General features: G+C 68.5%; 49 protein-coding genes (2 of these 49 only partly in view). 28 read left to right on the top strand and 21 right to left on the bottom strand.

Features of this window, described 5'->3' with window-relative positions; all coding sequences use genetic code 11:
- A protein-coding gene (locus ACTJJX_RS05980) for a dihydrodipicolinate synthase family protein (protein ID WP_003116382.1) crosses the window boundary here: on the top strand, positions 1-636 show its 3' portion. Its footprint begins 282 nt before the window's first position; only the last 636 of its 918 coding nucleotides appear in the window; its start codon lies beyond the left edge, outside the window; the stop codon is at positions 634-636.
- Between the two features lie 92 nt (positions 637-728).
- Entirely contained in the window at positions 729-2309 is a 1581-nt protein-coding gene (locus ACTJJX_RS05975) for an aldehyde dehydrogenase (NADP(+)) (protein WP_016851864.1), read from the top strand.
- A 103-nt stretch (positions 2310-2412) separates the two neighbouring features.
- Here the strand turns inward: ACTJJX_RS05975 and lhpD are convergent, their stop codons facing one another.
- The gene (lhpD, locus tag ACTJJX_RS05970) at positions 2413-3417 is read right to left on the bottom strand and encodes a bifunctional delta(1)-pyrroline-2-carboxylate/delta(1)-piperideine-2-carboxylate reductase (protein WP_003082545.1); all 1005 of its coding nucleotides are present in this window, start codon (positions 3415-3417) and stop codon (positions 2413-2415) included.
- Positions 3418-3657: 240 nt separating this feature from the next.
- Here lhpD and ACTJJX_RS05965 point away from each other — a divergent pair, with 240 nt between their 5' ends.
- A complete protein-coding gene (locus ACTJJX_RS05965) occupies positions 3658-5283 on the top strand; it encodes a methyl-accepting chemotaxis protein (RefSeq protein WP_003082544.1) in 1626 nt (541 codons plus the stop codon).
- A 12-nt stretch (positions 5284-5295) separates the two neighbouring features.
- Here the strand turns inward: ACTJJX_RS05965 and aprI are convergent, their stop codons facing one another.
- From aprI to aprX, 6 genes are all read right to left on the bottom strand, one after another.
- Complete coding sequence (gene aprI, locus ACTJJX_RS05960) at positions 5296-5691, bottom strand: alkaline proteinase inhibitor AprI (RefSeq protein WP_003082543.1); 396 nt, start codon at positions 5689-5691, stop codon at positions 5296-5298.
- Positions 5692-5937: 246 nt separating this feature from the next.
- Positions 5938-7377, bottom strand: coding sequence for a serralysin family metalloprotease AprA (gene aprA / locus ACTJJX_RS05955; protein WP_003082542.1), 1440 nt, complete (start codon positions 7375-7377; stop codon positions 5938-5940).
- Positions 7378-7735: 358 nt separating this feature from the next.
- Positions 7736-9181: an alkaline protease secretion protein AprF gene (gene aprF / locus ACTJJX_RS05950; RefSeq protein WP_016851865.1), complete on the bottom strand. Its 1446-nt coding sequence runs from the start codon at positions 9179-9181 to the stop codon at positions 7736-7738.
- A gap of 3 nt (positions 9182-9184) precedes the next feature.
- Positions 9185-10483 (bottom strand): alkaline protease secretion protein AprE, encoded by a 1299-nt coding sequence (gene aprE, locus ACTJJX_RS05945; RefSeq protein ID WP_003082540.1) that lies wholly within the window; start codon positions 10481-10483, stop codon positions 9185-9187.
- Positions 10480-12261, bottom strand: a complete 1782-nt coding sequence (gene aprD, locus ACTJJX_RS05940; RefSeq protein WP_003082539.1) for an alkaline protease secretion ATP-binding protein AprD — start codon at positions 12259-12261, stop codon at positions 10480-10482. Before aprD ends, aprE begins: the two co-directional genes overlap by 4 nt.
- A gap of 86 nt (positions 12262-12347) precedes the next feature.
- Positions 12348-13592 (bottom strand): type I secretion system-dependent protein AprX, encoded by a 1245-nt coding sequence (gene aprX, locus ACTJJX_RS05935; RefSeq protein WP_016851866.1) that lies wholly within the window; start codon positions 13590-13592, stop codon positions 12348-12350.
- A gap of 1040 nt (positions 13593-14632) precedes the next feature.
- Between aprX and ACTJJX_RS05930 the strand changes: the two genes are divergently transcribed.
- Positions 14633-14947, top strand: a complete 315-nt coding sequence (locus tag ACTJJX_RS05930) for a LasR-specific antiactivator QslA (protein WP_003106944.1) — start codon at positions 14633-14635, stop codon at positions 14945-14947.
- Positions 14948-15181: 234 nt separating this feature from the next.
- Positions 15182-17758: a PAS domain-containing protein gene (locus tag ACTJJX_RS05925; protein WP_016851867.1), complete on the top strand. Its 2577-nt coding sequence runs from the start codon at positions 15182-15184 to the stop codon at positions 17756-17758.
- A 22-nt stretch (positions 17759-17780) separates the two neighbouring features.
- Here the strand turns inward: ACTJJX_RS05925 and ACTJJX_RS05920 are convergent, their stop codons facing one another.
- A complete protein-coding gene (locus tag ACTJJX_RS05920; protein ID WP_003086721.1) occupies positions 17781-19553 on the bottom strand; it encodes a S8/S53 family peptidase in 1773 nt (590 codons plus the stop codon).
- Between the two features lie 109 nt (positions 19554-19662).
- On the opposite strand from ACTJJX_RS05920, the gene ACTJJX_RS05915 reads away from it, so the two are divergent.
- The 4 genes from ACTJJX_RS05915 (at position 19663) to ACTJJX_RS05900 (ending at position 24003) form a co-directional block, all read left to right on the top strand.
- Positions 19663-19797: a hypothetical protein gene (locus ACTJJX_RS05915; RefSeq protein ID WP_003106937.1), complete on the top strand. Its 135-nt coding sequence runs from the start codon at positions 19663-19665 to the stop codon at positions 19795-19797.
- Positions 19798-19905: 108 nt separating this feature from the next.
- A complete protein-coding gene (locus ACTJJX_RS05910; protein ID WP_012614365.1) occupies positions 19906-21354 on the top strand; it encodes an efflux transporter outer membrane subunit in 1449 nt (482 codons plus the stop codon).
- On the top strand, positions 21351-22502 hold the full coding sequence (locus ACTJJX_RS05905; protein WP_003145368.1) for an HlyD family secretion protein: 1152 nt from the start codon (positions 21351-21353) through the stop codon (positions 22500-22502). Before ACTJJX_RS05910 ends, ACTJJX_RS05905 begins: the two co-directional genes overlap by 4 nt.
- A complete protein-coding gene (locus ACTJJX_RS05900) occupies positions 22492-24003 on the top strand; it encodes an MDR family MFS transporter (RefSeq protein WP_016253699.1) in 1512 nt (503 codons plus the stop codon). Before ACTJJX_RS05905 ends, ACTJJX_RS05900 begins: the two co-directional genes overlap by 11 nt.
- 2 nt (positions 24004-24005) lie before the next feature.
- Here ACTJJX_RS05900 and ACTJJX_RS05895 read toward each other — a convergent pair whose 3' ends face one another.
- A complete protein-coding gene (locus ACTJJX_RS05895) occupies positions 24006-24788 on the bottom strand; it encodes an AraC family transcriptional regulator (protein ID WP_003123116.1) in 783 nt (260 codons plus the stop codon).
- A gap of 172 nt (positions 24789-24960) precedes the next feature.
- Here ACTJJX_RS05895 and ACTJJX_RS05890 point away from each other — a divergent pair, with 172 nt between their 5' ends.
- Complete coding sequence (locus ACTJJX_RS05890; protein ID WP_003123117.1) at positions 24961-25464, top strand: thioredoxin family protein; 504 nt, start codon at positions 24961-24963, stop codon at positions 25462-25464.
- A gap of 21 nt (positions 25465-25485) precedes the next feature.
- Here ACTJJX_RS05890 and ACTJJX_RS05885 read toward each other — a convergent pair whose 3' ends face one another.
- The 4 genes from ACTJJX_RS05885 to ACTJJX_RS05870 are packed head-to-tail and all read right to left on the bottom strand — an operon-like array spanning position 25486 to position 28897.
- Positions 25486-25743 (bottom strand): DUF2790 domain-containing protein, encoded by a 258-nt coding sequence (locus ACTJJX_RS05885; RefSeq protein ID WP_003107483.1) that lies wholly within the window; start codon positions 25741-25743, stop codon positions 25486-25488.
- Positions 25740-27779 carry an FUSC family protein gene (locus ACTJJX_RS05880; protein ID WP_016851868.1) on the bottom strand — a complete coding sequence of 680 codons (2040 nt, stop codon included), beginning with the start codon at positions 27777-27779 and terminating at the stop codon, positions 25740-25742. The genes ACTJJX_RS05885 and ACTJJX_RS05880 overlap by 4 nt, the downstream gene beginning before the upstream one ends.
- On the bottom strand, positions 27779-28687 hold the full coding sequence (locus ACTJJX_RS05875) for an efflux RND transporter periplasmic adaptor subunit (RefSeq protein ID WP_003112442.1): 909 nt from the start codon (positions 28685-28687) through the stop codon (positions 27779-27781). The genes ACTJJX_RS05880 and ACTJJX_RS05875 overlap by 1 nt, the downstream gene beginning before the upstream one ends.
- A 12-nt stretch (positions 28688-28699) precedes the next feature.
- Positions 28700-28897: a DUF1656 domain-containing protein gene (locus tag ACTJJX_RS05870; protein WP_003082517.1), complete on the bottom strand. Its 198-nt coding sequence runs from the start codon at positions 28895-28897 to the stop codon at positions 28700-28702.
- A gap of 133 nt (positions 28898-29030) precedes the next feature.
- Between ACTJJX_RS05870 and ACTJJX_RS05865 the strand changes: the two genes are divergently transcribed.
- Both ACTJJX_RS05865 and ACTJJX_RS05860 read left to right on the top strand, forming a co-directional pair.
- Positions 29031-29837 carry an AraC family transcriptional regulator gene (locus tag ACTJJX_RS05865; protein WP_003082516.1) on the top strand — a complete coding sequence of 269 codons (807 nt, stop codon included), beginning with the start codon at positions 29031-29033 and terminating at the stop codon, positions 29835-29837.
- Positions 29838-29946: 109 nt separating this feature from the next.
- Positions 29947-30297 (top strand): hypothetical protein, encoded by a 351-nt coding sequence (locus ACTJJX_RS05860; RefSeq protein WP_003082515.1) that lies wholly within the window; start codon positions 29947-29949, stop codon positions 30295-30297.
- 76 nt (positions 30298-30373) lie between these two features.
- Here the strand turns inward: ACTJJX_RS05860 and ACTJJX_RS05855 are convergent, their stop codons facing one another.
- Both ACTJJX_RS05855 and ACTJJX_RS05850 read right to left on the bottom strand, forming a co-directional pair.
- A complete protein-coding gene (locus ACTJJX_RS05855) occupies positions 30374-31222 on the bottom strand; it encodes an aminoglycoside phosphotransferase family protein (protein ID WP_003120541.1) in 849 nt (282 codons plus the stop codon).
- Positions 31223-31260: 38 nt separating this feature from the next.
- Positions 31261-31869 carry a TetR/AcrR family transcriptional regulator gene (locus ACTJJX_RS05850; protein WP_016851869.1) on the bottom strand — a complete coding sequence of 203 codons (609 nt, stop codon included), beginning with the start codon at positions 31867-31869 and terminating at the stop codon, positions 31261-31263.
- 105 nt (positions 31870-31974) lie between these two features.
- Between ACTJJX_RS05850 and ACTJJX_RS05845 the strand changes: the two genes are divergently transcribed.
- Positions 31975-32601 (top strand): NAD(P)H-dependent oxidoreductase, encoded by a 627-nt coding sequence (locus ACTJJX_RS05845; protein WP_003082512.1) that lies wholly within the window; start codon positions 31975-31977, stop codon positions 32599-32601.
- Between the two features lie 7 nt (positions 32602-32608).
- Here ACTJJX_RS05845 and ACTJJX_RS05840 read toward each other — a convergent pair whose 3' ends face one another.
- The gene (locus tag ACTJJX_RS05840; RefSeq protein WP_003162621.1) at positions 32609-33388 is read right to left on the bottom strand and encodes an NAD(P)H-dependent oxidoreductase; all 780 of its coding nucleotides are present in this window, start codon (positions 33386-33388) and stop codon (positions 32609-32611) included.
- 84 nt (positions 33389-33472) lie between these two features.
- Between ACTJJX_RS05840 and ACTJJX_RS05835 the strand changes: the two genes are divergently transcribed.
- The 15 genes from ACTJJX_RS05835 to ACTJJX_RS05765 all read left to right on the top strand — a co-directional run bounded on the left by ACTJJX_RS05835 (position 33473) and on the right by ACTJJX_RS05765 (position 50830).
- Entirely contained in the window at positions 33473-34366 is an 894-nt protein-coding gene (locus ACTJJX_RS05835) for a LysR family transcriptional regulator (RefSeq protein ID WP_003116363.1), read from the top strand.
- A 95-nt stretch (positions 34367-34461) separates the two neighbouring features.
- Positions 34462-35619, top strand: coding sequence for a murein transglycosylase A (gene mltA, locus ACTJJX_RS05830; RefSeq protein ID WP_016851870.1), 1158 nt, complete (start codon positions 34462-34464; stop codon positions 35617-35619).
- A 720-nt stretch (positions 35620-36339) separates the two neighbouring features.
- Entirely contained in the window at positions 36340-38160 is a 1821-nt protein-coding gene (locus ACTJJX_RS05825) for a non-ribosomal peptide synthetase (RefSeq protein WP_023082597.1), read from the top strand.
- A complete protein-coding gene (locus tag ACTJJX_RS05820) occupies positions 38157-39419 on the top strand; it encodes a hypothetical protein (RefSeq protein ID WP_010793931.1) in 1263 nt (420 codons plus the stop codon). The genes ACTJJX_RS05825 and ACTJJX_RS05820 overlap by 4 nt, the downstream gene beginning before the upstream one ends.
- Positions 39413-40027, top strand: a complete 615-nt coding sequence (locus tag ACTJJX_RS05815; RefSeq protein ID WP_012614371.1) for an alpha/beta fold hydrolase — start codon at positions 39413-39415, stop codon at positions 40025-40027. The genes ACTJJX_RS05820 and ACTJJX_RS05815 overlap by 7 nt, the downstream gene beginning before the upstream one ends.
- The gene (locus tag ACTJJX_RS05810; RefSeq protein ID WP_003120545.1) at positions 40024-40902 is read left to right on the top strand and encodes a phytanoyl-CoA dioxygenase family protein; all 879 of its coding nucleotides are present in this window, start codon (positions 40024-40026) and stop codon (positions 40900-40902) included. The genes ACTJJX_RS05815 and ACTJJX_RS05810 overlap by 4 nt, the downstream gene beginning before the upstream one ends.
- The gene (locus ACTJJX_RS05805) at positions 40899-42266 is read left to right on the top strand and encodes a 2-isopropylmalate synthase (protein WP_016851871.1); all 1368 of its coding nucleotides are present in this window, start codon (positions 40899-40901) and stop codon (positions 42264-42266) included. The genes ACTJJX_RS05810 and ACTJJX_RS05805 overlap by 4 nt, the downstream gene beginning before the upstream one ends.
- Positions 42263-43009: a class I SAM-dependent methyltransferase gene (locus ACTJJX_RS05800; RefSeq protein ID WP_003112447.1), complete on the top strand. Its 747-nt coding sequence runs from the start codon at positions 42263-42265 to the stop codon at positions 43007-43009. Before ACTJJX_RS05805 ends, ACTJJX_RS05800 begins: the two co-directional genes overlap by 4 nt.
- Before the next feature lie 9 nt (positions 43010-43018).
- Positions 43019-44497 carry an ANL family adenylate-forming protein gene (locus tag ACTJJX_RS05795; protein WP_003159809.1) on the top strand — a complete coding sequence of 493 codons (1479 nt, stop codon included), beginning with the start codon at positions 43019-43021 and terminating at the stop codon, positions 44495-44497.
- Positions 44497-46095: an asparagine synthetase B family protein gene (locus tag ACTJJX_RS05790; protein ID WP_003112449.1), complete on the top strand. Its 1599-nt coding sequence runs from the start codon at positions 44497-44499 to the stop codon at positions 46093-46095. Before ACTJJX_RS05795 ends, ACTJJX_RS05790 begins: the two co-directional genes overlap by 1 nt.
- Positions 46092-47051 carry a clavaminate synthase family protein gene (locus tag ACTJJX_RS05785; protein WP_003082503.1) on the top strand — a complete coding sequence of 320 codons (960 nt, stop codon included), beginning with the start codon at positions 46092-46094 and terminating at the stop codon, positions 47049-47051. Before ACTJJX_RS05790 ends, ACTJJX_RS05785 begins: the two co-directional genes overlap by 4 nt.
- Entirely contained in the window at positions 47048-48277 is a 1230-nt protein-coding gene (locus tag ACTJJX_RS05780) for an MDR family MFS transporter (protein ID WP_003082502.1), read from the top strand. Before ACTJJX_RS05785 ends, ACTJJX_RS05780 begins: the two co-directional genes overlap by 4 nt.
- Positions 48274-48909: an alpha/beta fold hydrolase gene (locus ACTJJX_RS05775; RefSeq protein ID WP_016851872.1), complete on the top strand. Its 636-nt coding sequence runs from the start codon at positions 48274-48276 to the stop codon at positions 48907-48909. Before ACTJJX_RS05780 ends, ACTJJX_RS05775 begins: the two co-directional genes overlap by 4 nt.
- Before the next feature lie 117 nt (positions 48910-49026).
- On the top strand, positions 49027-49725 hold the full coding sequence (locus tag ACTJJX_RS05770; RefSeq protein WP_016851873.1) for a pirin family protein: 699 nt from the start codon (positions 49027-49029) through the stop codon (positions 49723-49725).
- 169 nt (positions 49726-49894) lie between these two features.
- Positions 49895-50830: a DedA family protein/thiosulfate sulfurtransferase GlpE gene (locus tag ACTJJX_RS05765; RefSeq protein ID WP_003112452.1), complete on the top strand. Its 936-nt coding sequence runs from the start codon at positions 49895-49897 to the stop codon at positions 50828-50830.
- 16 nt (positions 50831-50846) lie between these two features.
- On the opposite strand, the gene ACTJJX_RS05760 is transcribed toward ACTJJX_RS05765, so the two are convergent.
- The 5 genes from ACTJJX_RS05760 to ACTJJX_RS05740 all read right to left on the bottom strand — a co-directional run.
- Entirely contained in the window at positions 50847-52346 is a 1500-nt protein-coding gene (locus tag ACTJJX_RS05760) for a flavin-containing monooxygenase (RefSeq protein WP_003159806.1), read from the bottom strand.
- Positions 52347-52512: 166 nt separating this feature from the next.
- The gene (gene kefB / locus ACTJJX_RS05755; protein WP_003112454.1) at positions 52513-54354 is read right to left on the bottom strand and encodes a glutathione-regulated potassium-efflux system protein KefB; all 1842 of its coding nucleotides are present in this window, start codon (positions 54352-54354) and stop codon (positions 52513-52515) included.
- A 2-nt stretch (positions 54355-54356) separates the two neighbouring features.
- Positions 54357-54830, bottom strand: a complete 474-nt coding sequence (locus ACTJJX_RS05750) for an SRPBCC family protein (protein ID WP_003082488.1) — start codon at positions 54828-54830, stop codon at positions 54357-54359.
- 159 nt (positions 54831-54989) lie between these two features.
- The gene (locus ACTJJX_RS05745; RefSeq protein ID WP_003145400.1) at positions 54990-55937 is read right to left on the bottom strand and encodes a pirin family protein; all 948 of its coding nucleotides are present in this window, start codon (positions 55935-55937) and stop codon (positions 54990-54992) included.
- Positions 55938-55963: 26 nt separating this feature from the next.
- Positions 55964-56239, bottom strand: partial view of an NAD(P)H-dependent FMN reductase gene (locus ACTJJX_RS05740; protein ID WP_003082483.1) — the 3' end only. The gene runs 282 nt beyond the window's last position; 276 of the gene's 558 nt are visible here — the last part of the coding sequence; its start codon lies beyond the right edge, outside the window; the stop codon is at positions 55964-55966.

Raw genomic sequence — 56239 nt, 5'->3', positions numbered from 1 at the left:
AAGGCGGTGGAGCGGGTCGGCGTCGACGGCATCATGGTGATGCCGGCGCTGGTCTATTCCTCCAAGCCGCACGAGACCGCCGAGCATTTCCGCAGCGTGGCCAGCGGCACCGACCTGCCGGTGATGGTCTACAACAACCCGCCGATCTACCGGAACGACGTCACCCCGGACATCCTGGTTTCCCTGGCCGACTGCGAGAACATCGTCTGCTTCAAGGACAGCTCCGGCGACACCCGCCGCTTCATCGACGTACGCAACCAGGTGGGCGAGCGCTTCATCCTCTTCGCCGGCCTCGACGACGTGGTCCTGGAAAGCGTGGCGGTGGGTGCCCAGGGCTGGATCTCGGGAATGTCCAACGTGTTCCCGAAGGAAGGCGAGACCATCTTCCGCCTGGCCAGGGCCGGGCGCTTCGCCGAGGCGATGCCGATCTACGAGTGGCTGATGCCGATCCTCCATCTCGACGCCCGTCCCGACCTGGTGCAGTGCATCAAGCTCTGCGAGGAACTCGCCGGTCGCGGCAGCGCCCTCACCCGTCCACCGCGCCTGGCCCTGCGCGGCGCCGATCGCGAGCACGTCGAGCGGATCATGGCCAAGGCCCTGGCCAGCCGGCCGGCGCTGCCGGACGTCGGCTTGTAGCCGGCGCCGCGCCCTCGCCGCCTCGCTCCCCAGGGAGCGGCCGGCGAGAGCCAGCGGCAGAGCATTCCGTCCACCGTCCCCAGGGAGGCCCCATGCCCAGTATCCTCGGTCACAACTACGTCGGNGGCGCTCGCAGCGCCGCCGGCAACCTCATCCTGCGCAGCCTCGACGCCGACAGCGGCGAAGCGCTGCCCTACGCCTTCGTCCAGGCCACCGAGGCGGAGGTCGACGCCGCCGCCCGCGCCGCCGAACGCGCCTATCCACACTACCGGCAACTGTCCGCCACGCGCCGCGCCGGATTCCTCGAGGCGATCGCCTCGCGCCTCGACGCCCTGGGCGACGACTTCGTCGCCCTGGTCCGTCGCGAGACCGCGCTGCCCGCCGTACGCATCCAGGGCGAACGGACACGTACCGCCAACCAGTTGCGGCTGTTCGCCGAAGTCCTGCGGCGTGGCGACTTCCACGGCGCGCGCATCGATCGCGGACAACCCGGGCGTACCCCGCCGCGCCCCGACCTGCGCCAGTGGCGAATCGGTCTCGGCCCGGTGGCGGTGTTCGGTGCCAGCAACTTCCCGCTGGCCTTTTCCACCGCCGGCGGCGACAGCGCCGCCGCCCTGGCCGCCGGCTGTCCGGTGGTGGTCAAGGCCCACGGCGGACACATGGCCACAGCCGAATGCGTGGCCGACGCGATCCTCCAGGCGGCGGCCGACAGCGGCATGCCGGCCGGGGTATTCAACATGGTCTACGGCAACGGCGTCGGCGAGGCGCTGGTGCGCCATCCGGCCATCCGCGCGGTCGGCTTCACCGGTTCGCTCAAGGGCGGGCGCGCACTGTGCGACCTGGCAGCGGCGCGGCCGCAGCCGATCCCGGTGTTCGCCGAGATGAGCAGCATCAATCCGCTGGTGGTGCTCCCCGAAGCCCTGCGCCGGCGCGGCCGGCAGGTGGCGGAGGAGCTGGCCGCCTCGGTGACGCTCGGCTGCGGCCAGTTCTGCACCAAGCCGGGCCTGGTGCTTGGCCTGCGCTCCCCCGGCTTCGACGCCTTCGTCGCGGCCCTGGGCGAGGCACTGGCCGCCAGGCCGGCACAGAGCATGCTCAACGCCGGCACCTTGCGCAGCTATGTCGAAGGACTGCAACGCCTGGAGCGCCACCCCAGCATCCGGCGCCTGGCCGGCGCGCCACAGGAAGGGCGGCAGGCCCATCCGCAGTTGTTCAAGGCCGACGTGGGCCTGTTGCTGGAAGGCGACGAACTGCTCCAGGAAGAGGTGTTCGGCCCGGCCACCGTGGTCGTCGAGGCGGCCGACGAGGAACAGCTTGCCCGCGCGCTGGACAACCTGCACGGCCAGTTGTCGGCGACCCTGATCGGCGAAGCGGACGACCTCGCGGCGTTCGCCGGGCTGGTCCCGCTGCTCGAACGCAAGGCCGGGCGCCTGCTATTCAACGGCTATCCGACCGGCGTCGAGGTGTGCGACGCCATGGTCCACGGCGGCCCCTACCCGGCCACCTCCGACGCTCGCGGCACCTCGGTGGGAACCCTGGCCATCGAACGCTTCCTGCGCCCGCTGTGCTACCAGGACTACCCCGACAGCCTGCTCCCGGACGCCCTGAAGAACGCCAACCCGCTGGGCCTGCTGCGCCTGGTCGATGGCCGGAGCACGCGCGAGGCGCTGGATTGAGCACGCCTGGGAGCCTGGATGGCGGATAGCGCCGTTGGCGCTATCCGCCCTACGCAGTCGTCCTCGTTGCGCCACGCTGTCCGGTCGGCCCCTCGCCTTGCGCTCACTCCAGCAACGCCAGCAGCTCCCGGTGCAACGCCTCGGGAATCGTCACGCCGTCCCTGGCGCTGCGTTCGCGCGCTTCGAAGCGTCGCTGCGAGGGCAAGCGCGCGCCCTGTTCGACGATGCCTTCGAACAGCGTCTCGGCGCGCGCCAGGTGCTCCTCCGCCGAGGCGCCGAGCATGCGCCGCGGATCGATGGCGATCAGCAGTTCGCCACCGTAGGGAGAAGAACGGCTGCCCTCGTCGTAGGCCAGCGACTCGGCACTGGTCAGGTCGCCGATCAGCGGACCGGCGAGCAGTTCGACCATCGCCGCCAGGGCCGAGCCCTTGTGCCCGCCGAAAGTGAGCATGGCGCCTCGCAACGCCGCGCTGGCATCGGTGGTCGGCTCGCCCTGCTCGTCCACCCCCCAGCCCAGCGGGATCGGCTTGCCGGCGCGTTCGTGCAACTGGATCTCGCCACGCGCCACGGCGCTGGTGGCGAAGTCGAAGACGAACGGCGGGCCGTCCGGACGCGGCCAGCCAAAGGCGATCGGGTTGGTGCCGAAGATCGGCTTGCGTCCGCCCGCCGGCGCCACCCAGGCATGACTCGGCGTGGTCGCCAGGGCCACCAGGCCCGCCTCGGTGAGTGCCTCGACCTCAACCCATAGCGCGGAGAAATGCACACAGCGGTTTACCGCCATCGCCGCGATACCCTGGCTGCGGGCCTTCTCCAGCAGATGCGGCAGCCCCAGCCGGAATGCGCACTGGGAGAACCCGCCATGGGCGTCGACCCGCAGCAGGCCGGGAGCGATGTCGTGCAGTTCCGGCTCGGCGTCGGCGGATACCTTGCCGGCCTTCAGGGTGGCGATGCAGCCGAGCAACCGCCAGATACCGTGGGACGCGCATTCGTCACGCTCCCCCGCCACCAGGGTATCGGCCACCGCCTGTACATGGGCTTCGCTGAAAGCGTGCCGGCGCAGGATGCGCACGGCCAGCTCGCGGACCTCGTCCAGCGTCATTCGGATCACGGGCTTCTCCTTGTTCGACCAATCCCTAGGGTGGCCTGCCGCGGCAGCCTTCTCTTGACCTCAATCGACCCGGAGCATGCCGAAAACGGCACAACCGGCTCGAGCACATCGAAAACTTACAGAAAATTCCTAGCAATCATGTAAGGCAATTCCAAATAGCCCCGCAGACCATCAAGAAACCCTTCCGCGCCCCGCTACAGGACCAAGCACCTTCCCACAGCCCGGTCGGAGACCACCCCCATGCTTCTTCGTCGTATCGCCATCACCCCACGCGCCGTCATCGGCTTCGCCATCCTCGCCTCGCTGCTGGTGGCGCTCGGCCTCTTCGCGCACAACCGCATGGGTTCGCTGAACCGCGCCGCCAAGGATATCGGCGAGGTCTGGCTGCCCAGCGTCGAAGCCTCGGCCCAGCTCAGCGGCCTGATGAGCGAACTGCGCCTCGGCGAGATGAACCACGTGCTGCTGCACGACGCCACGCGCATGCGCCAGCAGGAACAACGGATGGACGAGGTCATCGCTACCCTCGCCAGGGTGGAAAGGGAATACCGCCCCTTGCTGGTCCTGGACGAGGAGCGCGCGTTGCTCGACCAGTTCGTCCAGCGCCAGCAGGAATACCTCGAAGGACACGCCGCCCTGCTCGCGCTGTCCCGTGACAACCGTACCGACGAAGCCAGCGTGCTGATGGGCGGGGCCCAGTTGCAGCGCTACGAGCAGGTGCAGCGGACCCTGAAGCAACTCATCGCCCTCGACCGCGAGGCCGCCCGCGCCTCCACCGCCGAAGCCGCCGATGTCTACTCCCGGGCCTCCACCGCGATCCTCGCGGTGCTGCTGGTGGCCCTGGCGGCCAGCGTGACGATCGCCTGGCTGCTGACCCGCAGCATCGTCGTGCCGATCCGCCAGGCGGTGTCCTGTGCCGACCGCATCGCAGCCCGCGACCTGACCGGCGAGATCGCCAGCGACGGCGACGACGAGCCGGCGCAACTGATGAAGGCCATGCGCAGCATGCAGGCCAGCCTGCACGACACCATCGAGCAGATCGGCGATTCCGCCGCGCTGCTGGCCGCCGCTGCCGAGCAACTGAACGCGGTGACCGAGGAAGGCAACCGGTCGCTGGCCCGGCAGAACGATGAGATCGAGATGGCCGCCACCGCGGTCAACGAAATGAGCGCGGCGGTCGAGGAGGTCGCGCGCAACGCCAGCTCCACCGCCGAGGCCTCCAGTCTCTCGGAACGGGCCGCCGGCAACGGCCGCGCACGGGTCGGACAGACCGTCCGCTCGATCCGCCAGATGAACGCCGAGATCGGCCAGACCGCGCGCCTGGTGGAAGGCCTGGCCAGCCAGGCGCAGGACATCGGCAAGGTGCTCGACGTGATCCGCGCCATCGCCGAGCAGACCAACCTCCTCGCCCTCAATGCCGCCATCGAGGCCGCCCGCGCCGGCGAGCAGGGCCGCGGATTCGCGGTGGTCGCCGACGAGGTGCGCGCCCTCGCCCACCGCACCCAGCAATCGACCCATGAGATCGAAGGCATGATCGCCAGCGTCCGCGAGGGCACCGACACCGCGGTGTCCGCGATGCGCGAGAACGACCAGCGCGCCCGGCAGATGCTCGACGAGGCCGAGGCCGCCGACCACGCCCTGGGCGAGATCGCCGAGCACGCCACGCGGATCAACGAGCGCACCCTGGTGATCGCCAGCGCTGCCGAAGAGCAGGCCCACGTCGCCCGCGAGGTCGACCGCAACCTGGTGAACATCCGCGACGTTGCCGTACAGACCACCCAGGGCGCCGAGCAGACCCGCGGCGCCAGCCACGAGCTGTCGCGCCTGGCCAACGACCTCAAGGGCATGATCGGTCGCTTCGTGGTCTGACCCGCAGGCGAGCTAGGGCGTCGCGCGGCGCAGCACCAACTGCCCGCCGTCGCCCTTCTGCACCCGGTAGTCGCCCTCGCCCTGGCGACCGAGGAGCATCAGGGTCAGGCCGCCGCGTTCGAGCAGCGCGATCCCGGCCGGGGTAGGCCTCCAGGCACGCGGCTCGCTGGGCAGCCAGCGCGTGAGGCAGGCGGTATCGCCGCCCAGGTCGTAGCCACTGGCTTCCGCCACTTCGCTGTCGCGCAGCTCCAGGTGGCAGATCGCGGGCGCCTCGTCCTGCTGCAGGGTCCATTGCCCGGCGAGATCGGAAGCGCTGAGAAGAATCAGACTGCTGGCCATACTGATACCTGTGCTGAAAAAACCGCAGAGCAAGCAAACCATCCTGGAGAGCTTCGCGCTTGCCGACATCGAGAGATCTCCTTCAAGCCTGGAACATCGGATAACACGGCGAACGCCGCCCGCCATCCTCGCTTCGAACGCCAGCGCGCGCCAGGCGCCGCGGGCCTCCGTTCGTCCGCCAGGCCGCCGGCCCACGGGCGCGCCACAGTTCACAACTTCGCTCCTGTGGAAGACACCTATCAATTCGAACAGTGCCCGGCCGGCCGAAGGGCCGCGGTTCGTACCGCCGCACCGAACCGCGCCCGCTTCAGCGCGTCAGACGACGATGTCGGCCTGGGTCGCCTGGCCGATCAGATTGATCGCGAAATCGGCATGGGCGTCCCCGCTGAAGTCGATCGCCAGGCTGCCGGCCTTGCTCGCCGCGTCGTAGGACAGGATCGCCTGGCCGGCCTTGCCGGCGAAGGCGTCGACGTATTGCAGCACCAGCCCGCCGTTGACGAAGGCGTCCAGCCCGGACAGGTCGATCTTGTCCTGGCCGCTGACGAAGTCGCGCAGGGTATCCGGCGCCGCCGCGGAGGACTCGGCGATATCGCCGTAGACGAAGGTGTCGGCCCCCGCGCCGCCCCACAACTGGTCCGCGCCGAGGCCGCCGTAGAGGATGTCGTTGCCGGCGCCGCCCTTGAGCACGTTGGCCACGTCGTTGCCGATCAACAGGTCGCTACCCGAGCCGCCGATGGCGTTTTCCACGGTGACCCCGGCAGCGATCGACACATTGCCCTTCAACCCGCCGACATCGGACAGCGCCTTCTCGTTGAGGTTGATCTTCTGGTTCTGGCTGAAGCCGGAGAAGTCCAGGGTGTCGTTGCCGCCGGCGTCCCACACCGAGAACACCAGCTTGGAACTGGACGAGGTGGCGCTGTAGAAGTCGCGCTCGGTGTTGGAGTTGAAGCCGTACACCGTGTCGCCGGTGCGGGTGGTCAGGTTGGCCCCGTAGAGCTTCTGGATCGCCGCGATGTCGTCCAGCAGCGGTGCCGAGGAATAGGCGCCCTTGAAGTCCTGGCCGGTGTTCTGCTCTTCCCAGTAGCTCATCACCGAATAGGCGCGGGTGTCCTCGGCGTAGGTAGCGTCGGCGTAGGTGGGATCGCCCTCGCCGGCGTTGTAGTCGCCGGGGTGGCTCAGGCCCAGGGTATGGCCGATCTCGTGGGTCAGGGTCTGGCGTCCGTAGTTGCCGTTGGCCGGATTGACGTTGGCGCTGTAGCTGCTGTTGATCAGGTACCAGGATTGCCCCTTGAGCGCATCCGGTACATCCGGCAGGAAGGCGAACGCCGCACCGCCGACACTACTGCTAAAGTTGCCGAAGGTCAGGTCGCCCTGATCGCCCTGGCCGGCGTCGACGAAGTGGATATTGGTGACGTCCGACCAGGATTGCAGCGACAACTTGGCCTGGGCCTGCTGCTGCGCGGAAAAGGCGCTGAACTTGCCCAGCGAGTAGATATCGCTGACATACTTCCACGGCGTATTGAAGAAGTCGTTCGGTTTGGTCAGGAACGAATAGGACAGGGTCAGCACCGAGTCGCCCGGCGCTTTCTGCCAAGACGCCTGTTCGCGGAGGATCTGCTCCGCCGCCTGGTCGACGGTATAGGACGGATGGCCATTGACCAATTCGTCCCCGCCCCGCGCATAGGCATGCAGGAAGTTGTCTACCTGGGTATACGCATCGCTACGACCTTTCAATGCAAGAGAATTGCTGGACATTGTCATATCCCTTTAAGTTGTAAAGGAAATAACTCGGATACAATTATCGGATGGATAATTGCAGTTATCGGCCAGATCAGGCCGAAGTCCAAACTGACACAGCTCATTTTCCAATGTCCACAGGTTTCACGAAAAAAATTAAGCTGCACTTAAAGCATATGCACGAACGAATTCCGCATATATGAAATCATGCAGGAAAGATAAACTACCGAAGTCACTGGAATATTATAAAAACCGTTTCATATAAATAGCGCCTTATTGAAAAAACAATTCCATGCGTATTGTTCGACCTCTGTCGACCCGCCCGGGACATCGACTTCACGCCAGGCGAACAATTGCCTGCACGTCCTTCGCGGTCTCAATTGAGCGCGCTCCGGTTTTCCTCCGTATCGGTCTTCGACAGGGTGTGCAGCGGCGCCGGGCAATCCGTCGTCGCGCAGTCGCGGCGGCGCGCCGGCGTCTCGCCGGAAACGAAGTTCGCCGCCACCAGTTCCAGGTCGGCTTCGTCCAGCACCCCGGCGTAGAAACGCAGGCGTGCCCAGGCCGTGAGGTAGTCGTACTTGGCCTTGGACAGCTCGTTCATCGCGCTGTACAGCGCCTGCTCGGCGTTCAGCAGGTCGAGGTTGACCCGCACCCCGGCGGCGATGCTCTTGCGCGTGGCCATCACCAGCGTCCGCGCCGAATCCACGGTCATCTCGTAGGCGCGGATCTTCGCCGCGCTGCTGCTGCTCTGGTTGTACATCTTGCGCACCTGGTTGAGGGTCTCGCGGACCTTGTCGTCCAGGTCGTAATGGCTCTTCTCCATGCGATGCGTGGCCTGGCGCGTCGCCGCCAGGGTCTCGCCGCCGGAGAACAGCGGAACGCTCAACTGGATGCCGACGCTGTCGGTCTCGTAGCGCTGGTTGTAGGTGTTCTCCGAACCGGACTTGGACTTGCCGGTGCTGGCGTACAGGCCCAGGCGCGGCAGGAAGTCGGCGCGGTTCTGCTCGACCTCGTAGCGGGCCACGTCCACCGCGTGGCGCAGCGAGGCCAGCTCGGGATTCTCGGCCAGCGCCAGGTCGCGCCAGGCGGTGTAGCTGGCGGGGCTCAGCGGGCGCACCTGGAAGCGTTCGCCGAGCGGCGCCAGGTCGGCGATCTCCAGCGGCGCCCCGACCAGCCGCTCCAGCTCGCGCAGGGCGGCATCCTGGCTGTCCCGCGCCTCGATTTCCTGGGCCTGGGCCAGGTTGAAGCGGGCCTGGGTCTCCAGGGTGTCGGTGCGGGTGCCGTTGCCGCGCTCGAACTGGCGCTGGTTGAGCTGGAACTGCTCGCGGTAGGAGCGTTTCTGCGCCCGCGCCAGTTCGATCTGGTCCTGGGCCAGCAGCGCGCCGGTATAGGCTTCCAGGACCCGGACCAGCAGTTCCTGGCTCTGGCTGCGGAAGCGCTCGTCGGACAGCAGCGCCTGGGCCACGCCCTTGCGGTAGCGGCTGAAGGCCTCGTAGTCGAACAACGGCTGTTGCAGGCTGAGGGTGGAGACGTAGCTGTCGTAGTCGCGGTCTTCCTTGAGATCGCCGCGGGTGGTGGTCTGGGTCACATCGGACCAGCTGCGCCCACGGTTGTAGCTGTACACCAGGCGCGGCAGCAGCGCCGCGCGGCCGAGCGCACGGTATTGCCTGCCGGCCTCGTGCTCCTGGATCGCGGCCTGGAACTGCGGGTCGTTCTCCAGGGCCAGGTGATAGCCGTCCAGCAGGCCGAGGGCGAAGGCGTCCTCGCGCAGCAGCAACAGGAAGGCGCCGAACAGCCAGGTCATCAGGCGGCGCATGGTCATCGGTCAGTTCTCCGCCAGCGCCACGTGGGCGCGGTCGAACAGGGGCTTGAACAGGTAATTGAGCAGCGAGCGCTCGCCGGTGCGGACGAACACCTGCACCGCCATCCCCGGGCGGATCTGCAGGCCCTTCAGCTTACCCATCGCGGCCGCGTCGACCTGGGCGCGCAGCGCGTAGTAGGGCTGCTTGTTCTGCTCGTCGAGCAGGCGGTCGGCGCTGACCATGGTCACCTCGCCGGTGACCCGCGGGGTCTTGCTCTGGTTGAAGGCGGTGAACAGCATCTCCACCGGCAGCCCGCTGTGGATCCGGTCGACCAGGTTCACCGCGAGCTGGCCCTCCACTTCCAGGCTGTCGCTGTTGGGCACGATGTACATCAGCAATTCGCCGGGGCCGATCACCCCGCCATCGGTGAACACCTTCAAGCCGGCCACGTAGCCGCTGACCGGCGCGCGGATCTCGGCGTGGCGCAGTTCGTAGCGCGCCGAGGACAGCTCCTCCCAGAGCGTCCGCGCATTGACCTGGGTTTCCGCCAGTTGCCCGTTGACTTCCTTGCGGTACTCCTCCTCGCGTTGGGCGATGCGCATCTGCGCCTCGGCGATGCTCTGGCGGATCTGCCCGAAGCGACCGCTGCTCTCCGATAGCCGGGCGTTCACCTCGGCCAGTTGGCGCTCCTGTTCGAGCAACTGGTTGCGCGGCATGTAGCCTTCCTCGGCGAGGTCGCGCGCACCGCTCAACTGGCTGTTCAACAGGCGTTGTTGCAGGCGCTGGTTGCCCTCGGTCTGGCGCAACCCTTCGAGCTGGGCGCGCAGCCCCTCGATGTTCGCCCGCAATGCGGAGAGTTCGTTGGCCAGCGCGGTCTGGCGGCTGTGCAGCAACTGCCGCTGCAACTCCAGGCGCTCGCCGAGGGTCGGCAGCGGGGCCTGCTCGGCCAGCCCCGCGGGCATCTCCAGGGTCCGCCGGCCGTCGTATTCGGCCTGCAGGCGCGCCTGGTTGAGCCGCGCGTTGGCGTACCGGTTGAGCAGCGAATCGACGTTGGCCCGGGCCTGGGTCGGTTCCATGCGGATCAGCGGCTCGCCCGCCTCCACATGCTGGCCGTCGCGCACCAGGATGTGCTTGACCACCCCGCCCAGCGGATGCTGCACCGACTTGCGCTGGCCGGAGATGATCACCGTGGCCGGCACCGCCACGCCCTGGTCGAGCGGCGCGAAGGCGGCCCAGAGCAGCGCGCCGCCGAAGCCGAACAGGACCAGCAGCCAGCCCAGTCGCGCATAGGCGTTCTCGTCGCGTTTCACCGTGCGGGTCATTCCACACCTCCCTGGCGCGGCGCGGCCACCACCTGCGGCGCGCCGTAGCCGGCCACCCGGTAGTCCGCGCGCTGCTGCGACGCCGACGCGGCGCGCTGGTTGTTCAAGGCGGCGAGCACCTGGTCGCGCTCGCCGTACAAGTGCAACTGGCCGGCGTTCAGCGCCAGCAGGCGGTCGGCGCAACCCAGCACGCCGGCCCGGTGGGTGATCAGCAGCACCGTGCAGCCACGCGCCTTGAGCGCCTGGATCGCCGCCAGCAGCGCCTGCTCGCCGCTGTCGTCGAGGTTCGAGTTGGGTTCGTCGAGCACCACCAGGGTCGGCGCACCGTACAGCGCCCGGGCCAGGGCGATGCGCTGGCGCTGGCCGCCGGAAAGCCCGGCGCCGCCGACGCCGAGCACGGTGTCGTAGCCCTGCGGCAGGCGCAGGACCAGTTCATGGACCCCGGCCAGGCGCGCCGCCTCCACCACCTTGTCGGCCTGCACCTCGCCGAAGCGGGCGATGTTTTCCGCCACCGTGCCGGCGAACAGTTCGATGTCCTGCGGCAGGTAGCCGATGCGCGGGCCGAGGGTCTCGCGCTCGTACTGGCGGATCTCGGCGCCGTCCAGGCGCACGCTGCCGTGCAGGGTCGGCCAGATGCCCAGCACTACCCGCGCCAGGCTCGACTTGCCGGAGCCGGACGGACCGATCACGCCGACCACCGAGCCGGCCGGGATCGCCAGGGTCAGGCCACGCAGGGTGCGCGCCTCGCTGCCGGGCGGCGCCGCGTCCAGCGATTCCAGCAGCAGGTGGCCACGCGGCTCGGGCAATTCCATGCGCCGCTCGCGGGCGGGGAATTCGTCGAGCAGGCCGCTCAGCCGGCGATAGGCATCGCGCGCCGCGCCCCACTGCTTCCACACGCCGATCAGTTGGTCGATAGGCCCCAGCGCACGTCCCATCAGGATCGAGCCGGCGATCATCATCCCCGGGGTGATGCGTCCCTCCACCGCCAGCCAGGCGCCGAGGCCGAGCACCAGGGATTGCAGGGCGATGCGCAGGTATTTGCTCAGCGCGTTGATCCGCGCCGCGCGCTCGCTGGCCAGGCTCTGCTGGTCGAGGAACGCCTGGTGCAGCCGTTCCCAGCGCCCGCGCATGCTGCCGAGCATGCCCATCGCCTCGATCACCTCGGCGTTGCGCAGGTTGTTGCTGGCCAGTTGGCCGGACTTGATCGACAACTCGCCGGCCTTGGCCAGCGGCGCACGGGTGGCGCGTTCGTTGAACCAGGCGAGGGCCATCAGGGCCAGCGCGCCGACCAGCGAGAGCAGGCCGAGCCAGGGGTCGAAGAGGAAGATCACCAGCAGGTAGACCGGGAACCAGGGTGCGTCGAAGAAGGCGAACAGCGCCTGGCCGGTGATGAACTGGCGCAGGGTGGTCAGGTCGTGCAGCGCCTGGCTGGCCTCCTGGCCGCCGGCGCGCAGGTTGCGTTCGAAGGCGGCGGCGTAGATCCGCCCGTGCAACTGGCCGTCGAAGCGTTCGCTGACCCGCACCAGGACGAAGCTGCGCAGCGCCTCCAGCGCGCCCATGAAGACGAACACGCCAAGCGCCATCAGGGTCAGCATCAACAGGGTGACTTCGTTGGCCGAGGACAGCACGCGGTCGTACACCTGCAGCATGTACAGCGAGGGCACCAGCATCAGCAGGTTGATCACCCCGGAGAACGCCGCCACGCTGCGCAATGCGCCGCGGCTGGCCGCCAGGGCCTGTTTGATTTCGTTGGTAACGCTGGAACCGAGCCTTGCCATCGAGCGCGCTCACTTCTGCCACGACTGCCGCTGGAATCCCGAATGAGCCCGGATGGCACCTCCCTGTGCCGGGCGTTCCCTCGCCGTCAGGCGGCCAGGGCCTGATGCTCCGGCGCCGGGTCGGCGCCGATCAGCTGGATTGTCGGCGGCGCCGCTTCGCCGCCGTGGCCGAGCAGCGCCGCGAGCACCTTGCCGGCCCCGTCCAGTGCGCTGTGCGCGGTATCCCCGGCGATACCGGCGACGATCGACAGGTCATTGTCGAGGTCATGCACCAGCTCGATCTGGCCCTTCGGCCCGACCCCGGCGACATCGACACCGGCAATCGTTTGCGCATACAGCTTGCTGTCGAAGTGCAGGTCCAGCGTCGGCAGCGAGACACCGATGTCCTTGACCACCGGCACGTAGCCGAGGATGCCGCCGACGATGGGCAGGTCCTTGAGGGTCACCTCGTTCCAGCTCAGCAGCTTGACCTCGTTGTAGCTACCCAGCTCCAGGGTGCCGCCGAGATTGGCCACGCCGAGGTTGTAGCTGGGTCCGGCGATACCGTAGAACTTGGCGCTGAAGCCTTCCTTGTCGACCGAGCCGACCACTCCCAGGCCGCCGAGGTTGAGCGGCGCCAGCACCGGCACCAGCGGCGCGGTGATCGGATTCAGCGCCAGGGCTGCGGTGATCAGCGGAGTCAGCGGCGTCTCGCCGCCGAAGGTCAGGCCTTGCTCGGTGAGGGAGACGTTGATCGGCAGCGGGCCGAGGATGCCGCGGCTATCGGGAATCACGCCCTGGTCGTGATTGCCGCCGAGCAGCGAGCCGATCACATTGACCCCGAGCAGGCCGTCGCTATTGCCGAGGCTTAGCGAGCCACCCTGGTAGGCGGCGTGGTAGAGATCGTTGGCGGCCTTCAGGCTGTCGCTGCCGAATTCCCAGGCATGGCCGACGGTGGCACCGACGCCCTGCCCCAGGTCACCGACCAGCTTCAGGTAATCCTCCGGCTCGACGCGCCCGTGCAACAAGTCGTCGGCGATCGCCAGCGAGTTGCCGGCCAGCCCGCCCAGCGTGCCGACCGCGGAGCCTACGGTGTCGAGGGCGTCGCCGGCGATCTCGCCGAGCGTGCCGGCCACCGCGCCGACCGTACCCTCCAGCGCCTGCTCCACGCTGGCAACGGCGTCATGCACCGATGTCAGCGCTTCGTGCACCTGCTGCTCCACGGCGTCGACGGTGGAGCCCACCAATGTCCTGGCCACGTCCGCCACCGCCGTGACGGCGGTGGCGGCCACCTGCGTCGCGCGCTCGTAGACCTGGCCGAACAGGTTCGCGGCTGCATTGAATAATCCCATCTTCTGTTCCTCGATTGAGTTGTCTCGGTTATCGCGTTTCCGGCGCAGGTCGCTGTTTACCGACCGAACCGGTCACGCGGTTAAGCGCAGTCAGTGAGTTCCGCGAGAAAACGGAACGCGGGTACCTGAAAGTTCATCAGGCCTGGCGACAACTTGTTTTTATTGGAAGACAGGAGCCCCCGAGGGCGAAACCCATTTAATCCCGAGCAGCCCGCAACAGAGCGCTCTCCACCGCTTCGCCTGTTAAGTAGGACTAACATGGGAAAGGCAAATTTGTACCACCACTTAAATCAGTTCAATACTTTGGTTGGGCATACCGACCTGTCAGTTCTGCCAGGTGGATTTCCAAGCCCCTGATTCCTAAACGGATTATTGACGCTTTTAATTAATATCGAATGACGGACGGTCGCCCCGGCACGAACTCTGACGAAAATCAGAAATGAAGAAAGGGTTATATCCTTATGCACCAAAGTGCCGAGCCGCCCTCGCGGCGTGCCCAACTAGCGTGCAACTTCGGCAGCGCCCTCTTCGAAGAAGCGAATGACACTTTTGCGTGGCTCATAAGGAATACTCTTATTACGTGAAGCGCATCACAAAATATTGAATCGAACAGTCCAGGCGGATTGTTCTCTCCTGGTAAACGATGATTAACGGCGCGCTCCAAGGCCGGGTTATTTCCATGAATCGCTTCAGCCAACGCCTTGCCTGCCGATAGCCTCTGCCGTCACCCGTTCCCGCCCTTGCTCCCCGCCTTGCCTGCCCCTATCCTGCGCCCGTCACGGCCAAATCCGTGACCGGGTTTGACAGCCCGAAGAGACGGCGCGATGCGCCGAGCGGTGCATGCGAAAGCAGCGAATGCTTTTGCAGGCATCGGCTCGACCGCAGTTTTCCAACTGCGGGCCTTCATGGCGGATCGCGTGGGGAGACCCTCGTGGTCTGCCGGTTCCGTTTCCCGGTCTGTCAACCCTGCGCGATCCTGCCTCCATCGATTGACAGCGAAGGCGGCAGGTCATGTGACTCTCAGAAACGGAGTACCCAGCATGACGAAGGATGAAAAGGAAAAGACCCACGTCGACGCAATCATCGAACGCTACAAGGACCTGATGGTCGAGATTCCCCCCGCCGACCGGCAACCCGGTCTCTCCCTGCTCTGGCCGGTTCCCGCCCAGCCCGCCATCGACAAGGGCGTCCGCCAGGCCGAGAACTGGCTTGCCGACCAGATCGAAGGCCAGCTCTGGACCGCCTTCGCCTTCGGCCGCGACAGCCTGCCCACACCGATGCAGAAGACCGCCTTCGAAGTGGCCTTCCTGACGCGCCTGCAGCAGCGCCTGGTAGCCGATCGACGTTCCGGTTGACCCGACCATGGCGAATGACGCCGGTGGCGTCGTTCGCCCCGACGTCAGGTCTCCATCGCGGTCTCGGGCACCGCGTACGAAATCATCGCCAGACTCCGCCTGGCAACGCACCGAGCGTCTGGAGCGCCCCGGTGCGCCATCCCCCCAGCCGGATTGAACGCAAGCGCACCCACCGCCCTCCTATATTCCATACGACCCACCACCTCAACCGGAACCGAGCAAGACTCCGCAGACATGGCACAGCCTTTCACCATCGAACCGGACCCGAACACCCTCGACCATCCACCGGCCTTCCTGGCCAACGGAGGAGCGGTCGGGAAACTGTTGCTCAGCCTCGACGCGGCCAGTTCGCCCCTCGGCCCGCCGGACGCCTGGTCGGCGAGCCTGAAGACGACGATGGCCACGCTGCTGCCGGCCAAGGCGCAGATCGTGCTGTTCTGGGGCGCGGAATTCGTCGCCCTGTACAACGATGCCTACGCGCCGAGCATCGGCGACAAGCATCCGCGCGCCCTCGGCCGGCCGGCGATAGAGAACTGGCGGGAGCTGTGGGATGACCTCGAACCGCTGCTGCGCGGGGTGTACGAGACCGGTGAAACCTTCGCGGCAAAGGATCGGCCCTTCTACATCGAACGCTATGGACGCGGCGAGACGGTCTATTTCGACGTGTCCTATTCGGCGGTGCGGGAAACCGACGGTTCCGTCGGCGGCGTGCTGTGCATCGTCACCGAGACCACCGAGCGGGTGCGTTTCGAACGCCGCCAGGCGTTCCTCCTGGAACTGGGCCAGACCCTGCCGTCCCTGGCCGATCCCCTGGAGATCGAAGCCACCGCCCTGCGCCGGCTCGGCGAGGAGCTGGGCGCGTCGCGGATATTCTTCGGCGAGGACAACGGCGACGGCATGACCTTCCAGGTTCATCGCGACTATCTCCACGACGGCCGCTCGGCGGTCGGTCGGCATCGCTACCTGGCGTTCGGCGCCACCCTGTCCGGCGAACTGCATGCCGGACGCAGCGTGGCGCGGGAAGACCTCGCCGGGGAGCGCGGCATGAGTCTCGACGAGGCGGCGAGCCGCGCGCGCCTGGGGCTGGGCGCCACGCTGCACGTCCCGGTGCTGCGCCACGGCCGGCTGGAGGCGCTGCTGGCGATCCACTTCGCCCATCCGCAGGCGCTCGGCGAAGATTCGCGCCGCCTGGCGGAGGAAGCCGCCAAGCTGGCCTGGACCTCGCTCACCCATGCCCGCGCGGAGCTGGCGCTGCGCACCAGTTCCGCGCAACTGGCGGCGATGTTCGACCAGGCCAGCGCGGGCATCGCGGTATGCGACCGGAACTGGCGCTTCACCCGGGTCAACGATCGCTACTGCGAGATCGCCGGCCGTTCGCGCGAGACCCTGCTCGGCCTGCGCATGCAGGACATCCTCGACCCCGCCGACTTCGCCCTCCCTGCGGCGCCAGGCGGAGCGACCGGCGCGGCGTTCGAGATGAGCGGCCGCTACGTTCGCCCCGACGGCGATACGGTGTGGGTGCAGAACCAGGTCACGCCGCTGGTGGACGAGCAGCATGCCGCCAGCGGCCTGCTCTGCGTGTGCATGGACATCAGCGCGCGGGTACGCGCCGAGAACGAGCTGCGCGAACTCAACGAAAGCCTGGAAGAACGTGTCGCGACCATGCTCGCCCAGCGCGAAAGCGCCCTGGCGCAGCTTCACGAGGCACGCAAGATGGAGATGGTCGGCCAGTTGACCGGCGGCATCGCCCATGACTTCAACAACCTGCTGACGCCGATCATGGCCTCGCTGGAACTGATCCGCCGGCGGCTCGACGACGCCCGCTCCACCGACCTCATCGACGGCGCGCTACAGTCCGCCGAACGGGCGCGGAACCTCGTCGGTCGCCTGCTCACCTTCGCCCGCCGGCAAACCCTCAAGCCGCAGGCGGTGGCCCTGCGCGAGCTGGTCGAAGGCATGCACGACCTGATCGAGCGCTCGCTCGGCCCGACCATCGAGGTCCGCATCGAGATCCCGGAACGCCTGCCGGCGGTGGTGGTGGATCCGCACCAGTTCGAACTGGCCATCCTCAACCTCGCGGTGAACGCCCGCGACGCCATGGGCGAAGGCGGCCGCCTGGAAATAGGCGCGCGGACCGACCTGGTGATCGACGGCGCGGTGGACGGTCTCGGCGCCGGCCGCTACGTGTGCCTGGAAGTCGCCGACAACGGCGGAGGCATGCCCGCCGAGGTGCTGGCCCGCTGCATGGAGCCGTTCTTTTCCACCAAGGGCGTGGGCAAGGGCACCGGCCTCGGCCTGTCGATGGTCCAGGGCCTGGTCGCCCAGTCCGGCGGCGGCCTGGGCATCCACTCGGAGATCGGCAAGGGGACCCGGGTGAGCATCTGGCTGCCGATCACCGCGGAGCAGACGCAATCCACCGCAGAAAGCTGCCCGGACGCACCGGAGGCGTTGCGGCCGACCCACGTGCTGCTGGTCGACGACGACAGGATGGTGCGCTACACCACCGCGCTGCTGCTCGGCGATCTCGGCTACCAGGTCAGCGAGGCGGCGTCGGCGGAGGAAGCCCTGGGCGAGGTCGAGCGCGGCCTGGCGCCCGACCTGCTGGTCACCGACCATCTCATGGCCGACAAGACCGGCGTGCAGCTTGCCGAGGAACTGCGCCAGCGCTTCCCGCAATTGCCGGTGCTGGTCATCACCGGCTACGCCAACCTCAGGCCCGAGCAACTCAACGGCTTCGAGGTGTTGACCAAGCCGTTCCGCCACAACGAACTCGCCGAACGCCTCGCCCGGCTGCTGGAAGCCTCGCCGTGAGGCGCCGGGCCGGCGGAACGCCTCAGCGCACGCGCTCGCGGCTCTTCACCGCCAGGTCCAGGGCTTTCTGCATGTCCAGCCGCGCCGAGCGGCCGACGTCGCGGTGGTCCAGGCGGTAGCCGCGCTCCGAGGGCAGGATCGGTGCGGTGAGGTCCTCGGCATCGGCCGGCTCGAAATCGTAGTCGCCGCCGATGGTCATGGCGCTGCGCCGGAGCAGCATGCGGATCTCCTCGGGTCGCAGCCGCGGGTTGAGGGAAAGCATGGCGGCGACCGTGCCGGCGACCATCGGCGTGGCATAGGAGGTGCCGCAGTGCACCTCGCCCCGCGCGTCCCGCTCCAGGGTCGAGGCATGGGTACAGGCGGCGGCGGTGACATCCACCCGCATGTCGACGTTCGAGGTGCTGCGCTTGACCGCGTAGGCCGGGTCGTCCACCGCCAGGCCTTGGCGCTCGCTGCGCTGGTGGCCGCCCACCACCAGCAACTGCTCGGTAACGAAGGAGGACGGCAGGCGGTATTCGTCGGTACCGGAGTAGGACGAGCCGTTGCCGGCGGAGTTGACCACCAGCACGTCCGGATGCTCCTTGCGCAGCCAGAGGAAGAACTCCTCGAGCAACTCCTCGTAGCCGCTCATGGCGATCCCCGAGCGCACCAGCGAATCCACCTCGTCGCCATCGACGTCGCGAGCGCCGACGCGGTGGATGCCCCAGCTCCAGTTGAGCACCCGCACGCCATCCTCCACCAGGTTCACCGAGGCGGCGACGTTGGCCGTGATGCCAGCATCCGAATTGCGCTCGACGATCACTTCGAAACCCTGGCTGGCGCGGTCCAACCCACGCAGGAAACCACTGTTGCCGCCCTGGTCCCAGCGCGCGGCGAGGATGCCGGCGACCGTCGAACCGTGGTTGTCGGGACGTTCGGCATCGCGCGCGTAGAGGCAGGTACGCGGTGCGGGCGCCTTGCAGGGGCCGAGGTAGTCGGCGAAGTCGGGAGCGTCGAAGTCGACGTCGCGCTCGATCACCCCGATGCGCACCGGGCGGGTCTCCAGCGGCGCCTGGCGGGCGCGGACCCGACGCTGGTAATAGTTCACCGCGTCCATGAAACGATTGGCCGCCCACTCGTCGGAGTCGCTGTCCGGCTTGTCCACGGGCCGGCGCGCCGCCTCGGTTTCCTCGCCCTTCTCCGGCGCGGACTCCTCCACCACCACGGCGTCCACGCTGGTCTCGCTGCCGATGCGGAGGACCAGCGCGTCGCGCTGGACGAGGTCGCGCGCCGGCAGGCGCAACTGGTAGAGGTTCAACGGCGGGATCGCGCCGACCACCCGCGCGCCATATTTATCGGCCAGGCGTTCGGCCTCCCGGCGACCGTCGTGGTTCTCCTCGATCAACAGGCTGACCAGGTCGACGTAGGTGGTCAGGCCATCCATGTTCTTCGCCACCTCGTCGGGACCGGCGGCGAGCACATGACTGCCGTTCAGGGTCAGCCATACCGGATTGCTGCTGCGCCCGCCCTGCTCCAGCCAAAGCGGACCGCTGGCGTGGCCACGGCGGTCCAGGCGGAGCCGCAGGCCGTCGCCCTCGCGCCGCAGGGCGGTGGCCGGCAGTTCACGGCCGTCCAGCAACAGGCGCGGCAGGCCGGCGCCCAGGCCGCGCACGCGCAGGCACCACTCCTGCCGCTCGCTGGCCAGGAGATCGCCGCAGCGCTCCAGGCGCTCCAGGCGCAGGGGTGTTTCGGCGGCGACCAAAGGACTGCCCAGGGACGCGAAAAGGATGGCGAAAACGGCACGGCGCAGCGGCATGGACTCGGCTTCCGTAACGGGGACCTGTTGTTCCGACCACCTGGCGAAACGCTTCGTTCAGGTTGAAGGCGGGCCCCCGGCCACGCCGAGGCGCAGGCTAGCCCACCAGTTGTTCCAGCGCCTGCGCCTCGTCGAAGGCGGGGTGAACCGCTGCTCCCGGCAGATCCACCGCATCTCCCTGCTGGCCATCCCGGCCGGGCTGCTGGCCCAGGGCTGCGGCCCGTACCTGATGCGGCAACGCTGAAAAATCCGCCGACTGTCCATTTCGCGACGATGACTGGCGCTTTTGCCGGCGCAGGCCGCCCGCGCCTGCCTTACCGTTCCCCGCTCTTTCAGACACGGGAGCAGGGCAATGCCGCTTGCCAGTCATCTGCGTTGCGTGGCGCTGGCGCTGGGTATCTCCACCGCGCTGGGCTGCGCGAACCGCAACCAACCCGCGCCACGCGCGGAAAGCCTCGACCCTGGCCTGTCGAGGGTGGCGGGAACCCGCGGCGACGCGCTGCCCGCCCAGTGGTGGACGCTCTACCAGGACCCTGGGCTGAACCACCTGGTGGCCGCCGCGCTGCGCCACAACCGCGACCTGGCCGCAGCCGATGCCCATGCCCGCGCGCTCCTCGGCCATCTGCGCGGCGCACAGGGCGAACGCTGGCCACGGACCGAGGTCGGCTATGGCTACCAGTATGGGCGCGACGGCGACGACCAGACCCTCGCCGAAGCCACCGACGAGGACCTGCACAGCCAGTGGAAACACACCGCCCGCCTCGACCTGTCCTACCAGTTGGACCTGTGGGGCGAAGTCCGCGCCCGCATCGCCGCGGCGAAGGCGGATGCCGAAGCGGCGCAAGCGGCGCGCGACCTGCTCAGGGTCAGCGTGGCCAGCCAGACCACCCTCGCCTACGTCCGCGCCTGCGCCCTGGCGCGACGGGCAGAGGTACAACGCCGATCGGTCGGCCTGCTCGACGCGAGCCTGGCGCTGAGCGAACGCCAGCTCGCCGCCGGCCTTTCCAGCGAGCTGCAGCGACGCCGGCTGCTGGCCTTGCGCGAACGGACCCGCGCCGCGCTGCCGATGCTCGAGGCGCGGCGGCGCGCGGCACTCTACGAACTGGCGCTGCTCAGCGGGCGCTCGCCGCGCCAGTTGGACGCTCCTGCCGCGACCTGCGCCGGCATACCGCAACTGCGCCGTGCCCTGCCCACCGGCGACGGCTGGAGCCTGCTGGCGCGCCGCCCGGACGTCCGCGCGGCCGAGCGCCGGCTCGCCGCCGCCGACGCCCGGCGCGCGCTGGCCGAAGCCGAGCTGTACCCGCGCATCAGCTTCGCCGTCGGCGCCGAGACCTCCGCAGTGACCCTCGCCGGCCTCGGCGGCAGCGGCGCGCTGGCCTACGCGGCCGGCCCGCTGCTGAGCTGGCGCTTCCCCAACCGGGAAAGCGCGCGAGGCCGCCTGGACAGCGCAGCGGCAGAGCGCGACGCCGCCCTGGCGCGCTTCGACGGAGCGGTGCTCGGCGCCCTGCGCGAGGTCGAGCGTGCCCTGGCGCTGTATGCCGGCGAGCGCCAGCGGCGTGCCGACCTCCAGCGTGCCCTCGACGAGCAGCGCCACGCCTACCGGTTGGCGCGCAGCAACTATCGCGCCGGCGCCCTCGATGCCCTCGAGCTGCTCGACAGCCAACGCAGCCTGGTCGCCGACCGGGCGCGCCTGGTCGACGCCGAGATGCGCGTCGCCGAGCGCCAGGTCGAACTGTTCCGGGCTCTCGGCGGCGGCTGGCAAGCCGCTCCCAGCCCCTCCCATCAGGAAAACGGACAATGAACCAGGCAATCAGGGAACCCATCGAACACACCACTGGCGAAACCATGCCAGCAGCCACGCGCCGGCGCCGAACCTGGCTGCTGGGCGGCCTCGCCGGCGCCATCGCGCTCGCCGCCCTGCTGGCCTGGTGGTGGAGCAGCGGACGCTTCCTGGAGGGCACCGACGATGCCTATGTACGCGCCGACTGGGTGGCGGTCAGCGCGCAGGTCTCCGGCTACGTCGCCGAGGTGCTGGTGGCCGACGACGCCGACGTCCAGGCCGGCGACCTGCTGCTGCGCCTGGACCCGCGCGACTTCCGCCAGCGCCTGCGCGCCGCCGAGGCCCGCGAAGCGGCGGCGCAGGCGGCGCTGGAAGCCCAGCGCGCGAAGCTGGAGACCCTCGATCGGCAACTGCTGGAGCAGGCGCAGACGATCAGCCGCGCCCGCGCCGATGGCGAAGCGGCGCGAGCCGAATGGCGCCGCGCCGAGACCGACTGGCGACGCTACCGGCAATTGGCCGACGAGCATGCCACCAGTCGCCAGCGCCTGGAGAACGCCGACGCGGCGCACCAGCGAGCGCGGGCGGCGGCGCGGCGGGCAAGCGCCGAGGAAGGCCGCCAGCGCGCCGCCAGGGACGTACTGAAGAGCCGGCGACGCGAGGCGGAGGCGGCGCTCGCCCAGCGCCAGGCGGAGCTGCAGGAAGCCGCGGCGGCGCGCGAACTGGCGCGCCACGCCCTGGACGATACCGAAATCCGCGCCCCATTCGCCGGCCGCGTCGGCCAGCGCAAGGTGCGCCTGCGCCAGTACGTCACGCCGGGGCTGCCGCTGCTGGCGGTGGTGCCGCTGGAGCAGGCCTACGTGGTGGCCAACTACAAGGAGACCCAGCTCGAACGCATCCGTCCCGGGCAACCGGTAGAGCTGGAGGTGGACACGTTCGGCCGCCGCTGGCGCGGCCGCGTCGACAGCGTGGCGCCGGCCTCCGGCGCGGTATTCGCGCTGCTGCCGCCGGACAACGCCACCGGCAACTTCACCAAGATCGTCCAGCGCTTCCCGGTGCGTATCCGCCTGGACGCCGACGCCGCCGAGCGGGGCCGGCTGCTTCCGGGGATGTCGGTGATCGCCACCGTGGACACTCGCGAACCGGACGGAGCCTCCGCCGATGAGCGCTGACGACAAGGTATCGCTGCGTGCCTGGGTCGCCGTCACCGGCGGCCTGTTCGGCTGCTTCATGGCCGGCATGAACGTGCACGTCACCAGCGCGGCGCTGCCGGAGATAGAAGGCGCGCTGGGAGCCACCTTCGAGGAGGGCTCGTGGATCTCCACCGCCTATCTGGTCGCGGAAATCAGCATGATCCCGCTTACCGCCTGGCTGGTGGAAGTGTTCTCCTTGCGCCGGGTGATGCTCCTCGGCTCGCTGGTGTTCCTGCTCAGTTCGCTGAGCTGCGCGCTGGCGCCGAACCTGTCGACGCTGATCCTGATCCGGGTGATCCAGGGGGCTTCGGGGGCGGTGCTGATCCCGCTGTCGATGCAACTGATCCTCACCGAGCTGCCGTCCAGCCGGGTACCCCTCGGCATGGCGCTGTTCAGCCTTTCCAACAGTGTGGCCCAGGCCGCCGGCCCGTCGATCGGCGGCTGGCTGGCGGATGCCTATTCCTGGCGCTGGATCTTTCTCCTGCAACTGTTGCCGGGGATCGCCCTGCTGGCCGCGGTGGCCTGGTCGATCCGCCCCCGCGACGGCGACCGCGAACGCCTGCGCCAGGCCGACTGGCTCGGCATCGGCGCGATGGTCGCCGGCCTCGGCGCGCTGCAGATCGTGCTGGAGGAAGGTGGCCGCCGCGACTGGTTCGAGTCCGGCTTCATCCGCACCTTCGCCGTCCTCGCCGTGCTCGCCCTGCTGCTCTTCGTACAGCGCCAACTGTGGGGCGCGCGGCCGTTCATCAACCTGCGCCTGCTGGGCAGCTACAACTTCGGCGTGTCCAGCCTGGCGATGGCGGTGTTCGGCGCGGCGACCTTCGGCCTGGTGTTCCTGGTGCCCAACTACCTGTCCCAGTTGCAGGGTTTCAACGCCCGGCAGATCGGCGACAGCCTGATCCTCTACGGCCTCGTGCAACTGCTCCTGGCGCCGCTGCTGCCGCGCCTGATGCGCTGGCTGAACCCCAAGCTGCTGGTGGCCGGCGGCTTCGCGATCATGGCCCTGGGCTGCTGGATGGGCGCGCACCTGAACGCCGACGCGGGACGCAACGTGATCATCCCCTCCATCGTCGTGCGCGGCATCGGCCAGCCGCTGATCATGGTCGCGCTCTCGGTACTGGCGGTGAAGGGCCTGGACAAGGCCCAGGCCGGCTCGGCCTCGGCGCTGATCTCGATGCTGCGCAACCTCGGCGGCGCGATCGGCACCGCGCTGCTGACGCAACTGGTCTCGCTGCGCGAGCGCTTCCACTCCGAGCGGATCGGCGAGACCCTGACGATCTTCGACGGCGCCCTGCAGCAGCGCCTGGGCGGTGGCCAGGTGCGGATACAACTGCCGGAGCAGCAGCAGGCGCTGGCCCTGCTCGACCACGGGGTGCGCCAGCAGGCCTACCTGATGGCCTACTCCGACGCCTTCTACCTTTCCTGCGTGGCGCTCCTGGCCTGCGCCCTGGCCTCGCTGATGCTGCGCCAGAAGGACTGAACTCAGTCGCCCTCGGCCACCCCGTAGGCGGCGCCGCGGCCGAAATAGAGGCTCGGCGAAACGCCCAGGGTCCGGCGAAACATGGCGCTGAAGGCGCTCTGGCTGTCGTAGCCGAGGTCCAGTGCGACCTCGAGGATCGAGTGCCCTGCCGCCAGCGCATCGAGGCTGGCGAGCAGGCGCATGCGCCGCAGCCACTGGACGAAGCTGAGACCGGTTTCGCGCTGGAAGGCGCGGGTCAGGGTCCGCGGGCTGACGCCCAGGCGACGCGCGGCATCGCCCAGGCTCCAGTCGGCGGCCGGCTCGGCGCGCAGGCTGCGGCACAGCGCCGCCAGTCGCGGATCGACCGGCTGTGGCACGTGCAGGGCGAGGATCGGCAGCACCCGCAGTTCATCGAGGATCAGCTCCATCACCCGCTCGTCGCGGCCACCCGGCGGGTAGTCCGGGGCGATCCGCATCGCCGCGACGATCAATTGCCGCAGCAACGGCGGCACGTCCACCACCCGGCAGTCCCGCGGTAGGTCGTGGCGCGCCTGCGGGGCGATGAACAAGGTGCGCATGCGCACCTGGCCGGCGAAACGCAGGCCATGCTCGATACCGGCCGGCAACCAGACACCGCGTCCCGGCGGCACCACCCAGGTGCCCTCGGCGGTGCCGACCGTGACCACCCCGCTGAGCGCATGGATCAATTGCGCGCGCGAATGCCGGTGCAGCTCGACGCGCTCGCCGTGGAGATAATCCTGGGCATAGGCGAAGACCGGACGGGTGGAAGGCAGGTCGATCAGCATCGGGCGGGCCTTGGCGGGCAGTGGGGGCGCTGTCTTTTTACCAGCCGCGCCATGCTAACGACCAGTCCCGGCGAAGCACGCCGGCGCNCGCTACCCTGGCCGCCCCGGCGTGGCGCGACTACCTGGCGTATCCGCCGCGCCATCCCTCCCCAAGCACAGGAGCGAAACCAGCATGGCCTCTTACGCGGAACTGTTCGATATCGGAGAAGACTTCGCCGCCTTCGTCGGCCATGGCCTGGCCACGGAACAGGGCGCGGTCGCGCGGTTCCGGCAGAAGCTGGAAAGCGACGGGCTGCCGAGCGCGCTGACGGAACGCCTGCAACGCATCGAACGGCGCTATCGCCTGCTGGTCGCCGGGGAAATGTGGTGCCCGGACTGCCAGATCAACCTGGCCGCGCTGGACTTCGCGCAGCGCCTGCAACCGAACATCGAGCTGGCGATCATTTCCAAGGGCCGCGCCGAGGACGACCTGCGCCAGCGCCTGGCGCTGGAGCGAATCCCGATTCCGCTGGTACTGGTGCTGGACGAGGAGTTCAACCTGCTCGGACGCTTCGTCGAACGGCCGCAGGCGGTGCTCGACGGCGGTCCGCAGGCGCTTGCGGCGTACAAGGCGGGCGACTACCTGGAGCACGCCATCGGCGACGTCCTGGCGATCATCGAAGGCGCGGCGCGCTGAGACAGCGCCTGCGCCCGCTTCTCAGTGCCGCGAACAGCCCGCGCCAAGGCCTCGGTACTGCAAGCGATGTAGGCGTCCGGCGCTGTCGCGGTAGAGCATCACCAGCGGCACCACGCCACAGGTGGCCGGCACCGGCGTGACGGAAAGCACCCGCTCGATGTCCAGCGGCATGCCGTAGTCGTAGCGCTCGATCGGCGGCAACTCTTTCCCGTCGTCGTCCGCCGCCTGGACCTGGGACCAGCAGGACAGCAGCAAGGCCAGCAAGAACGAGGTTTTCATGAGGTCTTTTCTCCATGCTGCGCCCCGTCGGACGAGACGCTTTGCGAATAGGCCCGGAGCAACCAGGCGAGGTCGGTGAGGATCGCGGCCAGGCGCCACTCGCCGGCGGCCGCCAGGCGGGCGCCGGCACGGCGTGCGTGCCGCGCGGCGAGCGGCGGATCGCGATGGCGGACGGCGATGGCTCGCAGTGCGCGCTCGATCCACCGCGCCTCCGCGGCGGCCGGGTCGAGCCCGGCCAGGGCGCGCCACAGGCGCCGCGACTCGCGGCCGAGTTGCAGGGATACGAAGCCCAGGCGCAGGGCCAGCGCGCTGCGCGGATGTTCCATGCCATGCAGCGCGCCCAACTGGGCGATGCGATGCTGCTGGCGGGCCTGCCAGGCATGCGCGTCGAAACCGGCGCGACGACGCAGCAAGGCGAGGGTCTCGCGGCGCAGATGGTCGAGCAGCGACGCCGAATGCCGTTCCAGGTCCTTCGGCAGCAGGCGGTAGACCAGCAGGCTGATGCAGAGCGCCAGCACCCAGGCGCAGGACTGGTTGGCGAAGTCGCCGAAATCGAAGCGGGCGAGATTGCCGGTGGCGACCAGGGTGTTGAAGGCGATCAGGTAGGCGATTCCCTGCAACGCCCGCCTGGGCACTGTGGTGGCCTGGATACCGAACGACCAGAAGAAGGCGAGGCACAGCAGCAGCAATGGAAAGCCGTTGATCAGCGGTAGCAGAAGGAATTTGCAGAGCAATGCGGCAGGTATCGCGTAGAGCGTGCCGCGAATGAAATTGCGCGTGCCCTCGGCGGGAAAGGGCGAGGCTGCCAGCAGCGTGCAGTAGGGGCCGAGCACCGCCAGCAGGGTCGGCCCCTGGTCCCACCCGCTGAGGAACCACAGGGCGCCGCCGACCAGCATCGCCAGCCAGGCTCGCGCGCCGTTGCGCAAGGCCTCGCGGTAATGTCGATGGAAGGCCGCTGGGCGGACGTCGGCGCGGGCCCGGCCGTCGAGCCGGGCGAACCCCCGCAGGGCGGCCTGCAGGTCATCCAGTTGCTCGTCGAGACGCTCCATGAACAGCCCTTCGCGACAGGCATCCGCTTGGTCTGTCGGAAGTCCGCGCCGAATCGCCGCCAGGCGACCGCGCAAGCTCGCGAGCCGTCGCGCGGCGCCGGCGAAGTCGAGCTCGCCGCGATCCAGTTGGCCGCCCAGCAGGCGCAGGTCGTCGGCCATCGGCAGCGCCAGTCCACGCTCCGCCAAGCGCCGGGCCCAATGCGTCTCGCCGGCGAAGCGGAACTCCATCAGCGTGGAAAACAGCGCCGCCAGGCCACCGCGGATCGCCGGGAGCGCAGCGCTCAGCGCCCGCGACTCGGCGCGACCGACACCCAGCAGGTCGTCTACCGCGTAGACCTCGCCGGCCAGCGTCCGGCGACGGCGCTCCAGTTCCCCGTCAGCCGCACCGGCATGCCGCGCAGCGACCAGCGCCAGCGTCGCCGCGCAGAGCGAGACGAGACGCTGGCGCACCCGCCCGGACACGGTCCTGCGGCTGAAAAGCACGGTCACCAGGCTCAGGCAGCAGACCCCGACGATTACCGCCGAGGCGCGGGTGACGATGTGCTCGAAGGCCGCCTCGGGCTCGACCATGGCCGGTCCCAGCGCCAGGCACACGGTGTAGCCGGCGACCACCGCGGCGGTGGCGTAGAAGTGCCGGACCAGGCTCATGACGCCGACGCAGAGACCCAGCCAGAAACCCAGGGCGACGACGAACAGCAGCATCTTCTGGGTGAACAGCGCGGTCAGGACGAAGGCAGCGAGCGTGCCGACCAGGGTACCCACGGCGCGCCACCAGCCCTTGCCGACCACCGCTCCCTGCACCGGATTGATCAGCAACAGCACAGTGGACGCCGCGGAAAACGGCGAATCCAGTTGCAGGTAGAGCCCCAGGCCGAGCGCCAGAGCGGCAGCGCCGATGCTGCGCAGCACGTAGTCCAGGCTGTCGGTCCGCCAGGGCAACGGCAACGCCGCGTACCAATCGCGCCCGCCGGACGCCGACGCCGCCATCAAAGGTACTCCTGCAACCAGCGGGTCAGCCGCCAGTGCCGCGCGGTCCCCGCCTGCAGCACCTCGACACTGCCGGTCATGCCGGCGGCAAGCACCACGCCCGCCGGTACCCGGTCGAGTTCGATGCGCACCGGCACGCGCTGCGCCAGGCGTATCCAGCTGAAGTTCGGGCTGACCTGCGGCAGGCCGCTGTCGGCACGGCTTTCGTTGAGGTCGGCGACACCGCGACCGATGCTCGCGACATGGCCGTCGAGCAGCGGATCGAACCCCATCAGCTTGATCGTCGCCGGCGCGCCGACCTGTACATTGCGCAGCTTGGTTTCCTCGAAATAGCCGGTGACCCAGAAGCTTCGCCGATCGACGATGAAGATGTTGGTCCGGCCCGCCGCCGCGTAATCGCCGGGCTGCACGCGCAACTGCGTCACATAGCCGTCCACCGGCGAGCGCAACTCGCTGCGCCGCAGGTCCAGCCGCGCCTGGTCGAGCGCCGCCCCGGCGGCCTCGGCGCGGGCGCGGGCGATACGCAGGGCGCGACCGGCGTTGGCGACCTCCTCGCGCGAAACCGCGCCGGCCAACTGCATGCGTCGGCGCCATTGCTCGTCACGTTGGCGCAGGGTTTCCCGCGCCTGCTCCAGCTCCGCCTCGCGCTGGCGCACGGCCAGGCGATAGCTGCGCGGATCGATGCGGTACAGCGGATCGCCGCGGGCCACCCGCTGGTTATCTGCGACGAACACCGCCTCGACGCTGCCGGAGACTTCCGGCGCGATGCGGATCACCTGCGCGCTGACCCGCCCGTCGCGGGTCCAGGGCGCCAGCACGTAGGCTTGCCACAACTGCAACGCCAGGCACAGGGCGAGCAGGCCGCAGGCGAAGGTCGCAGCCACCTTGGAAAGACGAACGATGGACATGGGGACCTCGGCTCAGAACTTCAGCACCAGCACGGACAGCACGATGAACGACAGGAAGAAACGCAGCAGGCCGGGATGCCAGGCGCATTCCAGCCAGCGCCAGGCGAGGCGCTCCAGCAGCAGGTAGAGCGGCATCGCCAGGCACAGGTAGAGGAACAATGGCGGCACGTAGAGGCCGGAAACGGAGACTTCGCTCAGCATGCAGGGCACCAGGGTATCGAGGGCGCGGAGCGGTCGGCCGCTCCTGTCGGGTTGAGGAGCACAGGCTACGGGGCGTGGCGATTTGCAAATATCGACTACTCAGCCAGAAAATAATCGAATTCGGACAACCACAGGACCTGCCGTGAGCCGTGAACCGCAGACCTACCTCGCCCAACGCTTCGATCCCGACGCGCTCGGCCAGCCGGCCCTGGCCCTGCAGCTGGAGGCCCGGCACAACGACACCGAAGTGCCGGTGCACCGGCATCGCAAGGGCCAGCTGGTGGTGGCCTGCCGCGGCGGCATCACCTGCACGGTGCCCGATGGCCTGTGGATGGTGCCGGCCGGTTTCGGTGTGTGGATTCCCGGCGGCATCGCCCATAGCAACCGGGTCACCGCCAACGGCAAGGTCTGCTTCCTCTTCGTCGAGCCGGGGGCGGCACGCCTGCCGAGCGACTGCTGCACCCTGGCCCTGTCGCCGCTGGTCCTCGAACTGATCCTGCACCTGAGCGCGCAACCGCAGGACTATCCGCACGACGGCCCGCTCGCACGTCTCGCCGGGGTGCTGCTGGAACTCCTGGAACAGGCGCCGACCGAACAGCTCTACCTGCCGCTGCCGGACAACCGCGGCCTGCGCCGCATCGCCGACGAACTGACCCGCGCCCCCGGCGACCGCGCCAGCATGGCCGAATGGGCCAGGCGAGTGGCGATGAGCGAGCGGTCCCTGGCGCGGATGGTGCGCCGGGAGACCGGCATGACCTTCGGCCAGTGGCGCCAGCAATTGCAGATCATCATCGCCCTGCAGCAACTGTCCGCCGGCGTTTCGGTGCAACGCACCGCCGAGATCCTCGGCTACGAGTCGGTCAGCTCGTTCATCGGCATGTTCCGCAAGGCGCTCGGCAGCCCCCCGGCCCGCTACGTGCGCGACAGCATGCGGCGGCCAGCCGACTGAACGAAGGTCGACGGAAAGGTCTTGCAGTTCGTCAGCTGTTCTCCCCCGAGGCTGGCACTCGAAGGCACTTCTGGGAATAATGCCGCCCTTTTTTCTCCAGGAGGATCAGATGGTTACGCACTTCTTGAGCGAATCCGGCCAGGCAGCCTGCGGGCGCGGCGACAGCAACGTGAACGGCTCGAGCGACGTCGGCCAGGTCAGTTGCAAGACCTGCCGGCGCACCAACGCCTTCGCCCAGGCCCAGGAAAACGCCGCTCCGGCCAGTGCCCCTGTCACCCCCACCGCCGCTGCGCCAGTGATCGACAAGGCCGCGCCGCGGCCGAAAGCCGAGGCCAGGCTCGCCGCCGCGCAGCGCCAGGACCGCGATGCCGCCCGCAAGGCCTGGCAGGCGCGTCTCAACGAATTGTCCGGGAAGAACCGCATGCCGCGCTCGCGGCGCCGCGCGCAAGCCTATCTCTGAGCGGTAGCGGTACTTCGCGGCGGATGTCCGCACGCGGTCATATCCGTCCTGCCCAGCACAACCGCGCGTCCCCTCATCAGGCCAGGCCCTGCGCCTCCGCCAGGGCCAGGCCGTCGAGGGCGCCGGCGAGCATCTCCGGCAGATGGCGCGGCTCGTCGGCCAGCTCGGCCAGCTCCGACAACCGATGCGCCGCCGTCAGCAAGGCGATCCGCCGACGCTCCAGGCGCCGACCGCTGAAGCGCTCGTAGGCGGCGACGATGCGCTCGGTGAGGTCGGCATCGATGAACGCGGAATAGATGAATTCCTGGTGCAGCGGACCGATGCCCGCGTCGGCGAAGTCGTACACACCGTTCAGCCGCCCGGCCTCGCTATCGAATGCCATGTTCCAGCCATGGCCGTCGAAGAAGCCGAAGATCGAACCCAGCGGATCGGCAGGCAGCTTGGCATATTCCCGCACCAAGCGTTCCGCGCGTTCGCGCCAGGCCGCAGGCAGCAGCGGCAAGGCGCGCCTGCGCATCGCCGCAGGCGACTCCCAGGGACGCACCGGCAAGGCTCCAACCGCCCGCATGCGCGCCGGTGGCAGTCGATGCAGCTCGGCGTAGAAGCGCCCCAACGCATCGCCGACCGCCTGCCGTGCGGGTTCGTCCAGGCGCCGGTAGTCCTCGCCCAGGAGGTAACCGCCAGGCAGTTTCTCGTGGCGGGAAAACAGCGGCGGTCCCGCAAACACCTGCGGCGCCGGCACCGGCAGGCTCACCGCCGGACGCACCAGGCGTAGCACGGCGGCCTCGCGCAGCAGCGCCGCCTCGGCCTCCGCGCCGCGCGGAAACTTGAACACCCAGCGCCCTCCGACCTCCACCGCCGTGGAATGCCAGCCCGAGGCCAGGATGGCGAAAGTGGCGTCCGCCAGCTCCGGACAGGCCGCCACTATCGCCCGGCGATATTCCTCCAGGGCACGCGGTTCCTTCACCGACGACTCCGCGCGACCATCGCCACGATCGCCTCGTACAGTTCCCGCCGCGCCTCTTCCGGGGCGATCTCTTCGGTGGCGGCCGCGTGCGACAGCGCTTCGGCGGCGCCGATCATTGCGCGCAGAGCGGCGACGGTCAGCCGTCCGCCGCCGGCGAAGGGCTCCAGCACGGCGCGGCACTTGTCCATGAAGAGAACCTCGTAGTCGCGCTTGATCCGCTCCAGCTCCGGCGAGCTGGCGAGGGCCGCGACCACCCCGGGAATCTCCCGGCCTTGTTGCATCACGCAGTCGACATAGGCGCGGGCGATGACGTCGGCGCGCCCCTCCAGGGTCGCCTCGCTCGCTTCCAGGGCAGCCTCCATCAGCGCCGTCTGGCGCAGGTCGTAATCCTGGTAGAGCGCCGCCAGCAGGCGGGCGCGGGTGCCGAAGTGGTCATAGACCACCGGCTTGGTCACCCCGGCCTGCTCGGCCAGGCGTCCGAGGGTCAGCGCCTCGGTACCTTCTTCGCGGACCAGCCGCCAGGCCACCTCGAGCAACTGGCGCTGGCGCTCGTCGCGGGACAGGCGGCGGCGTGGCGACGGGTCGTCTGGGAAGTGCGTTGACATAGATAACCTACTAAAAGTAACTTACTAAAGGTAACCTACGGAAAGTAGGTTTTACCCAGACTATCGACTTGCCCCCCTTCCCGCAATTCCCGGAGGAATTCGCCCATGCATGCCCTGATCGTCGTCGCCCATCACCATCCTCGCTCTCTCACCCACGCCCTCGCCGCGCGCATCGCCGAAGGCGTGGTCCGTGCCGGCCATTCCGCGGAAACCGCCGATCTGGCGGCGGAAGGCTTCGAGCCGCGCTTCGGCCTGGCCGACCACGCCGTGCATCGAGGCCAGGCGTCGCCTCCCGCCGACGTCCTCGCCGAGCAGGCGCGCATCGATCGCGCCGATACCCTGGTGCTGGTCTACCCGATCTACTGGTGGTCGATGCCGGCCCTGCTCAAGGGCTGGATCGATCGCGTGTTCTCCAATGGCTGGGCCTTCGACTACAGCATCGGCGGCGACCTGCGGAAAAAGCTGCAGCGCCTGCGCGTGGTGCTGGTCGGTGTCGGCGGCGCCGATGCCGGCACCTTCGAGCGGCACGGCTACGCCGGGGCGATGCGCACCCAGATCGACCATGGCATCTTCGATTACTGCGGCGCACGGGTGGTCCGTTCCGAACTGTTGCTGGAGTCGGAGAGCGCCGATCCGATCCGGCATCTGGACCAGGCCCTGCACATCGGCAGCCAGCTCTTCGCCGCACGCGGCGCGCAGGGGGCCGCCCAGGCGCAGCCGCTGGAGGCCTGACCCCAGGTCATTCGGCCAGGTGCATGGCGAAACCGGCCCGCTGCGGGGCAAGTTCGTCGCGCAGGGTCAGCGCCGGGATCAGGTAGTCGCCGCCGTTCTGCCGGCGGAACGGGATCGGCGCAGTGCGCTGCAGGTCATCGAGGCGCCGGCCCAACTGCTCGCTCAGCGCGGCGAAACGCTCCGCGTCGATCCGGCCGCTGCGATAGACGACGAACGGCGGCAATACCTCGAAGCCGGGGTAATGCAGGATGCCGTGATGGATGGGGAACAGCAGGTCGTCCATCGGTCCGTTGATACCGCGCGCGGCGTAGTGCGACTCCCAGCCGCCGGCGGTGACTACCAGCATCGCCCGCTTGCCCTGCATCCGGCCCTCGCCGTAGCGGTCGCCCCAGTGGCTGTCGGAATGTTCGCCGACCCCGTAGGCGAAGCCGCAGGCATAGACGCGATCGATCCAACCCTTGAGGATCGCCGGCATGCTGAACCACCAGAGCGGGAATTGCAGGATCAGCGTATCGGCCCAGCGCAGCTTGTCCTGCTCACCGGCGATGTCGACGCTCTGCCAACCGTTCTCGAAGGCGCGCAGGGAAGTTGCGGAAGGATCGAAGCGTTCGCTGGCCTCGCGCTCGAGGCTGTCGCCGGCATCGAGCACGGCCTTCCAGCCCATCGCGTAGAGGTCCGAAACCTGCACCGCATGGCCGGCCGCCTCGAGGCGGGCGACCGCGAAGTCCTTGAGCGCACCGTTGAGGGACCGCGGCTCGGGATGGGCATAGACGATGAGTACGTTCATGGCGGGTCTCCGGCAAAAGGTGGGCGCAGGATCGGCCATCGCCGGATATAGTTGAAATGAATATCCGAAATTCCAGGTATATGGATGATTAATCTCCGGCGACTGGACCTGAACCTGCTGGTGACCCTCGACGTGCTGCTCACCGAACACAATGTGACGCGCGCGGCGGAACGCCTGAATTTTTCCCAACCCTCGGTGAGCGTGCACCTGGCCAAGCTGCGGGCGATCTTCGACGATCCCTTGCTGCTTCCCGGCCCGCGCGGGATGCGCCCGACGGCGCGGGCGGAGGAGCTGCGCGAGCCGTTACGCCTGGCCCTGGAAGCCCTGGAGCAGGCGGTGGCGCCGGCCGCGCCGTTCGATCCGACGCAGTCACGGCATACCTGGCGCGTCGCCGCCACCGACTACGCCGAGTCGGCGATCCTCCTGCCGATCCTCGCCAGTCTTCGCCGCCAGGCGCCGGGCAGCCGCCTGGCGGTGCTGGAGCTGGCGCCGACGCGAATCGTCAGGCAGGCGGAACGCGGCGAGATCGACCTGGCCTTCCACACCCTCGAAGAAGCGCCGCCGGGACTGCGCTGTCGCCGGCTGTTCAGCGAGCGCTATGTGCTGGCCGGGCGCGCCGGGCATCCGGGGCTGCGTCGGCGACCGACGCTGAAGCAGTTCTGCCGCCTCGAGCAGGCGATCGTCTCGCCCGACGGCGGCGGCTTCCTAGGTCCCACCGACCAGGCGCTCGCCGAACTCGGCGCGGAACGCCGGGTGGCGTTGTCGGTGCCGCACTTCCTGTTCCTCCGCGCGGTGCTGGAAAGCACCGACCTGGTGGCGCTGCTGCCGTCGCGACTGGTACGCGAGCGCGACAGGTTGCGGGTGGTCGAGGCGCCCCTGGAGGTGCCCGGCTACGACCTGGCCATGCTCTGGCACGAGCGCTCGCACCGCGATCCGGCCCATCGCTGGCTGCGCGAACTCATCGCCGCCTCGGTGTAACGCGGCGATACGCTTCGGTCGTCGCCGCGGTTTGACGCACCGTCGCGCTTTGCCCAAGCTAGCGGGCTTCGATCCACCACCAGGAAGTCCTTGGCGTGAAGTTTCCGTTCCATCCCTGGCGCCGCCTGCTGCTCTGCGCGCTCCCTTTCGCCGCCCTGCTGACGGCATGCGACGACGGCAAGAAAGAGCCCCCGCCCAAACCCGCCGAAGTCACCACCTACAACAGCGTGCCCTGGGACGCCCTGCCGGCCACCAGCGACGCCGACCTGCTCGCCGGCTTCAATGCCTGGCGCTCGGCCTGCGCGCGGCTGTCCAAGGACCCGGTATGGGGCGAGCCCTGTGCGAGCGCCACGACGGTCGCCGCCGATCCGACGGCGGTGCGCGCGTTCCTCCAGGAGCGGATGCAGGTCTATAGCCTGCGTTCCTCCAGCAACGGCGACCAGGGCCTGATCACCGGCTACTACGAACCGGTCTACCACGGCAGCCTGAGCCAGGGCGAAAAAACCCCGGTGCCGGTCTACGGCGTACCGGACGACCTGGTGGTGGTCGCGCTGGAAAGCGTCTACCCGGAACTCAAGGGCAAGCGCCTGCGCGGACGCCTGGAAGGCCGGGTGCTGAAACCCTACGACGACGCCGCGACGATCCGCGACAACGGCTCCAGCGCGCCGGTGCTCGCCTGGCTGGGCGACCCGATGGACCTGCAGTTCCTGCAGATCCAGGGTTCCGGGCGCATCCAGCTGGAAGACGGCCGGCAACTGCGGATCGGCTACGGCGACCAGAATGGCCACCCGTACAAGCCGGTCGGCCGCTGGCTGTTCGAGCAGGGCCTGGTGCCGAAGGAAGAGATCAGCATGAAGCGCATCCGCGACTGGGCCGAGGCCAATCCGCAGCGGGTCTCCGAACTGCTGGCGAGCAATCCCAGCTTCGTGTTCTTCAGCCTGCGCCCGGACAGCGACGAAGGTCCGCGCGGCTCGCTGAACGTACCGCTGACCGACGGCTACAGCGTGGCCATCGACCGCAAGGTGATTCCGCTGGGCAGCCTGATGTGGCTGTCCACCACCCGCCCTGACGACGGCAGCGCGGTGGTCCGTCCGGTGGCGGCCCAGGATACCGGCGGGGCCATCGTCGGCGAGGTCCGCGCCGATCTGTTCTGGGGCACCGGCGACGCCGCCGGCGAACTCGCCGGACACATGAAGCAGCCGGGCCGGCTCTGGCTGCTATGGCCCAAGGGCGCGCCGCTGCCCGCCTCCTGAAAACCTCCGGCCGGTGCCTACGCACCCGGCCGGGACGGCTGGCCAACGCAACGCCAGCGAGCGCCCGACACCGCAGACCAACATCGACGGCGCCGGGCGCGCTTGCGGCAGCAACCATTCAAACGATGAATGACGCCGCAGAATCCTCTGTGATGATCGCCGCGCCAGCCGGACCTCCCGCGCCTCGCCGCAGCGGCCAGGCCCCCCGACACCACTTGTCCGTGCTACCCCCGGCAGGCGTAGCCGCGGCCGCCTGCCTCGGCAAAAAGCCATCAGCCGGCACGCTTCGACGCCCCTCATGGCGCCCTTTCGCCAACTACCAATTCTCATAGTTGTGAGGGGAAATTTGTATCTTATTTTAAATACCCACGAAACATATAAAAACACACACAGCGAAACACTTCGGAAAACCAACGCAAGGTGGAAGTGCAATGCGTGACCGTGAATCCATTCTCATCGCTTTTCTCTCTTTCCTGACGATAAGACTGCATGGCAGCAGTTGACTGCCCTTGAGTCGACGGCACTCCGTATTTCCATAACGGTTTTTCCGGGCAAGGCGCCTCGACGCTTGCCGCTCGCGTGAGCGAGCCGGTGGGCGGCGGACGACTGGCAGAGCCCGGGAAGACTCGGTGGCCGTCTTCGCGAAAAACCAAAAATCCTTAATTTAGCCGAAGAAGCCGGCAGATGGACTCATTTTTTCGAAAAAAGGCGATTGCCAGAATGTCCCAGAACTCCCTGCTCGACCTGTACGCGCACCCGACGGTGGTGGCCCGCTTCAGCGAAATGGCAGCGCTTCATCCCCATCGCAAAGCCATCAGGGACCGTTTCGGAAGTGTCGACTATCGGCAACTCCTGCATAGCGCCCAACAACTTTCAGACTATCTTCTCGAGCATTATCCGCAGCCGGGAGTTTGTCTTGGAGTGTACGGCGAATATTCTCGGGAAAGCATTACCTGCCTGCTCGCCATACTGTTATCCGGCCATCACTACTTATATATAGACCTGAAACAACCGGCGGCCTGGAATGCAGAGTTGTGCCGGCAGGTCGACTGCCGCCTGATCCTCGACTGCTCGACCACGCCGACGCCCGCCAACGGTCTTCCCTGCGTCCCGGTCAGGCACCTGCCTGCCGCTCCAGCCTCGGTCGCCCGGCCATGCTTCGCGGCGGACCAGATCGCCTACATCAACTTCTCCTCGGGCACCACCGGCCGCCCGAAAGCCATCGCCTGCACCCACGCCGGCATTACCCGCCTGTGCCTGGGCCAGTCGTTCCTCGCGTTCGCTCCGCAGATGCGCTTCCTGGTGAACTCGCCGCTGTCCTTCGATGCGGCGACCCTGGAGATCTGGGGTGCGCTGCTCAACGGCGGCTGCTGCGTGCTGAACGACCTCGGCCCCCTCGACCCGGGCGTGCTGCGCCAGTTGATCGGCGAGCGCGGAGCCGACAGCGCCTGGCTCACCGCCTCGCTGTTCAACACCCTGGTGGACCTCGACCCGGACTGTCTCGGCGGCCTTCGCCAGTTGCTCACCGGCGGCGACATCCTCTCGGTGCCGCACGTGCGCCGGGCGCTGCTGCGGCATCCGCGACTGCACTTGGTGAATGGCTACGGACCGACGGAGAACACCACCTTCACCTGCTGCCATGTCGTCACCGACGACGACCTCGAGGAAGACGACATCCCCATCGGCAAGGCCATCGCCGGCACCGCGGTGCTCCTGCTCGACGAGCACGGACAGGAGATCGCCGAGCCCGACCGGGCCGGGGAGATCGTCGCCTTCGGCGCCGGCCTGGCGCAGGGTTATCGGAACGATGCGGCGCGCACCCGCGCCAGCTTCGTCGAGTTGCCCTATCGCGGCCGCCTCCTGCGTGCCTACCGTACCGGCGACCGCGCTCGCTACGACGAGCAGGGCCGGCTGCGCTTCATCGGCCGCGGCGATGGCCAGGTCAAGCTGAACGGCTATCGCCTCGACCTCCCCGCCCTGGAACAGCGCTTCCGCCGCCAGCCAGGCATCCTCGACTGCGCCCTGCTGGTCCGCGAGCGCAACGGCATCAAGCAACTGCTCTGCGCCTGGACGGGAAAAGCCGACGCCAGCCCGCAGGCCCTGCTCCGCCAACTGCCCACCTGGCAGCGCCCGCATGCCTGCGTCCGGGTCGAGGCCTTGCCCTTGACGGCGCACGGCAAGCTGGACCGCGCCGCCCTGCTGCGCCGCCTGGAAGAACCGCTGGAGCGCTGCGCCAGCGCGCTCGATCCCGACCAACGCGGCTGCGCGCAGCTGTGGAGCGAATTGCTGGGTTGCGAGGTCGGCGCCGCCGACCAGGATTTCTTCCTCTGCGGCGGCAACTCGTTGCTCGCCCTGCAACTGGTCGCCCTCTGTCAATCGGCGGGTGCGGGAGCAAACCTGGGACTCGCCGACTTGCAGGCAAACTCGCGCCTCGACCAGTTCAGCCGTCTCCTGCGCAGCCACGGCTTGGCGCCGGAGCGTCTGCTGGAACGGGCGGCGACGCCGGAGCAGCCGCTGGTGCTGTCGAGGAGCGCGGCATGAACGTCGGTCTCTCCGCGGAGGTGCGCTACCACTGGTTCCGCGAGCACCTGGTGGTGGTCGGCGATTGGCACCGCCTGTCCCCCTCCGAGCGCGACCGCCTGCGGCACCAACCGATGCCGGATGAGGCCGCGCAGTCCTTGCGCGTCGACCTGTCGCCCTGGTCCTGCGGGATGGTCTTCAGCGAGCTGCTCGGCGCCGACCTGACCCGCTTCGGCCTCTGCTACCTGGCTCCGGCCGAGGTGCCGGCATCCGACCTGACGCGCCTGGGGCGGCGCCTGCGCGAAGAGTTCCCGTTGCTCGACAGCCAGGTGGACAGCGGCGCGGAAGGTTTCGAACTGGTCGTCCACGGGCAGCCCGAGGAGAGCCCGGCGCTGGAAGTCGGCCCCTTCGCCGACGAAAACACGCTCATCGCAGCGCTGCTGCAACGCCCGCATTCCCTGTTCGAGCGCGGCCTGCTGCGACTGTTCCACGGGCGCTGCGGAGGACGTGCGCGCTGGGGCGTCTGGCTGCATCACCTGGTCGCCGACGCCGACTTCGCCAGCGTGCTGCTGGCCCGCCTGGCCGTGCTCAACGCCGACCCCACGACCGAAGCGGCGGCCCCCGAGTTCGGCTTCCTCCAGCAGCAATGGCGCCTGGAGCGCCAGCTGCGCGAGCGCAGGACCAGGCTGGAAGACTACTGGAGCGAGCGCGGCGAGGCGTTCCGTGAACTGGCGAGCCTGCCCTGGGCGGAGCTCGCCAGCCATTGCGAGGATTTCCGCTTGGCTGCCACGCCAGGAGGCGGCGAAGCCGCCCTGCTGACCCGGCTCGCCTGCGCCCTGGCTCTCGCCCTGGCCAGCCAGGGCGCCACCGGCAAGGTCCTGGCGCTGACCCCGGTCAGCCTGCGCAGTCGCCGAGGCACGGCGGTTTCCGGTTGCTGGCTGAACCTGGTGCCGCTGTTGCTGGACGCCGCGACCGCCGAGGACACCTTCGAACGACACAGGCTCGAGGCCTTCGAGCACAGCCTGCTGCCGGCGGAGGCCATCGCCGAACGGGCCGGGCTGCGCTATGCCGACGCCCAGGTGATGATCAATGTCATCGACCAGCCATTCCGCAGCGCCGGGTTCATCCACCGGCCGACACTGAAGAGCCGCCTGCCGCTGACCCTGACCCTGGTCCGGCGCGACGACGGCGGCTGGGACGCCAGCCTGGCCAGCCGCTTCGGCCGCGAACGGACCCTGGCGCTGGCGGCGGCCATGGCCGAGGCGCTACGCCCATGCTGATCCTGCTGCCTGACTTCATCGGCCACCCGAGCTGCTTCCGCGGGCTGCTGGCACGCCTCGGCGCAACGGACTGCCGGCCGGTCGACTACCACCGGCTGGATGCCTACGCCAGCATCGAAGCCCTCGCCAGCCAGGTACTCGACGGCCTGGCGGAAGAACCGGACTGGCTGATCGGCTATTCCTTCGGCGGCCTGGTCGGCTACGAGATGGCCCGCCAGTTGCCGGCCAGCCGCCTGCTGATGATCGACAGCCACCTGCCCTGGCCGGCCCTGCGGCGAATGCCGCCGAGCGAGCAATACCAGCGCTGGCTGAGCGCCGAGATGCGCGAATGGATCGCCCTGATGAGCGAGCTTGGCGAACTGCGCGAAGAGGTCCTGCTGCGCAATGTCGAGCTGTTCGGCCGCTGGCAGCCCCGCCATCGCCTCGCCCGCGCCAGCTGGGTGCGCTGCCGGGACGACGCCGGCCGCGACCCGGCCGCCGAACGCTGGTGCGACCTGATCGAGCGGCTCGACACCTTCCCCTGCGAGCGTCCGCACCACCTGGCCCTGCAGGACCCGGCGGTGATCGATTTCATCGTCCACACCGTCAGCAAGGAGTCCATCCAATGAAACACTATCGGCAGGTGGTATCCCCGCAATTGCGCCAACAGGCGCTGGACTGGATCCTCGCCGCGGCGCAGCGGCCGGACCCGGCGCTGGAACCGGAATTCGACATCGCCGACGACGAGCGCCGCGAGGCGAAGAAGGTGCGCAACCTGCACCGCCACGACCCGCTCTTCTGGGACGACTGGTTCGCCCGCTCCGGGCTCGACGCGCTGGTCCGCGACCATCTGCGCAAGCCGCGCCTGCTGCGCCACGCGGCGTTCATCAAGCGCCACGCCGACGAGTCCTACATCCCGCTGCACCAGGACATCGCGCTATGGGAGAAGCGCTACGAAAGCGCGCAGACCTTCTGGGTCGCCCTGACCCCGTCGCGGAACGACAACGGTGGGATGTTCTATTACCCCGACGACCGCACGATCTTCCCCCACGAGTTCGACCTCGCCTACCCGATGTTCAAGTGCATCGACCTCCAGGCCAACGGCATTTCCCGCGAGCAACTGGTGGATGCCGAGCTGGACGCCGGCGACGTCCTGGTCTGGCCCGCCCGCACCGCACATGGCAGCCACAACAACCGCAGCGGCGAGCTGCGCATCGGCATGCCGATCGTCTTCGTCGAGGACGACGAATTCCACCAACTGAATCGAGAGGACAGCATGAAAACCTGGATCGCTTCCAACCTGAAAAGCGTGTTCCCGGACGAAGCAATCACCGAGGACAACCTCGACCACTATCTTCCGCAGCTGTGCGACTACTCGCTGAAGATGGTCACCTTCCTCGCCCGTTTCTCCCGCCAGTTCGGCCATGCGCCGAAGATCCACGACTTCATCAGGGAGCCGCGGCTGGCGACGCTGTCGGCCTCGGACGCGGGAGCGAGACGATGATCCGGGTCATCGACTGCACCCTGCGCGAGGGGTGCCAGGCCCGCCAGTGCAGCTTCGACAGCGCGCAGTCGGTCCAGCTGGCACGGGAAATCGCGGCGCTGGGGGTGGATATGATCGAGTGCGGCCACCCGCGGATTTCCGCAGACGAACGCGAGCGGGTACGCGCCGTGGTGGCGGCGGTTTCCACGCCGGTGCTGGCCCACGCCCGGGCGCGCCGGGAGGATATCGACGCGGTGCTGGAAACCGGTGCCCAGTGGGTCGGGCTGTTCGCCTCGATCAACGCGATCTCGCTGGAAACCAAGTTCAAGGGCATGAACCGCGAGGAGGTGCTCGAACTGTTCCACGACGCGATCCGCTACGCCCGCGAACGCGGCCTGCGGGTCCGGGCCACGGTGGAAGACGCCGCACGCACCTCGGTCAGCGACCTGGTCAGCATGATCGCCACCGCGCGCGACGCCGGCGCCGATCGCATCTGCTTCGCCGACAGCGTCGGCATCCTGCTGCCGGACGAGACCTTCGACGTGCTCTCGCTGCTGCGCCACGAGTTCCCCGACGTGGTCTTCGAGTACCACGTGCACAACGACCGCGGCCTGGCCCTGGGCAACACCCTGGCGGCGATCCAGGCCGGGGTCCAGTGGCACTCGGCGAGCTGCAACGGGATCGGCGAACGCGCCGGGATCACCGATACCTTCCAGTTGCTGACCCTGCTGCACACCAAGTTCGCCGCCGACCGTTTCAACCTGAAGAACGTCCTCGCGGTCTCCGAACTGGTCGAGGCGCACAGCCGGATCAAGCGTTCGCCGATGCACCCGGTGGTCGGCGAGAACGCCTTCGTCCATGTCGCCCGCCTGCACCAGCTGGCCATGCAGGAAAACCAGGACGCCTACAGCGCCTTCGATCCGGAACTGATCAACGGCCGCGTCTCGCTGCAACGCTACATGCCGATGCACCGCCAATCCCTGTTCCTCACGCCTTTCGAGAAGTCCGCCAGCGAACTGAAGTACCACCGCCACGGCCCCGGCAAGCGCTTCGTCATGCTCGACCGGCGCCTGCTCGACGGCTCGCCGTTCTACTTCATCGCCCGCCAGTTCCACGACGTCGGCGACGGCGGGCCGGGCCACGTCGACAGCCACGTACACAACTGCGACTCGGTGTTCCTGTTCCTCGGCAGCGACGAGGACTACCGCGGCCTGGAGGTGGAAGTCCTGCTCGGCGGCCAACTGCGCCGTTTGCAGAGCCCGGCCAGCGTGTTCATCCCCGCCGGCGTCGAGCACAGCTACCGCTACCTCGGCGGCAGCGGCACCTACATCAATTTCGTCCACAAGGGCGATTACCACGAGAGCCTACTGGAGATTACCCAATGAAGCAGTTCGACAAGCACGCAGACGCCTACAACGTGGTCCGCGGCAAGATCGCCTATCCGGATTCGCTCTACCGCAACCTCGCCGAACGCGCCCCGGCACGCGAAGCGGCGCTGGACATCGGCTGCGGCAACGGCGTCTCGACCGTCCGCCTGCAACCCTGGTTCCGCTACGTGGAAGGCAGCGACCTGGGCGAGGCGCTGATCGCCAAGGCCCGCGAGAACTACCCGGAGATCCGCTTCAGCGTGTCGCCGGCGGAAACCTTCGCGCCGCAACGCCGCTTCGACCTGGTCACCAGCGCCACCTCCTTCTACTGGATGGACCGCAAGCAGGTGCTGACGCGCATGGCCGACTGGCTGACCCCCGGCGGGCTGTTCTGCGCCTACAAGTACGACTTCCCGATCGCCTACGGGCCGCTGCGCGACTTCATCGAGCACGAACTGGTGAACAAGTGGGCCAAACACCGTGATCCGCGCCTGACCCGCTATGACGACACCCTGGAGATCATGGGCAGTTGCCCGCACCTGCGCGACTGCCGCCGCGAAGTGTTCGCCAACATCATCTTCCTCAGCCCGGAGGAGGTCGCGCTGTTCTTCCTCTCCACCAGCTACGTGACCCGCTACATCGAGCAGGAAGGCGGCGAAGACTACGCCGACCGCTTCATCGCCGCGGTGCGCGAGATCGAGAGCGCGCCGCAGGTGGCGGTGAACTTCGACATCCACGCCTTCACCGCGCTGAATCGCTGAGGAGCCGGCATGAGCAGCCTCCCCGTACCCGTATCGCTCGACAGCACCCTCCGCCATCTCGGCAGCGCCGACCCGCGGCGGCCGTTCCTGATCGACGCCCGCGAGCCGGAGCGACCGCTGGAATACACCTGGGGCGACGCCGACCGCCAGGTCGATGCCCTCGCCGAGCAGATCGCCGCGCATGCCTGCCGCAGTGTCGGCGTGCTGCTCGACAACAGCTACCGCAACCTCTGCCTGATCTATGCGGTCATGCGCGCGGGCAAGCATCTGGTGCTGATCGATCCCGAGTGGGGGGAGGCCGCGAAGCAGGCCATCGTCGACGAGATGCGCCTGGACGCGCTGGCCAGCGAACATCCGCTCGAGGGCGCGCTGGCCGGGCTGCGCCTGGCGCTGGACTTCGAGCGCAGCGCGACGCGCCGGCTCGACCGCGCCGCGCACAGCCACATGATCCTGTTCACCTCGGGCACCACCGGCCAGCCGAAAGGCATCGAACTCAGCCAGCAGGCCATGCTCCATGCCTACCGCATCGGCCGCGACTGCCTGGGCATCGGCGAGCACACGCGCTCCGGTTGCTTCTACCGGATCAGCGGCCTGGGCATCCTCGGCATCAATTTCCTCTTCCCGCTGCTGTACGGCGGCAGCGCGGTGCTCCTGCCGCTGCACTGCTGGGCCGACAGCGAAGGCTTCTGGGAATGCGTGGAACGCTTCGGCATCAGTTTCCTCTACCTGGTGCCGCCGGTGGTCAACCACATGGTCAAGGAAGGCTCCCCGCCGCCGCGCCGCTTGCCGTTGCAGCGCCTGCTCTGCGTCGCCGGCTCGGCGCGCCTGGACGCCGACCTGCAGGCGGCCTTCCAGCGCGACTACGCGGCGCTGGCGAACATCTACGGCCTCAGCGAGTGCGGCTTCGCCTTCCTCTTCGGCAAGCGTCGCGGCGATGCGTTCGACAACTCGGTGGGACCTGCCGTCGGCCTGGAACTCAAGCTGACCGACCCCGACGGCCGCCCGCTGGAGGGCAGCGGCGAACGCGGGCGCCTGTGGGTGCGCACGCCGAGCCTGTTCTCCGGCTACGTCAACCGCCCCGACCTGACCGCCCAGGTGCTCGAGGACGGCTGGCTGAACACCCAGGACCTCGCCTACTTCGACGAGGACCGCTGCGTGCACGTCCTCGGCCGTTGCGACGGCACCATCAACAAGGGCGGCAACCTGTTCCATCTGAATGAATGCGAAAGGGCGCTCAACGGCCTGGACGAGGTGATCGACGTCTGCTGCCTGAAGGTCGACTGCCCGCTCTATGGCGAAGACTATGTCGCCGTGATCCACACCGCGCCGCAGGTCGAGTTCGCCTTCCTGCCCTGGCTCCAGCAGCAGCTCGGCACCCTCCGCGCGCCACAGCGCGTGGTGCTGTCGCACCAGGCCCTGCCGCTGAACGGCGCCGGCAAGCACGACCGCCGTGCGCTCGCCGCCCTGCTGCAACGGGAAGCCTCGTGATGTGCGGCATCCTCGGTTACGTCGGCACCGGTTTCAGTGTCTCGCGCTTCGCCGGAGCGCTACGCCTGCTGGCCCATCGCGGCCCGTTCGGCGAGGGCATCGCGGCCCTGCCGAACGGCGCCATCGGCATGACCCGCCTGCCGATGTCCGGCGCCGCGGCGGTACCGCTGCCGCCGCAGGAGGGTCAGCGGCGGGTCGCCTACAACGGCGAGGTCTACCAGGCCGGCTGCGAAATCCATGGCGAGATCCGCCTGCTGCTCGACGGCTTGCAGCGCGGGGTACTGCCGGACGGCATGTACGCCCTCGCCAGCTGGGACCCGCAGACCCGGCAATTGACCCTGCTGCGCGACGAGTTCGGCATCAAGCCGCTGTACTACAGCTACCAGCCCGAGCGCGGCCTGCTGGCCTTCGCCTCCGAGCCGCGGGCGCTGCTGCACCTGCTCGGCGGCGCCCGCGCCGACGCCGAGGCGATCGCCCAGGTGGTCGCCGCCGGCGTGCCGCTGGAAGGCCAGACCCTGTTCCAGCAGGTCCGTCTGCTGCTGCCCGGCGAGGTGTTGCGCTTCGATCTCTCCCAGGAGCGTCCGCGCCTCTGCCAGCGCCAGCGGCTGGCCACCGCCCCGGCCAGCGAGGTGGACAGCCTCGACGAGCAGCTCGGCGAAACCCTCGAACGCTGCCGCCAGACCTTCCGCCCCTGCGCCCTGCTGGTCAGCGGCGGGGTCGATTCCAACCTGCTCGGCAGCTACCTGGACCCGCAGTTGCAACGCTTTCACCTGTGCCTGGAAGGCGACGAGGAAAGCCTGCTGCCACACCCTCGGCTGCAACGCTTCGAGCTGCGCCAGGAAGCCTTCATGCCGCTGCTGCGTCGCGCGGTCGGCAACTTCGGCGGGGCGACACGGATGTCCAGCCTGCTGATGTACCAGCGCCTGGCCGACGGTATCGGCGAGCAGGGCTATCACTGCGTGCTTCTCGGCGAAGGCGCCGACGAACTGTTCTGGGGCTACCCGCGCCATCTCGAACTCTGGCGCCGGCGCGACACACCGGAACCGCGGCGCTTTGCCGCCGCCTGGTTCGGCGAGTACCGGCGCAAGGCCGCGCTGCTGGCGGAACCGGCGGGCCGACGGGTCGCCGAGCGGATCGAGGAACTCGCCCACGAGGCCCTCGGCCAGGGCCTCGAGGCGGCGATCGGCCAGTTCGACCTGCACTACTCGCTGGAGCCGCTGCTGCGCCGCGCCGACCATCTGCTGATGTCGCGCACCATCGAAGCGCGCACCCCCTACCTGCATGGCGCCCTGGCGCAGCGCGCCGGGCGCCTCCAGCGGATCGTCGGCGACACCGCCAAGGCACCGCTGGTGGCGCTCCTGGAGCAGCGCGAGAAACGCTGGCAGGCGCAGCCGAAACGGCATTTCCGCCTGCCGTTCGAACGTTGGCCGCAGGCCCTCGGGGAAATGCGCCGGCACCTCGCCGAACGCCTGCCGGCGCTCCACGACCTCGGCCTGGAAGGCCTGGATGCACCGAGCGTCGCGGCGCTGCCCGGCGACCAGTTGTTCACCCTCACCACCCTGTCGCTCTGGCAGCAGGAATACGGAGCCTCGCTATGACAACCATCCATCGTCGCCCCGCGCCCTGGCGGGGCAACGCGGTGTTCTGCGCTTCGGCCGCTTTCGCCGCCGGCCTGGAAACGCTGTTCGCGCGCCTGCTGGAGCGGCGTCCCGCGGATAGCGCGGAGGCTCTCCTGCGCCAGCGCCTGCATCACGAACTGGAGCATGGAAGCGGCGTGCTGCTGCACGATTCCGCGCTGCTGCGCGGACTCGCCGAGGACGAATTCCAGCGGGTGTTCCGCGCATTCTGCCAATGGCTGGGACGCACCGTGGCGATCAACCGCAACGGCGAGTACCTCAAGGAAGTGCGCGACCTCGGCCTGCGCGACGCCCGCGACGCGCCGCAGCGCGGCCACCTGACCAGCCAGGAACTGGCCTTCCACTCCGATCGCGCCGACCTCACGGTGCTCGCCTGCTGGTCGCCGGCACGCCGGGGCGGCGCCTTCCGCATCCGTTCCTCGGCCGACGTCCTCGCCACCCTGGAAGCCGCCAATCCGGCCTGGCTGCCCCTGCTCGGCCAGCCGATCCCCCACGACCTGCGCGACGAAGGCGACGCCGACTACGCGCTGGTGCCGCTGCTCACGGAAACCCCGCGGACCTTCGTCTTGCGCTATATCCGCAAGTTCAACGAATCGGTGACGCGCCACGGGCTAAGCCTCGCCCCGCAGGTGCGAAGCATGCTCGACGGCCTGGACGAGGCGATCGAACGCGCCGACGGCTATGCCGAACTGGACTTCAGCAAGGGCATGCTGGTGCTGGTGAACAACCACACCACCCTGCACGCGCGCACCGAGTTCAGCGACGACGAGCGGCAGCGCCGCTGCCTGCTGCGCTGCTGGCTGAGCAGCGAGTTCACCCGCGAACTGCCGGAAAGCTTCCTGCCGCTGTTCCACCAGGTAGCCGCCGGCAGCCTGCGCGGCGGCATCCGTCCCCTCGCCCAGGAGCCCCGCCCGTGAGCGACAACACCTTCAGCGTGCAACGCTTCCGCGCCCTGCCGACGGAAATCCACGTGATGCTCGTCGGTACGCTGCTGACCCGCGGCGCCTACTTCATGGTCTGGCCGTTCCTGGCATTGCTGCTGTGGCGCGAGTTCCGGCTGTCCGCCAGCGCCATCGGCCTGCTGCTGGCGCTGGCGACCGTCTGCGGCGCGCTCAGCGGCATCTACACCGGCTGGCTGTCGGACCGTTTCGGGCGCAAGCGCCTGATCTTCTTCGGCACCAGCCTCAGCGGGCTTTCCTTCGTGTTGCTGGGCTTCAGCGGCCAGCCGCTGTCCTACGGACTGGCGATCTCCGGGGTGAGCATCGGCTGCGCCCTGCTCGAATCCAGTTGCAAGGCGCTGATCGGCGACCGCGTCGAGGATCGCCGCTCGCGGGAACTGGCGCTCTACTGCCGGTACTTCCTGATCAACCTCGGCGCCGCCCTCGGCCCGCTGATCGGCCTGACTCTCGGCGTCGCCGCCCAGGCCGGCACCTTCCTGGTCACCGCGCTGGTCTACTTCTGCTACGGTCTGCTGCTCTGGCGCCTGCTGCACCACCTCGAACTTAAGCGGCGCAGCCTTGCCCCGCGATCCTCGACGGGGTTCCTCGAAGCCTGCCTGAGCATGGCCCGGCATCGCGCCTTCACCCTGCTGTTGCTGTGCAACATGCTGGCCGCGCTGATCTACGCCACCTTCGATTCGACCCTCGTGCAGTACCTAACCCGCAGCGGTCTGCCCGACGTGGTCAACAGCATCGCCCTGCTGGTGACCATCAACGCGCTGACCATAGTGGTCGCCCAGTTTCCCCTCCTTCGCCTGCTGGAAAACACCGGCACCGGCGGCCGCCTGATGCTCGGCATGCTGCTCATGCTCCTGGCCCAGCTAGGCTTCGCCTGGACCCCGGTGACCCTGTTCGCCGGCCTGGCGCTGGCCACGGTGGTGCTCAGCCTCGGCGAACTGATCGTGTTCCCGACCTTCAGCGTGGAGGTCGACCAACTGACCCCCGACGACTTGCGCGGCAGCTATTTCGGCGCGGCCAATCTCTACAGCCTCGGCACCGCGCTGGCACCGCTGTACGGCGGGATCATGCTCGACCATGCCGGCAGCCAGGCGCTGTACCTCGGCCTGGCCGCGCTGTGCGGGGTGATCATGCTGCTGCAGGTCGGCGCGGTCGGCCTGCGCCAGGCCGAGCGGGCCGGCGGATGAGCGGCGCGCTGCTGGTCTCGGGATTTTTCCTGCGCCGCTCCGCCTGGTCCGTGGAAGGCGCCGGCTGGCGAAGCTGCGACCATCTGCGCAACGCGCCCGGATGCGACCTGGCGCATTGGCTGGACCAGGCCGCCGCCACGCTGGCCGGCGAGGAGCGGGTGATACTCTGCGGCCACAGCTTCGGCGGCTACCTGGCGCAATGCCTGGCGGCCCGCCTGGGCGAGCGCGCCGCGCACCTGTACCTGTTCAGCGCGCTGGTCAGCGAGGGCGGCGGCGCGCTGGAAAGCTACCAGGACAGCGGCCAGGACAATCTCCTCGGGCTATGCCGCCTCGACCCGCTCGGAGGGCGGGTCCGCCTGGAAGACCGCGCCGGCTTCCTCGAACTGCTCGGCGCCGAGGTGCCGACCAGCGCCAGCGAACCCGCGCAATTGCTGATCGACTCGCCGCGGCAGGTTCGTCCAGCCTGCCCGGTCACCTACGTTGTGGCGGCCGCCGACCGGCTCAGCCCGCCGCCGCTGCAACGTACCTTCGCCCACCGCCTGGACGCGCGAGTGCGGGAATACCCGGGCGGGCACCTCGCCGCACTGGCGGACCCGCGCTTCCTTCGCGCCCTGATCGAATCTAATAATTAGATAGATAAATCCGAAAATACGCGCTTTTTTATCGCAATGATCTGACGGATGATGACCCCATCAACCGCCCGCACCCTCGCGCAAACGAGCGGCGACGGGCCCAATGGAGATCCGATCATGATCAAACGTCGTCCCTTCGACCGTCTGGGCCATGCCAACCACGGCTGGCTGAACGCGCGTCATCATTTTTCCTTCGCCGACTACTATGACCCGGAGCGCGAGGACTGGGGCCGCCTGCGGGTCTGGAACGATGACGAGATCGCCGCCGGCAGCGGCTTCCCGCCGCACCCGCACCGCGACATGGAGATCATTACCTATGTCCGCGAAGGCGCGATCACCCACCAGGACAGCCTGGGCAACAAGGGCCGCACCGAGGCCGGCGACGTGCAGGTGATGAGCGCCGGTACCGGCATCGTCCATTCGGAGTACAACCTGGAAGCCGAGACCACCCGGATCTTCCAGATCTGGATCATCCCGGACCGCCGCGGCGACCAACCGCGCTGGGGCTCCAAACCGTTCCCGAAGGCCGAGCGCGACGGTCGTTTCGTCACTCTCGCCAGCGGCGACGAGCAGGACAGCGAAGCGCTGCACATCCGCGCCGACGCCGAGGTCGCCGCGGTGACCCTGAAGGCCGGCCAGAGCGCCGAGTACGCCCTGGAAAACGGTCGCCGCGCCTACCTGGTGCCGGCCACCGGCAGCATCGAGGTCAACGGCGTGCGCGCCGAGGCCCGCGATGGCCTGGCGGTACGCGACGAACCGACCCTGAAGGTCACCGCCCTGGAAGACAGCGAAGTGCTGCTGGTGGAAGTGGCCTGACCCGACAGCCCCTCGCCCCCACGGGCGAGGGGCTGCTTTCGTTGCGCCCCAGCCTCTCTCGACGCAGCGGCGTTATCCGCCGCAACGCCTCCGGCCCTGCCGACTGGGTTCTTCCCAGCTTCACGCTTCGCGCTCACACTACCCCCAGAAGAATTCGAGAGGCTCCGCCATGCGTGAACTGCAACCCCTGCTGGAGAACCACGGGCTGCTCCTGCTGTTCCTCAACGTGCTCTGCGAGCAGGCCGGGCTGCCGATTCCCGCCTACCCGGCGCTGATCGTCGCCGGCGCGCTGGCCATGCAGGGCGTCGGCGCGCCGCTGGGCGTGGTCCTGCTGGTGGTGGTGCTCGCCTGCCTGCTGGCGGACGTCGCCTGGTACCTGGCCGGACGCCGCTACGGCGGCTTCCTCCTGCGCAGCATCTGCAAGGTCTCGCTGTCCCAGGACAGTTGCATCCGCCAGAGCCAGAACATGTACCTGCGGGTCGGTCCGAGGGCGCTGCTGATGTCGAAGTTCCTGCCCGGCGCCAGTGCGTTGTCCACCACCCTGGCCGGCATGACCCGCACCCACCTGCGCCGCTTCCTCGCCTACGACGCCGCCGGCTCGGCACTCTGGGCCGGTTCCGCGCTGCTGCTGGGGGTGATCTTCAGCGATGCGGTAGACCACCTGCTGGCGCTGCTCAGCGACTACGCGGCCATCGGCGCGCTGCTGATCGCCGGCGCCTTCGCCGCCTTCATCGCCTGGAAGCTCTGGCAGCGCCAGCGCCTGCTGTCGCGCAGCCGGCGGATTCCGCGAATCAGCGTGGAGGAACTGGAAAACCTTCGCGAACAGGGGCAATTGCCGGTGATCCTCGATGTCCGCGCCCATCACGAAGACGAGCCGAGCGGCATTCCGGGAGCCATCCCGGTGGAGCTGAACGTGTCGCTGAAGGACCTCCCCGGCGACCTCAGGGACGCCAGCATCGTCATCTATTGCGCCTGTCCCCACGAACTTTCCGCCGCGATGCTCGCCCAGCGCCTCAACGCCTCCGGCTTCACCCGCACCTGGGCGCTGGCCGGCGGCCTGGACGCCTGGCGCAAGGCCTACGGGCAGGTCGTGGCGAACGCCTGAGCGACGCCCACCGGGTTCAGCCCAGGGCCTGCACCGCCGCGCCGCCGGCTTGCCGCTGCGGCGCCGGCGAGGAGAACACCAGGTAGCCGTCCTCGACCTTGCCGTAGCGCAGCAGCGCCAGGTCGAGGACGTAGTTCTGGTAAAGCTTCCAGGGCATCCGGTCGCCCTGCTTGGGCATGCGCTCGGCGGCGCGCTGGATGTAGCCGGAGTCGAGGTTGAGGAAGGGCTCCTCGCGCACGTCGCCGGTGCTGTCGCGGGCGGTCACCTGGCGCATGCCGGTGGCATCCATGTGATTGATCAGGCGGCAGAAGTATTCGCTGGAGAGGTCCGCCTTGAGCGTCCAACTGGCGTTGGTATAGCCGACCACCGCCGCCAGGTTCGGCAGGTCGCGCAGCATGATGCCGCGATAGCCCATGCTCTGGTTGACCAGGAACGGCTTGCCGTCGACCGCCAGCTCGGCGCCGCCAAACATCACCAGGTCGAGGCCGGTGGCGGTGACGATGATGTCCGCCTCCAGCACCTCGCCGGTCTTCAGGCGAATGCCCCGCTCGACGAAGCGGTCGATGTGCTCGGTGACCACCGACGCCTTGCCCTTGCGCAGCACCTTGAACAGGTCGCCGTCCGGCACCGCGCAGACCCGCTCGTCCCACGGCTTGTAGCGCGGGCTGAAGTGACGCATGTCGAAGCGTTTGCCCAGTTGCAGGCTGGCCAGCTTGAGCAGGGCCTTGCGGACCAGGCCGGGGAAGGTCCTGGCGAGCATGAAGAAGACCATCTGCATGGCCACGTTGCGCGCCCGCGCCTGGCGGTAGATCCAGGTTTCCGGAAGGAAGCGGCGGAGGAAATTGGAGATCGCGTCCTTCTGCGGCAGGGTGATCACGTAGGATGGCGAGCGCTGCAGCATGGTGACGTGGGCGGCCTTGTCGGTCAGCGACGGCACCAGGGTCACGGCGGTCGCGCCGCTACCGATCACCACCACCTTCTTGCCGCTGTAGTCGAGGTCCTCGGGCCACAGCTGCGGATGGACGACCTGCCCGGCGAAGTCCTCGCGACCGACGAATTCCGGGGTATAGCCGGCCTCGTAGCGGTAGTAGCCGGTGCACATCAGCAGGAACTGCGCGGTCATGCGCAGCGGCTCGGGCTCGTCGCCGCGCTGCACGTCGAGGTTCCAGCGCGCATTGGCGGAATCCCAGTCGGCCCTGAGCACCCGGTGGCGGTAGCGGATCTTCCGGTCGATGCCGTTCTCCCGTGCGGTCTCCTCGATGTAGCGGCGGATCGACGGACCGTCGGCGATGGCCTTGGGATCGCTCCATGGCTTGAAGTTGTAGCCGAGGGTGAACATGTCCGAGTCGGAACGGATGCCGGGGTAGCGGAACAGGTCCCAGGTACCGCCCATCGCCGCGCGCCCTTCGAGCAGGGCGAAGCTCTTGCCGGGGCAATGCTTCATCAGGTGGTAGGCGGCGCCGACGCCGGACAATCCGGCGCCGACGATGAGTACGTCCAGGTGTTCGACAGGCATAAGGTTCCTCGATCGGCGGAAGCGTCCAGCCGTCTGCTGGGCTGATGCCCTCCACCCTACAGAGGGGATGCCGCGCGGGTATCCCAACCTTCGTACTGCGATATCCGCAAAGTATGGACCCAGGCGTGGGAATCACCCATGCCGGCGTACCGGCATGGGTCGGGCGCTAGGAGGCGCGGGAAGGTTTCTCCGGGGTCTCCGCCGCTACCGCGCCACGGTCTTCCAACTGGTCGGTCTGGAACAGCGTCTCCAGCTCGACCCGCGCCTCGCGAGCGCTTTTGATCAGCGCGTCGCGGTCGTTGTAGAACAGGTGCTGGGAGGCCAGGACCTCTTCGTCGTGCCGGCGGAAACGACGGATCCGCGCGTCCGCCTGTTCCTCGCTCAGACCCAGGCCGCAGAGCACCATGCGGCTCATCTCCAGGCTGGAGAAGAAGGTCTCGCGCACCGGCTCGACCCCGGCGTCGAGCAACAGGTGGACGTGCTGGCGGTTACGCGCGCGAGCGATGATCTTCAGGTGCGGATACAGCTTGCGCACGCGCTTGGCCGTCTCGATGTTGGTCTCCGGGTCATCGGTGGCGATGACGAAGAACTCGGCCTTCTCTACCTGGGCCGCGCGAAGGATCTCCGGGCGCATCGGGTCGCCGTAGAAGATCGGGATCGCGCCGAGGGTACGGGTCAGCTCGATGGTCTCCACCGAGGTGTCCAGGGCGATGAACGGCACGCGCTGGGCGCGCAGCACGCGAGCGACGATCTGGCCCATGCGGCCGACCCCGGCGATCACCACGCGCGGGGTGTCGTCGTTGTCGATGCGTTCCATTTCCGGCGGCGGCTTCGTCGCCTCCGGCTCCTTCGCCAGCAGGCGCGCGAGGCCGAGTACCAGCAACGGGGTCAGGGCCATCGACAGGGTGATGGAAAGCACCAGCAGGTTGTGCAGGTCGTTCTGGAACAGGCCCTGGTCGCGGGCCATCTTGAACACGACGAAGGCGAACTCGCCGCCGGCCGCCAGGACCACGCCCAGGCGCAGCGCCGAGGCCTTGTCGAGGCCGCCGGAAATGCGTCCGACGAAGTACAGCACCGGCGCCTTCAGGGCGATCAGCAGCACGGTCAGGCCGAGCACCATCCACGGCGACTTGAGCAGCAGGCTGATGTCCGCGCTCATCCCCACGCTGATGAAGAACAGGCCGAGCAACAGGCCCTTGAACGGCTCGATCTGCGCCTCCAGTTCGTGGCGGTACTCCGAGTCGGCCAGCAGCAGGCCGGCGAGGAAGGCACCGAGGGCCATGGACACGCCGGCCAGCTCCATCAGCAGCGCGGTGCCCATCACCACCAGCAGCGCGGTGGCGGTGGACATGTCCTGCAGCTTGGTCTGGGCGACGATGCGGAACACCGGGCGCAGTAGATAGCGGCCACCGACCACCACCGCGGCGATGCTGCCGACCACCTTGAGGGTCTGGGTCAGTTCGCTGCCGCCGGCGTCGCTGTGCGCACCGCTGAGCAGCGGGATCATGGCGATCAGCGGGATCGCCGCGATGTCCTGGAACAGCAGGATGGCGAAGGCCAGGCGGCCATGGGGCTGTGTAAGTTCCTTGCGCTCGGCGAGGATCTGCAGGCCGAAGGCGGTGGACGACAGCGCCAGGCCCAGGCCGAGCACCACCGCGCTGTTCACCGGCTGGTCGAAGCCGACCAGGGCCACAGTGCCGATCACCAGGCCGGTCAGCAGCACCTGCAGCAGGCCGACGCCGAACACCGACTTGCGCATCACCCACAGGCGCCGCGGCGACAGCTCCAGGCCGATGATGAACAGCAGCAATACCACGCCCATCTCGGAGATCTGCGCGACGCTTTCCGGGTTGTCCACCAGGCCCAGCACGCTGGGACCGATCAGCACGCCGGCCAGCAGGTAGCCGAGCACCGCGCCCAGTTGCAGGCGCTTGGCCAGCGGCACCATGAACACCGCCGCGATCAGGAAGACCACGCCGGACTGGAGAAAACTGCTTCCGTGTTCCACGCTCAACTCCCGCTGGCGGCGCTGGCGCCGAACCGGTCGCGGATGGTGGCGATGGTCTCCACATCCATGGCGATATAGGCCTGCTTGACGAAGGCGTCGTAGGGTAGTTCGTCGCCCAGCGGCTGCAGGTAGCGGGTGCAGTAGGCGAAACGCACGAACAGCGAGCCGGGTTCCGGCTCCTCGATGGTCATGTCGAGGCTGCCGCCGGCCACCTCGGCGCTCGGCTTGATACTGTAGTGGGCACTGTCCGGCGCCTTCAGCACGACTTCGTCCTCGACCACCAGACCCGGCAGGTACAGGCGCCGGTGCAGGCGGTCGCCGTCATCGACGAGGATCTCGAAACGCTCCAGGCCGACGACGAAATACTGTGGCTCGCGCGCACGGCAGACCAGGCCTTCCCAGAGTTGCAGCCGGTCGAGGACCGGCAGGTCGACAAGTGTCCGGTCGTTGACCTGGACCAGGTGTTCGAATTGCATGTGGCTCACTTCCTGTTCGGTGCATGCGATAGGCGAGTTCTGACCGGCGATGGGTGCAGAAAGTTTTCCCGCTGCCGGCGAATCGCCAGGCCGCAGGTCCACAACGATCGCCGACAGGCATTCGAGGACGCCGCCGGGGCACCCGGCGGCACATCAACCTCACTCGGCGTCGATCTTCCAGGGAATCGGCGGAGCGCTCAAGCGCGGCCCTTCCAGGGCGTCGAGCCGGCCGAAGCGGGCATCCCCCTCCTCCCAGGCCTTCTGCGCCCGGGCGATCTCGCCCTTGCTGTGGCCGACGAAGTTCCACCACATGAAGATCTCCGCACCGAACGGTGCGCCACCCAGCAACAGCACCCGCGCGCCAGGGTCGAGTTGCAGTTGCAGGCCGTCGCGGCCGTCGCCCAGGTAGGCCAGTTCGTTCACCGCGAAATGCTCGCCGCCCACTTCCAACCCGCCTTCCAGCGGCAGCAGGCCGTACTCGAAGTGCGGGTCGAGCGTCAGTTGCAGGGTCGAGGCGTCGTGGCAGGCCAGGTCGGCACCGAGCAGCGGCGAGTAGAGCCGGCACGGCGCCTGTCGCCCGGCCAGCGCACCGGCCAGCAGGGTGAAGGTGACCCCCTGCTCCTGCCAGCGCGGCAGGTCGGGATGATGGTCGAAGGCCGGGGCGATGTCGCGCTGCTCGTAGGGCAGCGCGATCCACAACTGCGCGGCGTGGGCGTGGCGCTCGTCGGGCAGCGACTCCTCGGTGTGGGCGATGCCATGACCGGCGGTCATCAGGTTGACCTGGCCGGGGCGGATCACCTGGACGTTGCCCAGGCTGTCGCGGTGCAACGCCTCGCCCTGGATCATCCAGGTAAAGGTCTGCAGGCCGATGTGCGGGTGCGGGCCCACGGCCAGTCCGCCGCCAGGTTCGAATTCGGCGGGACCGGCATGGTCGAGGAAGCACCAGGCACCGATCATCCGCCGCTGGCGCGACGGCATCAGCCGACTGACGGTGATCCCGCCGCCGATTTCCGCGGCACGCGCGGTGACCCGTTGCAGCAGGTGTTCGCGGCGCTCCGGACAGTCCCGCGAGGAGGACAGGTCGCAACGCTCTTCGGTATTGCTCATGTTCAGGCTCTCCGGTGACGAGGCATTCAACCGCGCAGGCGGCGCACCCATAGCTGCAGGGCCTGCAACTGCTGCTGGATCAGCTCGCGCGCCTTGTCGTCGAGCAGCCGGCCCTGGGCGTCGAAGGCGTTCTGCGCGCTGGAGATCATCACTTCCGGCTTGTTCAGCGGATGAACGTCGAGGAACACCAGCGTCTGGCGCAAGTGATACTGCGCCCGCGCGGTGCCGAAACGCCCGGCACTGGCACCGAGGATCGCCGCCGGCTTGCCGGAGAACGGCTGCTCCGGCGGCCGCGAGGCCCA

It is taken from the genome of Pseudomonas sp. 22490, from assembly GCF_052044465.1.
Taxonomy (GTDB): domain Bacteria; phylum Pseudomonadota; class Gammaproteobacteria; order Pseudomonadales; family Pseudomonadaceae; genus Pseudomonas; species Pseudomonas aeruginosa.
The sequence above is the reverse complement of the archived record's forward strand: the minus strand, read 5'-3'. Positions and strand labels throughout refer to the sequence as shown.

Excerpts from the sequence above, each read along its gene's own strand:
- ACTJJX_RS05895 (WP_003123116.1), bottom strand. The coding sequence starts at position 24,788 with ATGCTGATCGACCTGCCTTCCACCCGTCCGGTCTTCGCCTATGCCCAG.
- ACTJJX_RS05760 (WP_003159806.1), bottom strand. The coding sequence starts at position 52,346 with ATGCCTGTCGAACACCTGGACGTACTCATCGTCGGCGCCGGATTGTCC.
- ACTJJX_RS05795 (WP_003159809.1), top strand. The coding sequence starts at position 43,019 with ATGAGCAGCCTCCCCGTACCCGTATCGCTCGACAGCACCCTCCGCCAT.
- aprE (WP_003082540.1), bottom strand. The coding sequence starts at position 10,483 with ATGACCCGCACGGTGAAACGCGACGAGAACGCCTATGCGCGACTGGGC.
- ACTJJX_RS05775 (WP_016851872.1), top strand. The coding sequence starts at position 48,274 with ATGAGCGGCGCGCTGCTGGTCTCGGGATTTTTCCTGCGCCGCTCCGCC.
- aprD (WP_003082539.1), bottom strand. The coding sequence starts at position 12,261 with ATGGCAAGGCTCGGTTCCAGCGTTACCAACGAAATCAAACAGGCCCTG.
- ACTJJX_RS05910 (WP_012614365.1), top strand. The coding sequence starts at position 19,906 with ATGCCGCTTGCCAGTCATCTGCGTTGCGTGGCGCTGGCGCTGGGTATC.
- aprX (WP_016851866.1), bottom strand. The coding sequence starts at position 13,592 with ATGGGATTATTCAATGCAGCCGCGAACCTGTTCGGCCAGGTCTACGAG.
- ACTJJX_RS05930 (WP_003106944.1), top strand. The coding sequence starts at position 14,633 with ATGACGAAGGATGAAAAGGAAAAGACCCACGTCGACGCAATCATCGAA.
- ACTJJX_RS05860 (WP_003082515.1), top strand. The coding sequence starts at position 29,947 with ATGGTTACGCACTTCTTGAGCGAATCCGGCCAGGCAGCCTGCGGGCGC.
- ACTJJX_RS05770 (WP_016851873.1), top strand. The coding sequence starts at position 49,027 with ATGATCAAACGTCGTCCCTTCGACCGTCTGGGCCATGCCAACCACGGC.
- ACTJJX_RS05810 (WP_003120545.1), top strand. The coding sequence starts at position 40,024 with ATGAAACACTATCGGCAGGTGGTATCCCCGCAATTGCGCCAACAGGCG.
- ACTJJX_RS05785 (WP_003082503.1), top strand. The coding sequence starts at position 46,092 with ATGACAACCATCCATCGTCGCCCCGCGCCCTGGCGGGGCAACGCGGTG.
- ACTJJX_RS05765 (WP_003112452.1), top strand. The coding sequence starts at position 49,895 with ATGCGTGAACTGCAACCCCTGCTGGAGAACCACGGGCTGCTCCTGCTG.
- ACTJJX_RS05850 (WP_016851869.1), bottom strand. The coding sequence starts at position 31,869 with ATGTCAACGCACTTCCCAGACGACCCGTCGCCACGCCGCCGCCTGTCC.
- ACTJJX_RS05925 (WP_016851867.1), top strand. The coding sequence starts at position 15,182 with ATGGCACAGCCTTTCACCATCGAACCGGACCCGAACACCCTCGACCAT.
- ACTJJX_RS05825 (WP_023082597.1), top strand. The coding sequence starts at position 36,340 with ATGTCCCAGAACTCCCTGCTCGACCTGTACGCGCACCCGACGGTGGTG.
- ACTJJX_RS05805 (WP_016851871.1), top strand. The coding sequence starts at position 40,899 with ATGATCCGGGTCATCGACTGCACCCTGCGCGAGGGGTGCCAGGCCCGC.
- ACTJJX_RS05790 (WP_003112449.1), top strand. The coding sequence starts at position 44,497 with ATGTGCGGCATCCTCGGTTACGTCGGCACCGGTTTCAGTGTCTCGCGC.
- ACTJJX_RS05820 (WP_010793931.1), top strand. The coding sequence starts at position 38,157 with ATGAACGTCGGTCTCTCCGCGGAGGTGCGCTACCACTGGTTCCGCGAG.
- ACTJJX_RS05840 (WP_003162621.1), bottom strand. The coding sequence starts at position 33,388 with ATGAACGTACTCATCGTCTATGCCCATCCCGAGCCGCGGTCCCTCAAC.
- ACTJJX_RS05745 (WP_003145400.1), bottom strand. The coding sequence starts at position 55,937 with ATGAGCAATACCGAAGAGCGTTGCGACCTGTCCTCCTCGCGGGACTGT.
- ACTJJX_RS05965 (WP_003082544.1), top strand. The coding sequence starts at position 3,658 with ATGCTTCTTCGTCGTATCGCCATCACCCCACGCGCCGTCATCGGCTTC.
- ACTJJX_RS05920 (WP_003086721.1), bottom strand. The coding sequence starts at position 19,553 with ATGCCGCTGCGCCGTGCCGTTTTCGCCATCCTTTTCGCGTCCCTGGGC.
- ACTJJX_RS05905 (WP_003145368.1), top strand. The coding sequence starts at position 21,351 with ATGAACCAGGCAATCAGGGAACCCATCGAACACACCACTGGCGAAACC.
- aprA (WP_003082542.1), bottom strand. The coding sequence starts at position 7,377 with ATGTCCAGCAATTCTCTTGCATTGAAAGGTCGTAGCGATGCGTATACC.
- ACTJJX_RS05880 (WP_016851868.1), bottom strand. The coding sequence starts at position 27,779 with ATGGCGGCGTCGGCGTCCGGCGGGCGCGATTGGTACGCGGCGTTGCCG.
- ACTJJX_RS05900 (WP_016253699.1), top strand. The coding sequence starts at position 22,492 with ATGAGCGCTGACGACAAGGTATCGCTGCGTGCCTGGGTCGCCGTCACC.
- ACTJJX_RS05815 (WP_012614371.1), top strand. The coding sequence starts at position 39,413 with ATGCTGATCCTGCTGCCTGACTTCATCGGCCACCCGAGCTGCTTCCGC.
- aprF (WP_016851865.1), bottom strand. The coding sequence starts at position 9,181 with ATGACCATGCGCCGCCTGATGACCTGGCTGTTCGGCGCCTTCCTGTTG.
- ACTJJX_RS05890 (WP_003123117.1), top strand. The coding sequence starts at position 24,961 with ATGGCCTCTTACGCGGAACTGTTCGATATCGGAGAAGACTTCGCCGCC.
- ACTJJX_RS05885 (WP_003107483.1), bottom strand. The coding sequence starts at position 25,743 with ATGAAAACCTCGTTCTTGCTGGCCTTGCTGCTGTCCTGCTGGTCCCAG.
- ACTJJX_RS05750 (WP_003082488.1), bottom strand. The coding sequence starts at position 54,830 with ATGCAATTCGAACACCTGGTCCAGGTCAACGACCGGACACTTGTCGAC.
- aprI (WP_003082543.1), bottom strand. The coding sequence starts at position 5,691 with ATGTCGGCAAGCGCGAAGCTCTCCAGGATGGTTTGCTTGCTCTGCGGT.
- ACTJJX_RS05875 (WP_003112442.1), bottom strand. The coding sequence starts at position 28,687 with ATGTCCATCGTTCGTCTTTCCAAGGTGGCTGCGACCTTCGCCTGCGGC.
- ACTJJX_RS05845 (WP_003082512.1), top strand. The coding sequence starts at position 31,975 with ATGCATGCCCTGATCGTCGTCGCCCATCACCATCCTCGCTCTCTCACC.
- ACTJJX_RS05835 (WP_003116363.1), top strand. The coding sequence starts at position 33,473 with ATGATTAATCTCCGGCGACTGGACCTGAACCTGCTGGTGACCCTCGAC.
- ACTJJX_RS05800 (WP_003112447.1), top strand. The coding sequence starts at position 42,263 with ATGAAGCAGTTCGACAAGCACGCAGACGCCTACAACGTGGTCCGCGGC.